Source organism: Vibrio sp. AH4 (assembly GCF_030710545.1).
GTDB lineage: Bacteria > Pseudomonadota > Gammaproteobacteria > Enterobacterales > Vibrionaceae > Vibrio > Vibrio metoecus.
The window spans coordinates 749,728-803,255 of record NZ_JALAIV010000003.1 but is presented as its reverse complement, the minus strand read 5'-3'; the positions used below and the strand labels follow the sequence as shown (position 1 = coordinate 803,255).

Here is a 53,528-nt window from a genome sequence, read left to right as displayed (position 1 = left end):
TAAAGTTCTGAGCCAACAGGTTTGGAGCAACAGGCATTTGATGCTTGCTGTCCGTAGTGCACTTAAACTTGCGTGCCGCTTTCGGCGTTAAATCTTGACGCTTCATACTGGCAGCAATGGTTTTAACATTGTAGCTATCACCGCTCTCAGACAGTTCTTTTTGGATACGCCTTGAGCCATCTCGGCCTTTGCTGTTGGCGAAAGCTTCTTTAACTTTTGTATCAAGCTGTTGGCGAATAGCCTCACGTTGGATGGCGTTGTGTCGATGCTTAATCCAGTAATAAAACCCACTTCGGGATATCCCGAACACCTTAGCCATACGCACTATACTGAAGCACAGCAGGTGTTCGAGCATAAACTCGTAGCAATCTACTTTAGATTCTTCGCGAAGTAGGTGGCGGCCTTTTTTACAATTTCTAGCTCTTCTGCTTGCTCAGCCAACTGCCTTTTGAGCTTGGCAACCTCTGCGGCTAGCTCTTGCTCTCGCTGACTAGTACTGGTGTCTTTCTTCGAGTTCTTCCGCCACCCGTAGATTTGAGATTCGTGTAAAGAAAGCTGTCTTGCTGTCGCAGCTACTCCCACTTTATCTGCTAACTTCAGGGCTTCTGCTTTAAATTCAGGGGAATGTTTAATTCTAGTTTTCTTAGTTGTCATTGTTCACCTCGTTAGTGATTGTACTCACTTAACTCAGTGTCCAAAACTGCTGGGGCGGATCATTCAGATAGTATGCAGAATTTTATCCATAAAATGTCCTTCAAACCTACTAAGGGTTTTGAGGCTGTTCCGTCAGTAGAATTTGAAGTAAATGTGTAAATTATTTTGCTAACAAACGCCTCAAGAGGGACTGTCAACGCGTGGCGTTTCCAGTCCCATTGAGCCGCGGTGGTTTCGGTTGTCGTGATTGAGTTTTGTGTTATGCGTTGTCAGCCCCTTAGGCGGGCGTTAGCTTCTTAAAGGTAGAAATCATCAAAATCCAAGCTCAATCGTTCTGAAAAATCCGCTTTTAGCGTTCAAATTTCACAATTTGGCTTTTGAGTTTTCTTGATGCTGATTTGGTCGAACGTGTTGAAAATTCAGCAGGTTCAAAGCCGCTGAAAACCCACAAGCCTCGATGCTTCAACGCTGTTGGATGTTCAACACTCAAAGTTTGGTTTCACAAAATACTGCATCATCGCTGTGATCTGGCTTTCTTTGTCGCGGACTCTTAACCGTGGCCAACTTAGCCTTGAGCGTTTTAAGTTTTGGCAGCCAACTTCACAGCTTTTGGTGTTGGACGTGTGTTTGCTTGATGCTTTTGCGTAAAATCACTTTCAAGCAAAGGTGTTTAAAAGTTATTTGGAAACAATAGGCTACGAAGCTAACAAACGCCTCAAGAGGGACTGTCAACGCGCGGCGTTTCCAGTCCCAATGAGCCGCGGTGGTTGCAGTTGTCGTGTTTGAGTTTAGTGGTAATGCGTTGCCAGCCCCTTAGGCGGGCGTTAGCTTCTTAAAGGCTGGAATCATCAAAATCCAAACTCAATCGTTCTGAAAAATCAGCTTTAGCATTCAAATTGCATAAGTTGGCTTTTGCGTTTTTTCTTGATACTGATTTGGTCGAACGTGTTGAAAGTACAGTGGTTTCAAAGTCGCTGAAAATCATCAAACCTCGATGCTTCAATGTTGTTGGACGTTCCACACAGAAAGTTTGGTTTCATAAAAGGCTGCATCATCGCTGTGATCTGGTTTTCTTTGTCGCGGACTCTTAACCGTGGCCAACTTAACCTTGATCGTTTTGAGTTTTGGTAGCCCACCTCACAGCTTTTGGCGTTGGACGTGTGTTTGTGTGATGCTTTTGCGTAAAATACTTTTCAAGCAAATGTGTTAGAAAGTCATTGTGAAACAATAGGCTACGAAGCTAACAAACGCCTCAAGAGGGACTGTCAACGCGTGGCGTTTCCAGTCCCATTGAGCCGCGGTGGTTACGGTTGTTGTGTTTGAGTTTAGTGTTAATGCGTTGTCAGCCCCTTAGGCGGGCGTTAGCTTTCAGGAGATAAAATGAAGCTTCAATGGTCTAGAGCATTCCAAATTCGAGAGTTATTAAATAATGTGGCATCAGAAAATACCGTGAGACCACCTTGCAGTAACGGTGTTTACATAGTTACCAGAAAGCCTTGGTTAGAGGAACCATCGGTTTTAGATTTGCCACTTTATTTTGGCGGGAATACTCAAAATACGAACAGATTTCGAACGAGAATTGGCTGCTTGATCGCCGACTTAATGGGCTTTTACTCTGAGGGTAGCGGACATCATAGTGGTGGGCAATCTCTCCATCAGTGGTGTCAGGAAAATGCCATAAACCCACAAGATTTATACATTGGTTGGGCAACAAGTATCGAGAGCTGGTGTGCTAGATGTGCCGAGAATTCAGTGGCAACATCACTTACCCAAGGGAATTGGCAAGGTAACTTCAACGCTATCGGATTGTTAAATAAAAATCGCCCATCGGCCTGTAAAATTCATAACGTTGCTGTGGAATAAACTAAAGCTAACAAAGCATTTAAGAGGGACAGTCAACGCTTGGCAGTTTTTGTTTGGGTTGGCATTTGAGGTTACGGCTGGCTAGTTTGAATGTAGTTGTTTGCGTTGTCTGCCCCTTAATGCGGCGTTATGCGCTAATTGGAAAAATTGACAGGAGTTAACAATGAACCAGCATGAAAAGCTTAATTATGTGGAGTTTGCAGCGAACGACTTAGAGTCAACGAAAGCGTTCTTTTCAAAGACTTTTGGCTGGAGTTTTGTTGACTATGGACCTGAATATACAGCTTTCTCAAATGAAGGCTTAGACGGTGGTTTTTTCAAGGCTGAGCTTTGTAGTCGGACTGAAAATGGTGGCGCACTGTTAATTTTCTACAGTTCAGACATTGAAGCAACTTTAGAAAAAGTCGTGAAAAATGGCGGTCATATCATCCGTCCTATCTTTGAGTTTCCTGGTGGTTGTCGTTTTCATTTTACAGAGCCAAGTGGAAATGAATTTGCTGTTTGGTCTGAAGCACGCGCATAACAAACGCCTCAAGAGGGACTGTCAACGCGTGGCGTTTCCAGTCCCAATGAGCCGCGGTGGTTATGGTTGTTGTGTTTGAGTTTAGTGTTATGCGTTGCCAGCCCCTTAGGCGGGCGTTATGTTGCTAAGGATGGACGTTGGAATAAGATGCTAAATTTATTGAGGTTTTTTCTCATAAGCAATCTCACTGCATCAGCAGTTGTGGTCATGTTTGAGAAATCTACGGGTTTCTTTGGCCTGAGGTCTTGGCCCGATTATGCATTCTTTGTTGTGGTGATCCTTTGGGGGTTAGCAGCCTTATTTTTTATGTACCCACCAGAAGGCGGTTTTGGTGGTGATAGAGCAGAAAGTGTAGCGGGTTCAATGGTGGATAGTTCGGTGGCTAATGAAATTGACAGTGAGCGTTTTTCATCAAACACGATGCTTTGTATCAAACTTTTTGTTTCAGGGTTACCTGCATTTCTAACATGCATAATAGTTAGCACCGCAACATAACAAACGCCTCAAGAGGGACTGTCAACGCGTGGCGTTTCCAGTCCCAATGAGCTGTGATGGTTTCGGCTGTTGTGTTTGAGCTTAGTGGTAATGCGTTGCCAACCCCTTAGGCGGGCGTTATACGCTTTATGGAAAATGATACAAAAAGGACGTTATGAAGTTATCTGAGTTACAAAGTCATATAAAAGAATTCGATTATGCGCCAGAGCAATCTGAACACTATTTTTTAAAACTAATCGAAGAAGTTGGCGAATTATCGGAATCTATTCGCAAAGGTAAAAGTGGACAACCAACGCTAGATGAACTTAAAGGTTCAATCGCAGAAGAGTTATATGACGTCTTGTATTATGTTTGTGCTTTAGCCAATATTCACGGTGTAAACCTTGAGAAAACGCATGAACTAAAAGAAGTTTTGAACAAGGTTAAGTACAACCGATAGAACGCGTATAACAAATTGTTCAAGAGGGATTCAGCACGCGTGGCATTTTTAATATGCGTTGGTTTAAGTGATTAAGGTAGTATGCGGTAGCATCGGTGTTGCGTGCTTCACCCCTTAACAAGGCGTTATGCATTTTTTAGGAAAGAGGAACCATGGTTGTTGAAGTCAGGCGAGCAGAGCCATCTGATGCTAAAGCGATAAAAGGAATTTATGAGTGCCCAAATGCCTACACCGGCACATTACAACTTCCTTTTCCATCCTCAGATATGTGGGAAAAACGTTTCCAGAATATTCCAGAGCATGTTTATGCCTATGTGGCAGTAGTGGACGGTGAAGTAGTAGGTAATTTGGGCTTTGAGCTATGTACCAATCCGCGACGTCGTCACGTCGGCACATTCGGTATGGGCGTAAAAGACGATGCTCAAGGTTTAGGTGTTGGTAGTGCTTTGCTGAAAACAGTTATTGATTTGGCGGATAACTGGCTGAATTTGAAACGAATCGAATTGACGGTCTATGTGGATAACGAACGAGCGATTAATTTGTACAAGAAGTTTGGCTTTGAAATTGAAGGTGAGTCGAAAGCTTATGCGTTCAGAAATGGCAGCTACGTTGACGTTTACCATATGGCTCGCGTTGTGGCACATGCATAACAAACGCCTCAAGAGGGACTGTCAACGCGTAGCGTTTCCAGTCCCATTGAGCCGCGGTGGTTTCGGTTGTGGTGTTTGAGTTTAGTGGTCATGCGTTGTCAGCCCCTTAGGCGGGCGTTAGGTATTTGGAGTTATCATGAGAGCTATCGTTTTGATTCTTTGCGCCGTTTTATTGAATGGCTGCTTGGGCATGCCCGAATCAGTAAAACCGGTGTCGGATTTTGAACTGAACAACTATTTAGGTAAATGGTACGAGGTTGCTCGACTCAATCACTCCTTTGAAAGAGGTTTAAGTCAGGTTACTGCGGAATACAGTGCTCGAAATGATGGTGGTATTTCGGTTCTTAATCGTGGTTATTCTGAAGAGAAAGGTGAGTGGAAGGAAGCGGAAGGTAAAGCTTACTTTGTGAATGGCTCAACAGATGGCTATCTGAAGGTTTCATTTTTTGGCCCGTTTTATGGCTCCTACGTAGTGTTTGAGTTAGACCGTGAAAACTACAGTTATGCTTTTGTGTCAGGGCCGAATACAGAATATCTGTGGTTACTTTCAAGAACGCCGACTGTAGAGCGAGGCATTCTGGACAAGTTCATAGAAATGTCGAAAGAGCGTGGTTTTGATACAAATCGGCTCATTTACGTTCAGCAGCAATAAATACCTAACAAACGCCTCAAGAGGGACTGTCAACGCGTAGCGTTTCCAGTCCCAATGAGCCGCGGTGGTTGCAGTTGTTGTGTTTGAGTTTAGTGGTATGCGTTGCCAGCCCCTTAGGCGGGCGTTAGTTTCTCTCAGGAAAAATCATCAAAAATTCACGCACAAGGTCTGAAAATTGAGCCTTTATCGTTCAAGCTGCACAATTTGGCTTTTGGGTTTTTCCTGATGCTGATTTGGTAGAACGCGTTGAAAGTTCAGCGGTTTCAAAATCGTTGATAACCAACAAGCTTTGATGCTTCAACGTTGTCGGACGTTCAACTTGATCAGTTTGGTTTCATAAAAGGCTGAATCATCACTGTGATCTGGCTTTCTTTGTCGCGGACTCTTAACGTTTTGGCAGCCAACGTCACAGCTTTTGGCGTTGGACGTGTGTTTGAGTGATGCTTTTGCGTAAAATGACTTTCAAGCAAATGAGTTTAAAAAGTCATTGTTAAACAATAGGCTACGAAACTAACAAACGCCTCAAGCGGGACTGTCAACGCGTGGCGTTTCCAGTCCCATTGAGCCGCGGTGGTTTCGGTTGTTGTGTTTGAGTTTTATGGTAATGCGTTGCCAGCCCCTTAGGCGGGCGTTATACCGTTTTAACGTTAAAAGCCGTCAGAAAACGGCTTCTAATGTAATTACCGAAAGTTAAGCACAGCACTTCTTATACTTTTTCCCACTTCCGCAAATGCACGGATCATTACGGTTTGGTGTTTTATCAAAGGTAATAGTTTTAGGCTTATGTAATAGTGTATCGAGTTCAACAATGTTCTCTGGTTGCTTTGGGTCTATGGCAATGTTGGCCACTATAGAGTGCTCAGAAAGCAATGCTTCGATTTCTGCTTTACGAGCCTCGGTTGGAACGACAACATTGATTGGAGCTTCTTCAGTGCCTGCTTTTATATCACGCTTTACGTTGTAGCCTGAAATGACGTGGTTTAGCCGAGCATCGATTCGACCTTTGAAGAATAGTTTGGACATTTGAAACTCACTGGTGGTTGGTGTGGTGTAATTGGTGCGCGATTATACGGTACTATGGCAATTGATAAAGAAGTTCCTACAATGCGCAGCAGATTACGGTATAACAAACGCCTCAAGAGGGACTGTCAACGCGTGGCGTTTCCAGTCCCAATGAGCCGCGGTGGTTACGGTTGTTGTGATTGAGTTTAGTGGGAATGCGTTGCCAGCCCCTTAGGCGGGCGTTATGCGTATTGCCTGCACGAGATATGATATGATACTGAAGTTAGGTGATTTTATGGTTGGGACTAGATAAGTGAGTATAGAGCAGGATCTTCAAGAAACAGTTTCATTTTTACAGGACTTCATAGATCAAGTCGATTTAGGGCTTAGTGTAGAAAGCTTGTGTGACGATGATTTTGAGGCTTTAGTTCGTGATGATCGCACGGTGCTTAATTGGCTTGGCATGCATGGACATTACTTGCATGACGATTCTTTTCATTTGGGCTTCCGATTAGTCTCGGGGTTACAAATAGATGGAGCAATGCTTGGCGTCTATGCTTCGTCTGATGGTAAATTGCATATATTTTTGATTGAATCACTAGTTCGAGATGAAAGACATCACCCTTTGAATGGGCGTTTGACAACTTTGGTTGTTATTGCTGCGACATATTTTTTAGCCTTGAGAGAGGAAAGTGTAGGTGCATACATTGTTCAACCGCATGAAGATTTGGTCCAACATTATGAGAAGTTTGGCTTCGAAGCCACCACTGGTGAAAATGTTGCAATGTATGCTAGTTATGAAGCCTTGCAAGAAGCGCAAGAGCGCATAATGTCAGAATTGCTAAATTAAACTTAAATCTTCATTCGTGTACTGAGTTAGGCTATAATGTACCCATGTGGAGAGTTCGTTGGAGGAACCATGAACAAGACAAATACTAAACGCTTATCAGCACAAGATATGCGCAAGTTACTCCTAAAGAATGCTAAGACTTTAATGTCTAATAAGTATAGAACTTCTGCTCCAGAGTTATCTGGTGAAAAGAAAAAACAAGTAGTTTGCTCATAGCCTAATACGCATAACAAATTGTTCAAGGTGATTCCAAACGCGTGGCATTCGCAGTTTGAATCACCTTTTTGCGTTTATGGCGCCCTCATTTTAGTTTTTCGTAAGCGTTTCTCACACCTTAACAAAGCGTTATGTGCTTTCTCGAAAAATCTTGAAGTAGTGTAGAATTCGGTTTTTGAAATCTTGAGAAGTCAGTATGTCTAAAGTCGTTCAACAGCAAATCGGCAATATCGCACTTGTCGTAGAAAACTACGATGATGCTATTGAGTTCTATACAAAAAGTTGCAGTTCAGTTTGGTTGAAGATACAGATTTAGGTGGTGGTAAGCGTTGGGTTCAAGTTTCGCCGCCAAACTCGAATGGAACGAATCTACTTCTTGCTCAAGCAAGTAACGAAGAACAAACTCAATTCGTAGGTAATCAGACTGGAGGTCGTGTTTTTCTGTTTCTACAAACGAATGACTTCTGGCGAGATTATGAGTTAATGAAGGCCAATGGTGTTGTTTTCAACGAAGAACCACGAGTTGAAGAGTATGGGACAGTGGTTGTGTTCCAAGATCTTTATGGAAACAAATGGGATTTATTGCAGCTGAACAAGGCTCATCAATAGCACGCACATAACAAACGCCTCAAGAGGGACTGTCAACGCGTGGCGTTTCCAGTCCCAATGAGCCGCGGTGGTTGCAGTTGTTGTGTTTGAGTTTGGTGGTATGCGTTGTCAGCCCCTTAGGCGGGCGTTATGTGCTTTAATTTGTGAATGGGGAAGTATGATTAATCAAAAATTACATAGTGAAATGATGCGCTTAGGCTATTCTGATGCCGATGCGATTGTTTTTGTAAGAGCTAATGGTAAATGTGAATATTGTAACGTTGACCTCATTCATGATCGCATTGCTTTCGATTCTGCACAGTTTGATCACATTATTCCCAAATCTAAAGGCGGGGATAATTCTGTAGAAAATTTAGCGTTATCCTGCAAAATTTGTAATAACGCTAAGACTACTTATTTACCCGAAGGCCAGACACGAGAAGCTCGAATAGAAAGTGCCAAAATGCACATTCAATCTCGAAGAGAACATGCAAATCAGTTTTGGCAAAAGGTTAGCTCAATTTTTCGTAGTTGCTAAAAGGTGGTTTACTTAAAAACGCACATAACAAACGCCTCAAGAGGGACTGTCAACGCGTGGCGTTTCCAGTCCCATTGAACCGCGGTGGTTTCGTCTGTTGTGATTGAGTTTAGTGGTAATGCGTTGTCAGCCCCTTAGGCGGGCGTTATATTTCTTTTCAGTTCAACCATCAAAAGGATTCATCATGAACGTGGATAAGGCGAAAAAACGCATATTGAAACGAGTGCAAAGAGGTTTCAAAGGATATCCGCAAATATCATTAGAGTATTTCGGTGAAACGACCGATTTGGCGACCGAAGTAGTCATCACTTTTGTTCCTGAAGAAAACGCCGAACCACAAATTCAGAGATTTACGAGTGACAAAGATGCCCGTGAAGATGAAGCGATTCAATCGGTATTGCTAAAAATCATTGAGCGAGCAGAAGCTGCGACTGTTTTAGAGAGCCGAGAAATATCGGTTATTTAATGATTTTTGGCAATGCTCAACGTTCTATCACGTTAGAGTTGAGAACGAAAATATAACAAACGCCTCAAGAGGGACTGTCAACGCGCGGCGTTTCCAGTCCTATTGAGCCGCAGTGGTTTCGGTTGTTGTGTTTGAGTTTGGTTGTTATGCGTTGCCAGCCCCTTAGGCGGGCGTTATGTGTCCTCAGTGAAAATAAGACGGAACTATGTTCATAGAATCATTAAAAATCAGGCTTCGCTCACTTGAAGTTGAGGATGCTGAATACTTTTATCAGTGGTCTGGTGATAGGGAAGTGACACAATTCAGCCTGTCAGCTTATGCCTATCCGCAATCTCGTTCAGATATTGCTAAGTGGCTGTCGGACATTAACTCAAGTTCAAAGACGATTTCTTTTGGTATCGAGTGTAGAGAAAGCCAAAAACTGATTGGTTATGCTGGTATTTCAGGGATTAGCTCACTTAACCGAAGTGGTGAGTATTTTATCCTCATTGGTGATAAAGCATTTTGGGGCAAGGGGCTAGGAACAGAAGTCACGCGTTTAGTCACTAATTATGGATTCCGAGAGCTTGGCTTACATCGAATAGAATTGACCGCATATTGTGACAACGTAGCGGCAATCAAAGCGTATGAAAAGGCAGGCTATCAGCACGAAGGTATCAAAAGAGAATCGGGTTATCGCAATGGCCGATTCATGGACAAAGTCCAAATGTCCGTTTTATCGCGAGAGTGGCCGGCCACATAACAAACGCCTCAAGAGGGACTGTCAACGCGTGGCGTTTCCAGTCCCATTGAGCCGCGGTGGTTGCAGTTGTTGCGTTTGAGTTTGGTGATATGCGTTGCCAGCCCCTTAGGCGGGCGTTAGCTTCTTAAAGGCTGTAATCATCAAAATCCAAACTCAATCGTTCTGAAAAATCAGCTTTTAGCGTTTAAATTGCACAAGTTGGCTTTTGCGTTTTTTCTTGATTCTGATTTGGTCGAACGTGTTGAAAGTTCAGTGGTTTCAAAGTCGCGGAAAATCATCAAACCTCGATGCTTCAATGTTGTTTGACGTTCCACACAGAAAGTTTGGTTTCATAAAAGGCTGCATCATCGCTGTGATCTTGCTTTCTTTGTCATGAACTCTTAAGTGTGGCCAACTTAGCCCTGATCGTTTTGAGTTTTGGCAGCCAACTTCACAGCTTTTAGCGTTGGATGTGTGTTTGCTTGATGCTTTTGCGTAAAATGCCTTTCACGAAAATGTGTTAAAAAATCATTGTTAAACAATAGGCTACGAAGCTAACAAACGCCTCAAGAGGGACTGTCAACGCATGGCGTTTCCAGTCCCATTGAGCCGCGGTGGTTACGGTTGTTGTGTTTGAGTTTGGTGTTATGCGTTGCCAGCCCCTTAGGCGGGCGTTATAGCGCAATTCTACTTCGGAGGAAATTTGGAAAACTCGATTATTAATGAAATCAAAAAAATCAGAGCAGTTCTGGAATCTATCGATAAATCAGAGTTTCACTCAAACACGAGTTTTTATCAGTGTTTAAATGGCTTTCCTGGAGGCTGTTGTGGTGATACATCTCGGCTTTTAGGTTTATTTTTGAAGCAGAATTACGACAAAGACTGTACTTATGTTTCTGCTAGAGGGCTTGGTAATAATAGAGAGCAATCTCATGCTTGGCTGCAATGTGACGGCTATATTATTGATATTACAGCTGATCAGTTTAACTCTATCGGTTATAACCTTGATAAAGTGATCATCTCTAAAAGTAGTGAGTTTCATGAAAACTTCTCTAGAGTTGAAAAGTTTAAGCTTAACGTCGATAAATTGAGTCGAACCCCAATTCCTAGCGTGCTACATCAAGTCAATGAACGAATGCAAAGTGCAACATTTGCGCTATAACAAAGCGTTAAAGAGGGACTTGGCACGCGTGGCATTTTCAATTTGCGTTGAGTTTAGTGGTTAAGTTGTCATGCGGTTACTTTTGTATTGCGTGCCTGCGCCCCTTAACGCGGCGTTAGCTTCTTAAAGGCTAGAATCCTCAAAATCTGGGTTTAATTGTCCTGAAAATTCAGCTTTTAGTGTTCAAGTTTCACAATTTGGCTTTCGAGTTTTTTTGATGCCGATTTGGTAGAAAATGTTGAATGTTCAGCAGTTTCAAAACCGCTGAAAAACATCAAGCCTCGATGCTTCAACGGTGTTGGATGCTTAACGCGGCAAGTTTGGTTTCACAAAAGGCTGCATCATCGCTGTGATCTGGTTTTCTTTGTCGCGGACTCTTAACCGTGGCCAACTTAGCCTAGATCGTTTTAAGTTTTGGCAGCTAACTTCACAGCTTTTGGCGTTGGATGTGTGTTTGTGTGATGCTTCTGCGTAAAATGGCTTTCAAGCAAATGTGTTTAAAAATCATTGTTAAACAATAGGCTACGAAGCTAACAAACGCCTCAAGAGGGACTGTCAACGCGGAGCGTTTCCAGTCCCAATGAGCCGTGGTGGTTACGGTTGTTGTGTTTGAGTTTAGTGTTATGCGTTGCCAGCCCCTTAGGCGGGCGTTAGTTTCTATCTAGAAAAAATCATCAAAAGCTCAGATTCAATGCCCTGAAAAATCAGCCTTAAGCGTTCAAGTCGCACTATTTGGCTTTTGAGTTTTTCCTGATGCTGATTTGGTAGAAAGTGTTGAAAGTTCAGCTATTTCAAAGTCGCTGAAAACCCACAAGCCTCGATGCTTCAATATTGTCGGATATTCAACACGGCAAATTTGGTTTCACAAAAGGCAGCATTATCGCTGTGAGCTTGCTTTCTTTGTCGCGGACTCTTAACCGTGGCCAACTTAACCTTGATCGTTTTTATATTTGACAGGTAACTTCACAGCTTTTGGCGTTGGATGTGTGCATGTTCGATGCATTTGCGTAAAATGACTTTCAAGAAAATGTGTTTAAAAATAATTGTTAAACAATGGGCTACGAAACTAACAAACGCCTCAAGAGGGACTGTCAACGCGCGGCGTTTCCAGTCCCATTGAGCCGCGGTGGTTTCGGCTGTTGTGGTTGAGTATAGTGTTATGCGTTGTCAGCCCCTTAGGCGGGCGTTATGCGCCGAATATTGGGTTCACATCCATGCTCTTATGAAGAATTCGGATCACCCGGATTTGTTGGCTGCCGGTTTGCTGATAAAAGATGACGTGACTCCCTTGGGGAAATTTTCTGTATCCCTCTCGGATTTCATCGCATGATTTACCAATGTCGGGATTTTCCGCTAAAAGCCAAAAGGAATCATCGAATTGCTTTAAATAAACATTTCGCTGCTCTTTTCCCCAGCGTCGTTGAGTGAATAAAGCAATATCACGTAAATCGGCTTTGGCGGCGACGGTAAGATTAAATGGTTTCATCGAATGTTTTCACTATCGAGTTCATTGATGAAGCTATCAAGGTCATAATCAGCGTCACCACTTTGCTCTCCTTCAATAAGTAGTTGACGGAGTGACTGTAGTTTGGTTTCTTGGTTTTCGAGTAGACGTAGCGCAGAGCGAATGACTTCACTTGCTGAGCCGTAACGCCCACTTTGTATTTGGCTTGTAATAAAGCCATCGAAGTGTTCACCAAGAGTGATACTTGTATTTTTAGCCATGAGCCCATCTCCATAAATACCAAAAAGTACCTAATTATGGTATCAAATGGCATTTTGGGCAAGGCGCGCATAACAAACGCCTCAAGAGGGACTGTCAACGCGCGGCGTTTCCAGTCCCATTGAGCCACGGTGGTTTCGGTTTTTGTGTTTGAGTTTAGTGGTAATGCGTTGCCAGCCCCTTAGGCGGGCGTTAGTTTCTATTTAGAAAAAATCATAAAAAGCTCAGATTCAATGCCCTAAAAAATCAGCCTTAAGCGTTCAAGTTGCACAATTTGGCTTTTGAGTTTTGCCTGATGCTGATTTAGTAGGAAGTGTTGAAAGCTCAGCTATTTCAAAGTTGCTGAAAACCAACAAGTCTTGAAGCTTCAATGTTGTCGGATGTTCAACACGGCCAGTTTGGTTTCACAAAAGGCAGCATCATCGCTGTGATCTGGTTTTCTTTGTCGCGGACTCTTAACCGTGGTCAACTTAACCTTGATCGTTTTGAGTTTTGGCTGCCAACTTCACAGCTTTTGGTGTTGGACGTGCGTTTGTTTGATGCATTTGCGTAAAATGATCTTCAAACAAATGTGTTAAAAAGTCATTGTTAAACAATGGGCTACGAAACTAACAAACGCCTCAAGAGGGACTGTCAACGCGCGGCGTTTCCAGTCCCAATGAGCCGAAGTGGTTACGGTTGTTGTGTTTAAGTTTGGTTGTTATGCGTTGTCAGCCCCTTAGGCGGGCGTTATGTTGTTTTATTAGAATAGGTCAGGTATCAACTTCATAAATGAGAGGTTTTATGATTCGAGTCTATAATGCAGATAGAAAAGGCACAAAAAATCATAATTTTATTATGAAGCATTTAGGTGCTTCTCCAGTTGCTGCTGCGGAGAGAATAGAGGGAATGTTTGCTCACCAAAATATTTGTTCGCTTAGCTCTGATTGTTCTGTAAATACACATGATTTTATGGGGCGAGTGATCCGCCGCCAACCTCTCTTGGAGCATTTACATGAGTTTTGTTGCTATGCGAAAACGTTCAATATTTCTGAATACACATTAAAGATTAATAGCCCTCTAAGACTACTGGATTTATGGGAAGACGATCCTATAGGTAGTGCAGGTCCAAAAGTTGTTGATTCAAATAACCTAACACCATCACAACAAAATGAAATTCATAAGCTGTTTACACCATTTTCAGACGTCATTTATCCACAACACATATTCAGTGTTTTCTCTCAGAAAGATATCAAAGGCATAAAGCGCTACTATTCCAATAACAACTTATTTGCAAGTGAACTCAAAAAACGGAAGGAACGTTCAAAAGCGATTGGTGAGGATTTTAATGAATCGCAGTATCAAGAAATTATTTGGCTTGATTTCACGTTCAAATTAAAAAATTGGGCATTAGAAAATGGCTTTGACTCGTTTGTCTATGCAAATCATAAAGAAGGTAATGGTGAAGACACATATGTTACGTTGTTACCCAATCAGGTTAGCTACTCAGGTGCATCACTTGAATTCAATGAGGAAAAGTACCTAGCTGAAATGCCACAATTGATAAGTAAAATGATAGGTAACATGAGAAATAAGCCTTTACACATGGCTAATCATGTTCTCTGGGCACAGAAAGACCCTATGTGTTATTGGGAATTGAGTCAATCAACAACATAACAAACGCCTCAAGAGGGACTGTCAACGCGTGGCGTTTCCAGTCCCATTGAGCCGCGGTGGTTGCAGTTGTTGTGTTTGAGTTTAGTTGTTATGCGTTGCCAGCCCCTTAGGCGGGCGTTATGTGTTTATGGCGAATGTCTTATGGAGGAGATAATGAAAGATCCAGATATTGAATTCTCGAATTGGAAACTAGAGAGGAAAAAGGGAATTCTTAGGTTTGTTGTACTCACTTCGCTTCCCGCTATATTAGGCGTGATGATCGGACGAAGTATTGAACCTATATTTGTGTCTGAAACAGCTTGGAGTTGGGTGCAAACCACTGAAATATTATTGAGTGGCTGTTGGGCTGCGGTTGGTTCCATTGCTCTCAGTTTAGTGATTTGGCAGTGGCGTGAGAGAAAGTATAAACGTCATATAGCCCAATTTAAGCAACACACATAACAAACGCCTCAAGAGGGACTGTCAACGCGTGGCGTTTCCAGTCCCATTGAGCCGCGGTGGTTGCAGTTGTTGTGTTTGAGTTTAGTGGCATGCGTTGCCAGCCCCTTAGGCGGGCGTTATACAAACGGAGTTAGCTATGGGTCTGGATGACTTGGGACTTGAAACGTTGCCACTTCAAAGAGAGCTTATTGAGTCTGTTTTATGCTCATTTATGCATGAAGAAAATGTGGTTGCAGGTGTTTTACTTGGTTCACTTGCAGCAGGTACTGGCGATAGAGTTTCCGACGCGGATGTTCTTATCTTTACTCAAAACAACTTTCATAATGACTCTAATCGCTGCTTTCAGACATTCGAGTCGGGAAAAGAGATTTTCTATTGTTTAAGTGGGGCTCACAACGAAAATGCTTATTTCAAAAAGTACATTTTTGGTGACCTGACAAGTGCTGAAATTCATTGTCTAGATTTAAGTGAGCCTTTTGAGATATCAAAACCATTTAAGGTGCTGTTTGATAAAGCAGGAATGGTTGAAAGTCGACTAACCGACATTCCTGCGCCGAAGCACGAAGATTTCCCAACGTATGTTCATGGTGACAAAGGTTTGATTTGGGAGCTTTTCGATTGCATCAAGTGGCTAAGCCGAGAGAACAATCAGTTGGCTAAAAATTATTTGAAAAAGCTATCAGAAAAACTGTGAATGTTTGTATAACAAACGCCTCAAGAGGGACTGTCAACGCGTGGCGTTCCCAGTCCCAATGAGCCGCGGTGGTTGCGGTTGTTGTGTTTGAGTTTAGTGTTATGCGTTGCCAGCCCCTTAGGCGGGCGTTATGAGGCTATAGGAAAACAAGATGAATCACGATGAGTTCAACCAATTTTGTCGTTCCTTTCCTGCTACTACATACGTAGTGCAATGGGGTGGTTCTCATGTTTGGAAAGTGGCGGGAAAAGTGTTTTCTATTGGCAGTATCGGCAAGGATCAGCAACCCGTTTTTACTTTCAAAACATCGGATTTGAACTTTGAGTATCTGAGTGAGCACGATGGTTATATTCCCGCCCCTTACTTCGCCAACCGAGGTATGAAGTGGATCCAACAAACGGAGACGTCAGGTGTATTAGACGAAGAGTTGAAGTATTACTTGTCTGAGTCCTACCGTCTTGTTGTGCTCGGGCTTAGTAAAAGGTTACAGAAAGAGTTGGGAATTACGTCAAGAGCAGACGGTGAATCCGCCTCATAACAAACGCCTCAAGAGGGACTGTCAACGCGTGGCGTTTCCAGTCCCATTGAGCCGCGGTGGTTGCAGTTGTTGTGTTTGAATTTGGTGGTAATGCGTTGTCAGCCCCTTAGGCGGGCGTTATAGCGCAGGAGAAAATAATGCGTAAGACAATCAGTGTTACAGATAAAGAAGAAATCGCGGTTCTAAAACAGTTGGTTATGGATTCAATCGATAAATCTGTTGAACAAATACGCACTGAACGAGATGCATACGGATTGTTTTCAAAAATGAAGTTTGGCGGTGTAGGGGTTGATCCGCTGGATTCTGAGCGTGAGTTGAATGTAATTGAACAAATTAATCAATCATTTACTTACTTAGCGTCATTTAACGCAATGGAAGTTTTGTTTAAGTATCACTCTGAGTTAGCTCCATATACCCTAAATTTAGGCACGGCTTCAGGTTCAGATATTGAGTCACATTGTGGAACTTTAGCGGCTGAAGTTTTTGCGTCAGTCACACCAAACAATAATCAAAAACTCAAAAAAGATATCGACAAGGTTGCTGCTACAGATGCACAGCTGAAGTATGTATTTTTTATGTGTCCAAATTTTGAATATGGGCGTCAAATTAAGTTTGAACGTGATAGTGTGGTGGTATGGGCGCTTGAAGGTGCAAATGCGCTATAACAAACGCCTCAAGAGGGACTGTCAACGCGTGGCGTTTCCAGTCCCAATGAGCCGTGGTGGTTGCAGTTGTTGTGTTTGAGTTTGGTTGTTATGCGTTGCCAGCCCCTTAGGCGGGCGTTAGCTTCTTAAAGGCTGGAATCATCAAAATCCAAACTCAATCGTTCTGAACAATCAGCTTTTAGCGTTCAAATTGCACAAGTTGGCTTTCGAGTTTGTCGGATTCTGACTTGGTAGAAAGTGTTGAATGCTCAGCAGTTTCAAAGTCGCTGAAACCCATCAAGTTTCGATGCTTCAATGTTGTTGGATGCTCCACACGGAAAGTTTCGTTTCACAAAGGCTGCATTGTCGCTGAAATCGCGCTTTCTTTGTCGGAAATTCGGTAAGTGGCCAACTTAACCTTGATCGCTGCGAGTTTTGGTTGCTCACTTCACAGCTTTTGGTGTTGGACGTGTGTTTGAGTAATGCTTTTGCGTAAAATGCATTTCAAGCAAATGTGTTTAAAAATCATCGGTAAACAATGGGCTACGAAGCTAACAAACGCCTCAAAGGGACTGCCAACGCGTGGCGTTTTCAGTCCCATTGAGCTGCGTGGTTACGGTTGTTGTGTTTGAGTTTAGTGGTAATGCGTTGCCAGCCCCTTAGGCGGGCGTTATGTGTTTTGAGGCTCAATTGAAAAATCTTTTCTTCGTAACTAATTCTGTAGCAGGGCGCTGTGGGCCAGACAAAGTCATGTGGGATCTGGAAGAGTTGTGGCTATCTGGAGTTCGGGCAATTATTTCGGTCAATGACGGAGAGAATGTTCATTTTTCACGCCTAAAGGCTATTGGTTTTGCGTATGAACACATTCCTCTTTCGAGTAATGCACCAGTACAAAGTGGTGATTTTGAGGTTTGTCTTGATGCATTGCCTCGAATTATCAAGTTCATTGAACAAAATGAGACTCAAGGCAAAGTTATAGTACATTGCAAATCGGGCAAAGATCGGACAGGGCTAGCATTAGCAGCATACCTTTTAAAATCCAAAGGTTTCGGTGTAAAAGAATCAATGGCGGCTGTAAAGGATGTTCGTGATATTGCTTTCAGTGCACCAGACTGGGATTGGTTTACAGAAAAAGTTTTGGTTGGTCTGTCTAACACATAACAAACGCCTCAAGAGGGACTGTCAACGCGTGGCGTTTCCAGTCCCATTGAGTCGCGGTGGTTACGTTGTTGTGTTTGGGTTTAGTGGTAATGCGTTGCCAGCCCCTTAGGCGGGCGTTAGCTTCTTAAAGGCTAGAATCATCAAAATCCAAGCTCAATCGTCCTGAAAAATCCGCTTTTAGCGTTCAAATTCCACAATTTGGCTTTTGAGCTTTCTCGATGCTGATTTGGTTGAACGTGTTGAAAGTTCTGTGGTTTTAAAGTCGCTGAAAACTAGTACACCTCGATGCTTCAACGTTGTTGGATGTTCAACACTCAAAGTTTGGTTTCACAAAAAGCTGCATCATCGCTGTGATCTTGCATTCTTTGTCGCTGACTCTTAACCGTGGCCAACTTAGCCTTGATCGTTTTGAGTTTTGGCAGCTCATTTCACAGCTTTTGGCTCTGGACGTGTGTTTGCGTGATGCTTTTTCGTAAAATCGCTTTCAAGCAAAGGTGTTTAAAAGTTATTGGGAAACAATAAGCTACGAAGCTAACAAACGCCTCAAAGGGACTGTCAACGCGTGGCGTTTCCAGTCCCACTGAGCCGCGGTGGTTGCAGTTGTTGTGTTTGAGTTTAGTGGTAATGCGTTGTCAGCCCCTTAGGCGGGCGTTATGTTTATCGGAGAAGTTCATGGTCAATTGGCCTTGTATTCTGAAATTAGATGGTGACGATGAGCTTGTTTATTTGGGTTCTGAGGCTGATTTGAATTGTGAGTGTGTGGAGCTGATCGTTAGTCCAAGCGATCGAGTCATTGATTCTGAAGGTTTTGTCTATTCAATAGTTTCAGATAGCTCAGCAGTTAACTTGATTGGAAACTCAACCCAGATTTCAGCAGAGGAAGCGTCTAGATTGATTCAACGTCATGAGTTTTGTTTAGCGGAAGTCTGTTTGACTAAAATTCAGTTTGAAACAGTCTCTGAAGCATTTAACTGTTTGAAATCTTAGGCCAAATAAACATAACAAACGCCTCAAAGGGACTGTCAACGCATGGCGTTTTCAGTCCCAATGAGCCTCGGGGTTTGCAGTTGTTGTGTTTGAGTTTAGTGGTAATGCGTTGCCAGCCCCTTAGGCGGGCGTTAGCTCCCATAGATTAAGATGAAAAATATGAAAAGTGATCAATCAATTAAACAGTTAACAAAAAAACAATTTGTAGATCCAATAACAGGTGAGATGAATATTCACTATTACTGGAAAAGAAACAAAACTCCTAAAATTGAAATTACTGGAAAACTGCCAAATAAATTGTCAGGCTTAACATTAATAAAAAAAGATTTAGATAATGCTTTAAAGTGGGTACAACAAGCCAGAAAGCTTGCATCAGAAAATAGCGACGATGGTTCCGAAAAGCGTTATAAAGCTTCAGGTGAACGTGAAATATTTGACCAAATTAAAGCCTTTTTGTTGCATCTTTAACTTTCTATGGCAAATGTTTTACCGAAGCAAATGGGAGAGGTGCACAGGTTTCCAGAAGCTGGCTCAGTGAAGAGTATAAAGAATTACACGACTACTACATGAACTTTAGACATAATTTTGCAGCTCATAGTGGAGACAGCAAAGTAGAATTAGCTAAAACGTTTGTGCTTTTGCATCCTAAGAAGAAAGAGCTATGATCCGCCCCAGCAGTTTTGGACACTGAGTTAAGTGAGTACAATCACTAACGAGGTGAACAATGACAACTAAGAAAACTAGAATTAAACATTCCCCTGAATTTAAAGCAGAAGCCCTGAAGTTAGCAGATAAAGTGGGAGTAGCTGCGACAGCAAGACAGCTTTCTTTACACGAATCTCAAATCTACGGGTGGCGGAAGAACTCGAAGAAAGACACCAGTACTAGTCAGCGAGAGCAAGAGCTAGCCGCAGAGGTTGCCAAGCTCAAAAGGCAGTTGGCTGAGCAAGCAGAAGAGCTAGAAATTGTAAAAAAGGCCGCCACCTACTTCGCGAAGAATCTAAAGTAGATTGCTACGAGTTTATGCTCGAACACCTGCTGTGCTTCAGTATAGTGCGTATGGCTAAGGTGTTCGGGATATCCCGAAGTGGGTTTTATTACTGGATTAAGCATCGACACAACGCCATCCAACGTGAGGCTATTCGCCAACAGCTTGATACAAAAGTTAAAGAAGCTTTCGCCAACAGCAAAGGCCGAGATGGCTCAAGGCGTATCCAAAAAGAACTGTCTGAGAGCGGTGATAGCTACAATGTTAAAACCATTGCTGCCAGTATGAAGCGTCAAGATTTAACGCCGAAAGCGGCACGCAAGTTTAAGTGCACTACGGACAGCAAGCATCAAATGCCTGTTGCTCCAAACCTGTTGGCTCAGAACTTTAGCGCATCTGCTCCGAATGAAAAATGGGCTGGAGACATCACCTATATAGCGACAAGCGAAGGCTGGCTGTACTTGGCGGTAATTATTGACCTTTACTCAAGACAAGTAATTGGATGGTCTATGGATACCAGAATGACGGCTACGCTGGTCTGTGATGCGCTATCAATGGCGATGTTCCGTCGCGGATTCCCCGAGCAGGTTATCGTTCATAGTGATCGAGGTAGTCAGTACTGCTCAAAAGATTATCGAGATCTCATAACTGCTTATAATCTAGAACAAAGTATGAGTAGGAAAGGAAATTGCTGGGACAATGCTTGTGTTGAGAGCTTCTTCCATTCTATGAAAGTGGAAGCGATCCAATATGAGCCGATTATGACGAGAGACCAGATGCGCCAAACGATCTTCGAGTATATAGAGGTTGATTATAATCGGATGAGAAGGCACAGTGCTCTTGGGTATCTAAGCCCAGTTAACTTTGAACAACAAAATGTCGCTTAATGAAGTGTCCAGTCTGGCTGGAGCAGATCACTAATACCGGTTACGCCAACCGCAAGGATTCAGCCAGATATTGTCTTTTCCGTTAACGAAAAATCATTTGAAGAGCTATTGATTTACGTATCTGGTTTAGTCGAAGAAAAATACTACAAGCTAGCAATGAAAATAGTAACTGAATTAATTCTCGTTGAGAGTACAGAGTTTTGGATACAAAAAGCAAAACAAGGAAAACCAGTTGAGCTTGGGTTCCCCAAAAAGAGAAGCTAACAATCTGTTTAAGAGTGATTCGCAACGCGTGGCATTTTTACTATGCGTTGCGTTTAGTGTTTAAGGTGTTATGCGGCGGCATCGGTATTGCGTTGCTCACACCTTAACAGGGCGTTAGCTTCTAAAAGGCTAGAATCATCAAAATCGAAGCTCAATCGTTCTTAAAACTCAGCTTCTAGCGTTCAAGTCGCACAATTTTGCTTTCTAGTCTTTCTGATGCTGACTTGGTAGAAAGTGTTGAATGTTCAGCAGTTTCAAAATCGCTGAAAACTATCTAACCTCGATGCTTCAATGTTGTTGGATGCTCCACACGGAGAGTTTGGTTTCACAAAGGCTGCATCATCGCTGAAAGTGTGCTTTCTTTGTCGCGGACTCTTAACCGTGGCCAACTTAGCCTTGATCGTTTTGAGTTTCGATAGCCAACTTCACAGCTTTTGGTATTGGACGTGTGCTTGCTTGATGCTTTTACGTAAAATGCCTTTCAAGTAAATGTGTTTAAAAAGTTATTGTTAAACAATGGACTACGAAGCTAACAAACGCCTCAAGAGGGACTGTCAACGCGTGGCGTTTCCAGTCCCATTGAGCCGCGGTGGTTTCGGTTGTTGTGGTAGAGTTTAGTGGTAGTGCGTTGCCAGCCCCTTAGGCGGGCGTTAAACTGCATCAGTCGTCTAGCCGTTGCAGCGCTTTAGTGTAAACTTCGCTGCGTTCTCGTTTACCGACAGCTAAAACAGTAACTACGATGATGTCATTTTCAACTTGATAGACTAAGCGATAACCAGACTGCCGAAGTTTTATTTTATAAATGTTCTCAGCGCCAGACAGTTTGGCTGATGGAACATGTGGATTTTCAAGGCGTTCTATTAGTTTCTTCTTGAACTGCTGTTGGAGTGGAACGGCTAACTTTTTCCATTCCTTCAAAGCACTCTTTTTGAACTCAAGCTTATAGGTCATCGATATTTACCGATACGCTGTCTTCACTTAAGCGTTCTTTGGCAATAGCCAGTAGCTCAAGATCTTCAAGCTTATCCATCATGATCTCGTAGGTGCTTGCAGGGACGCAGTAGAAAGCCGGCTCATTTCGGTTGAGTACAGCAACAGGAGCACCGAAGGCGCTAGTTGCAACTTTCATTGGGTTTGCTTTAAATTCGGTAATGCTTGCTGCAACATCAGCTAGGATTCTAGTGGTCATTTAATCAGTCCTTTATGTGGTCTTTAATTGGGTCATTATAGTCTTGAAAATGCAGTTTAACAAACGCCTCAAGAGGGACTGTCAACGCGTGGCGTTTCCAGTCCCATTGAGCTGCGGTGGTTGCAGTTGTTGTGTTTGAGTTTAGTAGTAATGCGTTGCCAGCCCCTTAGGCGGGCGTTATATTTACAATTAAATCATAAAAATCAGATTGTGATCAATATGATAGGATAAATGGGATGCTATCCTGTAACTGTTTCTAATATAGAAAATAATCAGAGGAAGCATATGCTCATTTACGTAAATCAATTCCAACTTGTTGGTGATAATAGTAGTCAAACAGCTTTTAAAACAGTTGCTGGTTGGCTGAAAAATGTCACTAAGCGGCATTTCACAGTAGCAGAGTTAAAGGGGGGAGAAGAGTTTTCAATTGATAGAATGAAAGTCCGCACATATGCGGCTATTGATCTATCACCATGTATGTATTCAGTTTTGTTTACCCATCCTGATCGAGAGATTAAAGGTCGACAGTGGATTACAGAGATTGGTATCCGAGAGGATGATGATGCAACAACAGTATCAATTCTGCTTGAAACTAGTGATATCAGTACACTTGTAACGGAAATACCGTCGACAACAAAACCACGTTTAGTTAACTTCCTTCAGCAGAACGGTGAACTTCACAATGAAACTATAGGTTTAAAAGTTCTAAATTTTTCAAATACACAAGATGAACTTAAAGCATTAAGTTTTGAAATAGAACGTAGAGAACGGAGACATCCTTTAGTTTTAGTCAGTAACACAAAATCAAATAACAAACCGGTTATAAATCCTTATAAACTCCAAGAGCAATTATTGGGTTTAGCGCAAGTTATATACTCTGAAGATGAAATTAACAGTTGGGAAATGGAAGATATACTTGGGCGTAAGTATTCAGCATGGGATGGTGCAGTAAATATTATCTATCCATCATTTGGTGGACATGATTGTAATTCAAAGCTTTTTTCCCAAGCTACATTAAACGAAGTTATTGATTCAGGAGCTCATGCACTACAATATATCCTCTCTCACATTACGCATACAACTAATGGATTTAATAAGAAAAAACATTTTAGTCCTAGCGCTGTAAGAGCAAAGCGTCAAAAAGATCAACGTACTCTATTAAAACAACGATTTGAGGTGCTTTCTGAAGATAAAGAATATCAAGAGCTTGCTGAACAAGCTTTTGCTCAACTTGAAGAACAGGAGAGTTTAATTGAACAATTAAAACAAAAGCATGAAATGGATATTGAAGAGCAACTAATTACTCTTATAGAAACTCAAGAAACACTTGATAAATTAAATGCAGAATATCAAGTTTTAGATATTCGATTTAAAGAGCTTCAAAATAACTCGATAAAAATGGGTTCACCAATTATTGTGCGAGGAAAAGAGCGGGAATATTATAAAGGTGAAATATCCGATCTGGTTATTGATATTGTTAAGAGTCAATTAGACAGCGCGAAACCAAACTCTCGTAGACAAAGTTTACTGCAAGATATAATAAAGTATAATGAAATTGATGGTACTCGAAATAGTTTCATTCAAACGATTAAAACCTTATTCAGTGGTTATGATGGAGTGACTCCAAAGCTCAAGGCTGAACTTAAAATTTTAAATATGGAAATTGTCGATACAGGGACACATAACCACATTAAATTCATTGGTGATGATAGGTATCAAGTTGCATTCGCTAAAACGCCAAGTGATGCTAGAAGAGTGGGTAATAACATTGTTAGAGATATAAAGGCTGAGCTACTGTAAATTGTCAATATAACAAACGCCTCAAGAGGGACTGTCAACGCGCGGCGTTTCCAGTCCCATTGAGCTGCGGTGGTTACGGTTGTTGTGTTCGAGTTTGTTGTTATGCGTTGTCAGCCCCTTAGGCGGGCGTTAGCTTCTTTGAAGCAAGAATCATCAAAATCTAGGCTCATTTGTTGTGAAAATTCAGCTTTTAGCGCTCAAATTCCACAACTTGGCTTTTGAGTTTTTCTGATGCTGACTTGGTAGAAAGTGTGGAATGTTCAGCAGTTTCAAAGTCGTTGAAAACCATCAAACCTCGATGCTTCAATGTTGTTGGATGCTCCACACGGAAAGTTTGGTTTCACAAAGGCTGCATCATCGCTGCAAGTGTGCTTTCTTTGTCGCGGACTCTTAACCGTGGCCAACTTAGCCTTGACCGTTTTGAGTTTTGGCTGCCAACTTCACAGCTTTTGGCGTTGGACGTGTGTTTGAGTGATGCTTTTACGTAAAATGCATTTCAAGCAAATGTGTTTAAAAAGTCATTGGTAAACAATGGGCTACGAAGCTAACAAACGCCTCAAGAGGGACTGTCAACGCGTGGCGTTTCCAGTCCCATTGAGCTGCGGTGGTTGCAGTTGTTGTGTTTAAGTTTAGTGGTAATGCGTTGCCAGCCCCTTAGGCGGGCGTTAGCTTCTTAAAGGCTGGAATCATCAAAATCCAAGCTCACTCGTTCTGAAAAATCAGCTTTTAGCATTCAAATTGCATAAGTTGGCTTTTGCGTTTTTTCTTGATGTTGATTTGGTCGAACGTGTTGAAAGTTCAGTGGTTTCAAAGTCGCTGAAAATCATCAAACCTCGATGCTTCAATGTTGTTGGACGTTCCACACAGAAAGTTTGGTTTCATAAAAGGCTGCATCATCGCTGTGATCTGGTTTTCTTTGTCGCGGACTCTTAACCGTGGTCAACTTAACCTTGATCATTTTGAGTTTTGGTAGCCAACCTCACAGCTTTTGGCGTTGGACGTGTGTTTGTGAGATGCTTTTGCGTAAAATGCCTTTCAAGCAAATGTGTTAGAAAGCCATTGTGAAACAATAGGCTACGAAGCTAACAAACGCCTCAAGAGGGACTGTCAACGCGTAGCGTTTCCAGTCCCATTGAGCCGCGGTGGTTTCGGTTGTTTTGTTTGAGTTTAGTGGTATGCGTTGCCAGCCCCTTAGGCGGGCGTTATGTGAATTTTGTGAACAACAAAGAGATTGGTAATGGTAAATTTTACTGCTGGGAAGTGGATTTCTGAACCGAAAGTGAGTGAAGTCACTTCAGAGTTTGTGTCGATAACTACCGAGCCGAAAACAGATTTTTGGCAACGTTCTTATTATGGTTTTCGTAATGAAAATGCTCCTGCATTATTGATTGACTCAAAAGACAATTTCACATTTACCGCTAAGGTAAGTTTTGCTTATCAACAGCTGTTTGATCAATGTGGATTGATCATTTATCTCGATAATGAAAATTGGTTTAAAGCTTCGATAGAGTACGAAAATCAATCATTTTCTAGACTTGGTAGTGTAGTTACAAATTTAGGGTATTCAGATTGGGCAACTACCGATATCCCGCTTCCTAAAGAGATTTGGTATCGTTTAAGTCGTAGAGGGCCAGATTTTCTTATCGAATCCTCGTTTGATGGCTTGGTTTTTAACCAGATGCGTATCTTTCACTTACATCAGTTGGGAGAGACTACGATAGAAATGGGTAAATGTAATCCCCCTTTACCGACACAAAAAGTGGTCAGTTTTGGAGTTTATGCGTGTAGTCCTTCAGAATCATCGTTTACAGCAAAATTTACCGAAATGAGCCTGGAGCCTTGTAAATGGTTAGCTCACTAGGCTCAAATTCACATAACAAACGCCTCAAGAGGGACTGTCAACGCGTGGCGTTTCCAGTCCCATTGAGCCGCGGTGGTTGCAGTTGCTGTGTTTGAGTTTGGTGGTAGTGCGTTGCCAGCCCCTTAGGCGGGCGTTAGCTTCTTAAAGGCTAAAATCATCAAAATCCAAACTTCTTGTTCTGAAAAATCAGCTTTTAGTGTTCAAATTGGACTATTTGGCATTTGAATTTTTCTAGATGCTGATTTGGTAGAAAGTGTTGGAAGTTCCGCAGTTTCAAAGCCGCTGAAAGCCAACAAGTCTCAATGCTTCAAAGTTGTTGGATGTTCAACTCGGTCAACTTGGTTTCACAAAAGGCTGCATCATCGCTGAAATCGCGCTTTCTTTGCCGGAAATTCGGTAAGTGGCCAACTTAACCTTGATCGCTGCGAGTTTTGGCAGCTCACTTCACAGCTTTTAGTGTTGGACGTGTGTTTGCTTGATGCTTTTGCGTAAAATCACTTTCAAGCAAAGGTGTTTAAAAGTTATTTGGAAACAATAGGCTACGAAGCTAACAAACGCCTCAAGCGGGACTGTCAACGCGCGGCGTTTCCAGTCCCAATGAGCTGCGGTGGTTGCAGTTGTTGTGGTTGAGTTTAGTGGCAATGCGTTGCCAGCCCCTTAGGCGGGCGTTAGGCAAAAGGAGGAAACGTGGAGTTTATTAATAGTATTTTGGACTTACCGGTTATAGTTCAAGGGGCGCTAGGTTCTTTCCTCTTTTGGGCTGTTTACGAGATTATGAAAAGGCTGTTTGAATTTGGAATGGATGTAATTTCAAGGTTAAACCATGATTGGCGCATGGAATATTTGCTTTCAAAAAAATCGTATGTATTGCAAGAGTTAATCGAGCCTGATGGTTCAGAAAATAGTATTGCTCTAATGAAATTACGCCAAGCTTCACTTCAAGTAGCAATAAATCGTTCAATTCATGGTGTAATTTACATTGTATTAGGTCTTATCTCGCAACCGTTCATTGGAAGCCTCTCGGTTGTGTCTTTCATAGTCTCGTTGGTTTATTTCTACCGAGCACTTCGTGCATCTCACATTGATATTGAGTCTAGGTATACCAAGGATTGGTATGTCGAATCATTAGGAAAGCTAGATCAGGAAATTAACGGTTTGCTCGAGAAAAAAGAAAAATCTAAAGGCGCAGCTACATAAAATTTTTTGCCTAACAAGCAATTTAAGAGGGATTCAGCACGCGTGGCATTTTAACTATGCGTTAGTTTTAGTGTTTAAGGCGGTATGCAGCAGCTTCGGTATTGCGTGCTTCACCCCTTAATTGGGCGTTAGGGCAAAACTAGGTTTTTAAAATAGATTAAACTATTATGTTTTAATTGTTTTGGAAGGATAAAAGTGAAAAAATTATTAATAATCTATTGCTGTGTAAGTTTATTTGGCTGCGCTCACTATGATAGTGGTCATGATGCTATTGGCGCAATGTTAGGGATGAATATAAAGTCCAATGAGGAAAAAGAAGAAGGAAAATGTTACGACAGTGGATATTATAGTGTTATAGATGAAGAAATATCAAATACAAAGAAAGATTATTTTTTAGAGAACATATATAAGCCGTATAATGAAAATGGATCACTTCCGTATACAAATATAATATACATATCAAGATTAGAGTGTGACTCATTAACAAGGCAAGGAATTGTGAATCGTTATGCTAGCCTTTTAAAGTATGTTCATCAAAAAAGTATTTTTGATGAACAGTCTAGAAAAGAAAGTGAAAAGATAGAAAGAGAAAAATTTCTGGAAAAAGAAAAGGAAGATGCTGCTTTGCAGGAGTATCTTGTTAAAATTCATTCAATTTCATTCTCTGATACAGAAGATACAGTTAGAAATTTATTTAGAAAAGCTAAGAGTTATTGTAATTCTAATATATCTAGATATGCCAATGGTGAGGTTATTACACAATTAGTCTGTAAAAATCCTAATAGTTACAATTATATGTACTACTATTTTGTTAATGGAAAAATGAGCTCTATGCAAATCTAGGCATTTAAGTAAAAATCGCCCTAACAAGCGCCTCAAGAGGGACTGTCAACGCGTGGCGTTTCCAGTCCCAATGAGCCGCGGTGGTTGCAGTTGTTGTGTTTGAGTTTAGTGGTAATGCGTTGCCAGCCCCTTAGGCGGGCGTTAACTGGCGCAGAAAATACGAAAGCACAATGATACAGCTTCTAGGTTCAGAGATTTATCGTGTTCGGTCGGTTCCCTTAGCTGAGCTAATGCGACTAATTTCAGTTTGATACTTAAGTTTACTGATGTGAAAGGCGGCACAAAGCCTTCTAATAATATAAGGCATTCGCGATTAGTTCGGCGCACTTACATCGCGGAAGTATGGTGTTGTGAGACGCATTTCAAACTAAAGATAAACGGTAATTTTTTGGTTAAATACATATTTGAGTTAGCTTTGCTAATCATTAATTAGCAAAACGAGCTTTGGCGAAAGTGGCTGAAAGATCGCCGAAAACTGAAAGGCGCTCAGTTAACAAACTGTTCAAGAGGGATTCGCAACGCGTGGCATTTTCACTATGCGTTGGTTTTAGTGTTTAAGGTGGTATGCGGCGGCTTCAGTATTGCGTTGCTCACCCCTTAACAGAGCGTTAACTGGCAATCTACTAAATAGGTATCTTTATGCAAGAGTATGAAAATTTCTTGTTGGAATATCCATTTATTCCAAGGCGATTTATCGTGATCGATGTTGAGACAACTGGTCTTAACGCCGATTTTGATGAAATCATTGAGATAGGTGCCATACTTTTTGACTTATCCGGTGAAAATCACGTTACATATAACTCTTTGATAAAGCCATCAATTCCGATCCCTACAAGAATTACAAATCTCACTGGAATAACTCAAAAGATGGTGGATGCAGAAGGTGCAGACCTAAGAGATGAAATGGCTTTTTTGAAAGACTTCATCGGTGATTTACCTATCGTTGCCTACAATGCGAAATTTGATATGCGGTTTATTAAAAAAGGCTTTTCATTAATCGGTCACAGGCCTAAAAATAAAATCATCTGTGCCTTCGAAATGGCTAAAAAAGCGTGGGATCTTTCCAGTTATAAGTTGGCAGATGTCGCTGATAGATTTTACATTAACTCATCAGGTGCTCATCGTGCTTTGAAAGATTGCGAATTAGCAGGTTTGGTTTATGTTGGCGCAGCTAGAGTTCTTGGTAAGGCCAGTTAACAAACGCCTCAAGAGGGACTGTCAACGCGCGGCGTTTCCAGTCCCATTGAGCCGCGGTGGTTTCGGCTGTTGCGTTTCAGTTTAGTGTTATGCGTTGCCAGCCCCTTAGGCGGGCGTTATAAGCAAGTTGAAGTTTGGGCTCTATAGGAAAGTAAAAAATGGAAGTTGAATATTTTGTGAATCGCCCAATTACGCCAGAGCAGTTTGTGGATCTGCTCAATCAGACAACGCTTGGAGCTAGACGTCCAACCGATAATTACGAATGTATCAGTGGGATGTTGGAAAATGCGAATTTGCTTGTCTCAGCTTGGATTGGTGATCAGCTTGTCGGTATTGCTCGTTCAGTGACAGATTTTCATTACTGCTGTTATCTATCGGATTTGGCTGTTTCGGAGCAGATCCAATCGAAAGGAATTGGCAAAGAATTGATCCGACAGACTTTCGTCAGTCTTAAAAAAGGTTGTAAGTTGATTTTGTTATCAGCTCCACAAGCAACAAAATACTATCCAAAAATTGGTTTTAAGCAGCATAACAGCGCATGGCTAATGTCGGATTTAGAAGAGCTTTTGTAACGTTGGTATCTTGCTTATAACAAACGCCTCAAGAGGGACTGTCAACGCGCGGCGTTTCCAGTCCCATTGAGCCACGGTGGTTTCGGTTATTGTGTTTGAGTTTAGTGGTTTGTGTTGCCAGCCCCTTAGGCGGGCGTTATGTGTTTTCCTAGAAAATGGAGTTTCTGATGAAAATTAGTCACCTTGATCATTTGGTTCTGACTGTTGCAGATATTCCAACAACAACGAACTTTTATGAAAAAGTGTTGGGCATGAAAGCTGTTAGTTTTGGCGCTGGTCGGATTGCTCTAGAGTTTGGTCACCAGAAGATCAATCTTCATCAACTCGGTAATGAGTTTGAACCTAAAGCCCAAAATGTCAGAGTTGGGAGCGCAGATTTGTGCTTTATTACCGACACAGTTCTGTCTGATGCGATGAAGCATGTGGAGGGTCAAGGTGTGACTATCATGCAGGGGCCTGTAAAACGTACAGGTGCACAAGGTGCAATCACATCATTCTATTTCAGAGATCCTGATGGGAATCTTATTGAAGTATCAACGTATTCAAACACATAACAAACGCCTCAAGAGGGACTGTCAACGCGTGGCGTTTCCAGTCCCATTGAGCCGCGGTGGTTTCGGCTGTTGTGATTGAGTTTGGCGGTATGCGTTGTCAGCCCCTTAGGCGGGCGTTAGTTTCTCTCAGGAAAATCATCAAAAACTCACGCGCAAGGTTCTGAAAATTCAGCATTTAGCATTCAAGCTGCACAATTTGGCTGTTGGTTTTTTCCTGATGCTAATTTGGTAGCAAGCATTGAAAGTTCAGTAGTTTAAAATTCGCTGATAACAATAAGCTTCGATGGTTTAATGTTGTCGGATGTTCAACACGGCCAGTTTGGTTTCATAAAAGGCTGAATCATCGCTGTGATCTGGCTTTCTATATCGCGGACTCTTAACCGTGCCCAAACCAACCTTGTTCGTTTTAAGTTTTGGCAGCCAACTTCACAGCTTTTGGCGTTGGAAGTGTGTTTGCATGATGCTTTTGCGTAAAATGCCTTTCAGGGAAATGTGTTTAAAAAGTCATTGTTAAACAATAGGCTACGAAACTAACAAACGCCTCAAGAGGGACTGTCAACGCGTGGCGTTTCCAGTCCCATTGAGCCGCGGTGGTTACGGTTGTTCTGTTTGAGTTTAGTGTTATGCGTTGCCAGCCCCTTAGGCGGGCGTTATGGCTATCAAGTTGAGTTCATCATTAATGTCGGTAAATTGGTCTAAATTGGAGTACTATTCTGCGATTAAACTCGCTGAAGAACTCGATGACAATCCCAATTAAAAATGTATCAAATCCGGAAATATCGTGCTCAAACTGCCATGCTTGTTGTTGCCGTTTGGAGGTTATGATCATTACCGATACAGGTGTACCAGAGCAGCATATTGCATTCGATGAATGGGGTGGAGAAACGATGTTGCGTTTGTCAGATGGTTGGTGTTCAGCTCTAGATCGTGAAACGTTCATGTGCACAATTTACGAAAATCGCCCTTGGATTTGTCGAGAATTCGAAATGGGCTCTTACGAATGTCGAGATGAACGTATAGACCTTTCTTAAAGTTTTGCCCAATAAATCAGTGATTTGTTAGCCATAACAAACGGTTCAAGAGGGACAGCCAACGCGTGGCATTTTTATTATGCGTTGGTTTTTGTGGTTACGGTGTTATGCGGAAGCTTGGTAATGGCGTTGGCTGCCCCTTAACCAGGCGTTATGTGATTTCGAAAGGTGGAAAATGAATCAAGTAGATATTCTTTATAGTCTGCTTAACGATGTGGTGTCGGATATAAATCATCGTTTCCGTAGCTCTTTAGTTTTAAACCAACAAAAGGTCACGAAAAAACATATCAGTTTGAGTGGCGCAAACGGTAGGCTTTGGGTATCTCCTTCGATTGGCGGCTACGATGTTTCTGTCAGTGGTAAATCATTAGAAAATGAGTTAGTACCGACTCTAACGTCATATTTTGGTCGTGGTCCTAATGGTTATAAGCAAAAAAATTCAAACAAAGGCTTTGAGCATCAACCGTTTTGGAGGACAAAGGACTTCCACGATGTTCAAGCTGTATGTGAAATGTATGTAAAGACAGCTAAGTAAAATATCACATAACAAACGCCTCAAGAGGGACTGTCAACGCGTAGCGTTTCCAGTCCCAATGAGCCGCGGTGGTTGCAGTTGTTGTGTTTGAGTTTAGTGGTAATGCGTTGCCAGCCCCTTAGGCGGGCGTTATACCGTTTTGATGGGGCTACTATATTTATATTAATGGAGTATATTTTGTTTACACTAAATAGTTTTACTGTTTTCCATAAAGGCAACACCCTTTATGATTGTCAATTTAATGATGAGTTTAACAGTAACAGGGAGGAAATCTTTACATCATTAATTATTGGAGAAAATGGAGTTGGTAAAAGCTTTTTGCTGAAAATAATATCGGATTTTTTTAGATTTGTTTCTCGCCCTACCAAATCCACACAAATCAAGTATGAAAGAATATCTGTTTCATATAATATTTCTAATGAACTTTACGAGATAACTAAAGAAAAAAATAACCTTTTCTTCAAAATGAATGGTAATGCTGTCTCTAGGGGTGAGATAGAAATACCCAACAAGATTATTGCTTTATCATTTATGGTTAATGATAAGTTCTCATTTGTAGGTGATCGAGAAATCTCTCTATATGAAGAAGTAGTTGAAGAGAAATATAAATATCTTGGTGTAAGAGCTACATCGAACGCAACTTATACTAGTACAATTCAAAAGAAATTATTGTCATCGATTTTGAAAATACTAGATGAGCCTAAGAGGGTTGACTCTCTTAATAAGGTTTTTGACTTTGTTGGTTTGAATAGTAGTATTGAAATTGTATATAAATTAAAAAGAAAAACGTTGTTTTCAAGAGGGGTAGATAACGAATTTGTAAAGAAAAAAATGAATTCGGTTGTGGGGAGAAAAGAGTTTTTACGTCGAGAAATATTGGATGGATTTGAGTTTACATCAGAACAATTAGTAGAGTTTATTGAAAGGTTATCAAATTCAAATAACGTACGTAATGATTATGTATCATTTTCTTTGAATACGGCGAAGTCATCAAATTCTGATTTTTTCGAGTATAACAAATACTTGAAAATGATGGAGACTTTGGAACTGATTGCAAGTCCCGATATAAAATTTGTTAAGAGCGATTACTTTGACTTTGAACATACTAGTTCGGGAGAAAAACACTTTATATTTACTATGATTAATTTGTTGTCAGAGATCGAGGATAATTCATTAATATTGATTGATGAACCTGAGCTAAGTTTGCATCCTCGTTGGCAAATGAACTATATTAACCTACTAAAGTCCGTTACTGCTTTTTTTAAAAGTTCACACTGTTTGTTAGCATCGCATTCCCACTTTATGGTTTCAGATTTAAATCCAGAAAGTTCAAGTCTTTTATCTTTAGGTAAATCTTATACTAATGGCGTTGAGTCTCGTATTAGTAAGCTTATACAGCATGATACATATGCTTGGTCGGCAGAGAATATACTCTATGAGGTTTTTAATTTGAGAACTACTCGAAATAAATACTTTGAATCTGATATTGTTTCACTACTAAAACTAATATCAGAAAGTAGTCATGAACTTGAAGAAGTAACAAGGTTACATGAAAAGCTGAGTCGCTATATCTTAAACGACAATGATCCGGTAAATGAAATATTGTCTCAGTCAAAAAAATATATTGAGAGAATGGCTAATGATAAATAAGCTACCATCAATGCCAGTGATTTCTCAAGAAATATTAACAGAAATTGAACGATTATCTCCGTTAGTTGGCGGCGAGTGGGACATAAAAAACAACCAATATATAAATGATTTTAAATCGAGCTTGAGGGATCAACTTTTAGCCATTCAAGATAATAAATGTGCTTATTGTGGTTTACCTTTAGGTGAAACGGGAAAAACTGAAATAGAACACTTCGCGCCTAAAGGAGGAGCAGTACGCCCAAAGCATCCAGAGTTCGCATTTACCATCGACAACCTCGTTTTAGCGTGTAACTTATGCAATAGCCCCGTTAAAAAAGGAAACTTCGATACAATAGAAATTAAAGAGCCTATTTATCGAAACTGTACATTTAAAATTGTTCATCCCCATCTTGATGATCATGACCTTCATTATGAATGGCCTGCAGGCGCTGATACCGTTTTGATTCGAGGTATCTCAGATCAAGGTAGAGAAAGCATTAGGTTGTTTAAACTGGACTCAATTCAACACACCGAAGCAAGAACACGTTTAAAGGTGGCAGCCTACCTTGATACTATCCCCGGTGGTAGAGATTTAGTTGCTGCTGCTTTAGCATATCGTTCGTGAGTAAAAAACGGTATAACAAACTGTTTAAGAGGGATTCGCAACGCGTAGCATTTTTACTATGCGTTGGTTTTAGTGTTTAAGGTGGCATGCGGCAACTTCGGTATTGCGCTGCTCACCCCTTAACAGGGCGTTAGTTTGCTAAAGGTAGTGGATAACTAGCCTAAGCTTGCTCTGATATCAGCAATGGTGATGAAGAGTTTGTTTTCGGCATCTTGAAACGCTTGAAACCCATAGCGCTCATAGAAATGTTTTGCACCATCTTTGGCATCAACGATAACAACAGGGAACGCTACGCTGTCACTGGCTGCGAGTAGCTTTCTGAGAGCGTCAATGAGTAGCCACTCACCAAAACCTTTTCCTTTGTATCTATCGTCGACAGCTAAACGAGCAATGAGCCCTCCAGAGGTTGAGGATTGGTGCTTCTTTTGTAACTTGTCGGGCAAGGCTTTCAAATCAATGGGTGTCATAGTCAGAGTGTAAAAGCCGATGATATAAGCACTGATATTGTCATCTTCCAAAACGAAGGTTCTGGTGTTGTCTTTTTTGGCTTGCTGACTCGCCATTACTTTTAAGTAATTGTTGAGGGATTCAGTGCCACAATTGAAACGGTTCCTATCGTGCTTATCTTTATCGAGAAGTACCGCATTCATCATTGAGTTTTGCTCTCATAACGTTCGGATGCCAATTTGAGTTTTGCATTTGCTACCGCTGGATTATCAAGAGCTTCCATCAGCAATACGGCATCAGCTTGGCTAAGCTTTAGAGCTTGCTCACGTTCAATGACTTGTTTTGCTTTTTCGATTGCCGCATTCAAAACAAATGAGTTAATACTAGACATGCCAGCAAGAGCAGCAGCCTTAGTGAGTAAATCTTGAGTATCGACATCAACTCTAGCGGTGATGCGAGGCAAAGTCGTTGCCATAGTTTTATCTCCTTTTGTGTCAAACTGTCACATGGGCATTGTGACGTTAAAGTGTTCAATAAGCAATCTTTGTGTCACTTTGGCACGCAAACTAACAAACGCCTCAAGAGGGACTGTCAACGCGTGGCGTTTCCAGTCCCAATGAGCCGCGGTGGTTACGGTTGTTGTGATTGAGTTTGGTTGTTATGCGTTGTCAGCCCCTTAGGCGGGCGTTATATTCTTATGGAGAAGTTGTATATGAAAAAAATTATTTTGGTGATCATGCTGTTAATGCCTACGTTCGTCTTTGCTGATGATTATGGAAAAATTCCGGAAACATTTTTTGCAATGCTCAAAGATGGAAAGCATAACGAAGCTATTGAGTACTTATATGGCACTAATCAATGGATATCAGGCAATTCGGATCAAGTGTTAAACTTAAAAAACCAACTAGCTAGCTTGGATGGCTTGGTGGGTAAGTATCATTTTCACGAGTTAATAGTTGAAAAAAAAGTAGGTGAACATTACGCACATTTAATCTACTTGGTTGGTTACGATCGGCAGCCACTTCGCTTTGAACTACAAGTGTATAGAGTTGGTTCAGCGTGGCGACTACAGGGCGTTTCATTTGATTCAAATCTGATTGACGATATTAAAAGTCAAGCCAATATGAACTTAGGCAACTAAAATATAACAAGGCGTTTAAGAGGGATTCATGCCGCGTGGCATTTTTGGTATGCGGTTGGTTTTGGGGGTGAAAGTGGTTTGCGGAAACTTGGTTTGTGCGGCATTCACCCCTTAACGCGGCGTTATATGCTAGTGAGGCAAAATGGATAGTTTGAACTCATTTCGTAATGTGACAGAAAGAGACATTGATCTCCTATTGATTGAAGAGTTACAAGTATCACCTAGCTTTGCAAATTGGTTTGTTTACAAAGCTCTGGGAGAGGCTACCACTGTAAAATCACTCGGAGTGTGGCATTCAGTTTCTGACGCTACTTTGGGGGAGTCAGATCTTATTTTTAAATTCCAATCTGACAATGGAGTTGTTGAAGCTCTTTTGATAGAAAATAAAATTGATGCAGACGCTCAACCTGAACAAGGTGAGAGATATCAGCTTCGAGGTCATAAAGGTAAAGAGCAAGGATATTGGGAAGATTTCAGAACATGCATATTAGCTCCTCTGGCCTATCTAGAAAGAAATATAGAGCCATATGACTGTGAAATTGCATATGAAGACATTATTGGCTACTTAAAGTCCAAGAATAGTGCACGTAGTAATTATCGTGCTAATGTCCTGACTTCTGCAGTTGAAAAGCAAAGAAGAGGATATGTTTCATGCGTTTCTATAGCGATGACAGAATATGCCAGAAAGTATTTAGACTACGTTTCTGAATATCATCCAGAGCTTCGGCCAGAAAAAAGTAAACCAAGAGCAGAAGGGCATACTTGGATTAATTTTTACCCTTTTGGTGTAGAGAAAAAGATGCCGATTGTTCATCAAATTTATGGTGATGCGGTGAAAATTATGTTTTTGGCTCAAGCGGAAAGGTATGAAGAGTTATCACTCATCTTCAACGATTTCAATGCCTATCCATTAGTGGTCAGGCAATCTGGAAAGTCAGTTATTGTCGAGGTCAAAGTCCCAAGCATAGACCCTATTATTGAAACGTTCGAAGCTTCATTTCCAGCAGTCCAAGAGGCTATCAAGGTTGCGCTGGATTTGTATGCTTATTGTGTTGAAAAACGCATATAACAAACGCCTCAAGAGGGACTGTCAACGCGCGGCGTTTCCAGTCCCATTGAGCCGTGGTGGTTGCAGTTGTTGTGTTTGAGTTTAGTGGTAATGCGTTGTCTGATCTGCTCCAGCCAGACTGGACACTTCATTAAGCGACATTTTGTTGTTCAAAGTTAACTGGGCTTAGATACCCAAGAGCACTGTGCCTTCTCATCCGATTATAATCAACCTCTATATACTCGAAGATCGTTTGGCGCATCTGGTCTCTCGTCATAATCGGCTCATATTGGATCGCTTCCACTTTCATAGAATGGAAGAAGCTCTCAACACAAGCATTGTCCCAGCAATTTCCTTTCCTACTCATACTTTGTTCTAGATTATAAGCAGTTATGAGATCTCGATAATCTTTTGAGCAGTACTGACTACCTCGATCACTATGAACGATAACCTGCTCGGGGAATCCGCGACGGAACATCGCCATTGATAGCGCATCACAGACCAGCGTAGCCGTCATTCTGGTATCCATAGACCATCCAATTACTTGTCTTGAGTAAAGGTCAATAATTACCGCCAAGTACAGCCAGCCTTCGCTTGTCGCTATATAGGTGATGTCTCCAGCCCATTTTTCATTCGGAGCAGATGCGCTAAAGTTCTGAGCCAACAGGTTTGGAGCAACAGGCATTTGATGCTTGCTGTCCGTAGTGCACTTAAACTTGCGTGCCGCTTTCGGCGTTAAATCTTGACGCTTCATACTGGCAGCAATGGTTTTAACATTGTAGCTATCACCGCTCTCAGACAGTTCTTTTTGGATACGCCTTGAGCCATCTCGGCCTTTGCTGTTGGCGAAAGCTTCTTTAACTTTTGTATCAAGCTGTTGGCGAATAGCCTCACGTTGGATGGCGTTGTGTCGATGCTTAATCCAGTAATAAAACCCACTTCGGGATATCCCGAACACCTTAGCCATACGCACTATACTGAAGCACAGCAGGTGTTCGAGCATAAACTCGTAGCAATCTACTTTAGATTCTTCGCGAAGTAGGTGGCGGCCTTTTTTACAATTTCTAGCTCTTCTGCTTGCTCAGCCAACTGCCTTTTGAGCTTGGCAACCTCTGCGGCTAGCTCTTGCTCTCGCTGACTAGTACTGGTGTCTTTCTTCGAGTTCTTCCGCCACCCGTAGATTTGAGATTCGTGTAAAGAAAGCTGTCTTGCTGTCGCAGCTACTCCCACTTTATCTGCTAACTTCAGGGCTTCTGCTTTAAATTCAGGGGAATGTTTAATTCTAGTTTTCTTAGTTGTCATTGTTCACCTCGTTAGTGATTGTACTCACTTAACTCAGTGTCCAAAACTGCTGGGGCGGATCATATATAATTTTCCTGTTTTAATTGAAAATAGTAGCTCTAAACCGGAATTAATTGGTTCGTGCGTATTTTTATTTATCGACGACCGAAAGTTTTTTGTTACAGCTGGACATGTGGCAAATGAGTGCTCTAAATCTCCAATATTGGTAGGGTATGATTTGTAGTGGTACGGTGAATTTGGTCACTTAATTAGAGGTGATATCATCATCTCATAAGTTAATAGATGACATTTTGACAAAACGAACAAGACGGCTATTTAGTGCCGAATTCAAACTGGAAGCGGCACAATTAGTGCTCGATCAAAACTACTCAGTGACTGAAGCGGCTCAAGCCATGAATGTAGGTAAATCTACGATGGATAAGTGGGTTCGCCAATTAAAACTAGAGCGCCAAGGCAAAGCACCTAAAGCGTCACCAATGACGCCTGAGCAAATTGAAATTCGTGAATTAAAAAAGAAGCTCGCTCGTCTTGAAGAGCATAATGAAATATTAAAAAAAGCCACGGCTCTCTTGATGTCGGACTCACTGAACAATTCTTGATGATCAAGAAACTCAAGCAGAGCCACAGCATAAAAACATTATGCGAAGTCTTCAATGTTCATCGAAGCAGTTATAACTATTGGCTGAAACGGCCAACAGAAATAAAGGCGGAAACCGTAAAACTTCGCAGTTTGATTAGCGAAGCTTATGCGGCAAGCAATGGTTCTGCGGGAGCAAGAACCATTGCCGATATCGTAACAAACCAAGGCGTGAGTCTGAGTCGTTACCGAGCAGCAAAGCTGATGAAAACGCTGGGATTAGTAAGTTGCCAAGTCCCAAAACATCTTTACCGTAAAGCCTCACAAGAGCATATTGAAGTCCCGAATCACTTAGATCGTCAGTTTGCTGTCACGGCACCAAATGAAGTCTGGGTGGGTGACTTGACCTATATTTGGACGGGAAATCGTTGGATGTATTTAGCGGTAGTCATCGACCTTTTTGCTCGAAAAGTGATTGGTTGGGCAATGTCAGTATCACCTGATACACGATTAACAAGCAAAGCGCTTTCGATGGCTTATGAGTCTCGTGGAAAGCCTAAAGGCGTCATGTTCCACAGTGATCAAGGCAGTCACTATACGAGTCGTCAATACCGTCAGTTACTGTGGCGTTTTCAAATAAAACAAAGTTTATCTCGCCGAGGAAATTGCTGGGATAATGCGCCTATGGAGCGCTTCTTTAGAAGCTTGAAAACGGAATGGCTTCCAACGGTAGGTTATCGTAGCTTTGCAGAGGCTCAACAAGAGATCATCCGCTACATTATTGGATATTATAGCCAGCTCAGGCCCCATCAGTATAACGGTGGCTTGACACCCAATGAGTCAGAACGATTGTATTGGGAAAACTCTAAAACCGTGGCCAATTTTAGTTGACCACTACACTGTTATCTTATTTAACGCTTTGATCATCGCGTAAGTTTCACCAACTTGTGCGTTGTAATTTCTTAGACTTAATCGTCCACCAAGCAACTGTTTCACGCGATACATCGCCGTCTCTGATAGTGAACGCTTGTGGTAGCCATACCGCTCTTTCCAATGTTTATTCGAACCGTATAACTTTTGACAACCCACCGCTAAGTTTCTTGGATGACCTCGCTCCCAGAATGCTGCGCCTTCTCGTGGAGGGATGAGCGCTATCGCTCGTTTAATGCGGATTGCTGCGTGGCAACCCCTTGTGTCATAAGCACCATCGCCTGATATCTCAAGGATTTTTCGCCGTGTTTGCTTGAGCAAGTTTGGCAGCACCTCTGCATCAGTGACCGAAGATAAGCTCAACTCTGCGGCAATAATTTCGTGTGTACTCGTATCTACTGCGAGATGTAATTTTCGCCACACTCTGCGTTTACCATCCGTGCCATGTTTTTTGACTTTCCACTCACCCTCACCATAAACCTTGAGGCCAGTAGCATCGATAGCAAGGTGCTGAATCGGTCCTTTGGTTTTTGTTTTGAAACTCACGTTAACGTCTTTGGCTCGACGACTGATACAACTGTAGTGTGGGCAGCGCAGTGGGAGTTGGGCAAGTTGAAAAACGGAATCCATAAAGCCTTGCGAAGCACGCAGTGGCATGGAAAAGATACGCTTTACCATCAAAGCAGTAGTGATGGCTAAATCACTGAAAACACGAGGTCTCCCACGCTTGTTCTGCTTCCCTTGTTTCCACTCACTTATCGCTTCTTCGTCAATTCAAAAAGTCAGAGAACCACGATTGATGAGATCTTGATTGTATTGTTTCCAGTTGTTTGTTTTGTAACGTGGTTTCGGCATGAGGCTACAGAGTGAATGAATGTAGCCGATCAGATCGTAAGCTATTGATTTAGTTCCATCGATTTACGCAACAAAGCCTAATGAAGAGTCTAAAAAATATACATCATTTAGTTCGGATTACTTTTGCGCAGATGAATATAACGCAAATCTATGTGCTGATTTAATTCTACGTGGCGAGAAGCGTGCATCATGCAGCATGGAATACTGGTATAGCCACGAAAGTGAAGTATTACCTATAGTTGGCCACCTTCAAGTGGTCACAAACTGGGATGGTGAACCAATTTGTATAATTGAGATAACATCTGTCTCAAGTTGTCGATTCAACGAAGTGACGGAAGAGTTTGCGGCAAGTGAGGGTGAGGGCGACAAATCGCTAGAATGGTGGCGTAAGGCTCATTGGAAATTTTTCTCACGTGAATGTGAAACTTTAGGTATAGAGCCAATTGAGGATATGTTATTGGTTTTAGAACACTTTAAGGTCGTGTATCAGTAAAAACATAACAAACGCTTCAAGAGGGACAGCCAACGCGTGGCATTTTTACTATGCGTTGGTTTTTGTGGTTACGGTGTTATGCGGAAAGTTAGTAGTAGCGTTGGCTGCCCCTTAAGCGGGCGTTAGTTTGCAATCGGAGACTAAGAAACAAAGCGTGACTGTTTGAGATGTTTTTGGGGTAGTTGTGATTGCCCTAATACTGCAACAATGAGAATGAAGTCTGCTTCTTTGGTGTAATAAGCCATGTGTTTCCCAACTGGAAAGTAAAAACCATTTTGGTAAATATCTTCACAGTTTTTTCCTAGTTCTGGGTTATCCGCTAGAGTTTGGAAACCTGAAAGCAAGGTCGACTTATATTTTTGCCACTGCGCTTCAGCGAAATTTTCAATGGTGTAGTGTTTAATCTTGAGTAAGTGCTCTTGGGCTAATTGGCTGAGCTTATATTGTTTATTTTGCATATTGAGGTAAACGCTCAATCAAAGGGTGTTTAGAAAAGCGGCACCGTCAACGGTTTTGCCACTATCTAAGTCTTTCTGAGCAGACTCAAAGCAGTGTTTGAGATAATCGAGTTTCATGGCTTCAAGTTCTTCAAAGTCCTTAATGGACATGACAACGACAGTATTCTTACTGTTTTTGCTGATGATGACAGGTTCGCGCTGAGCGCTTAGAAGAAGTTCACCAAAATTTCGTTTAGCATCATTTGCTGTTAGTGTGTGCATAACTAGGCTCCTCACTCATAGTTTGAAAGAGTATAGCTCATGGTGCGAAGTGTTTAAAATGATTAAATCGCACGATTTGGGTGAAAGCAAACTAACAAACGCCTCAAGCGGGACTGTTAACGCGCGGCGTTTCCAGTCCCATTGAGTCGCGGTGGTTACGGTTGTTGTTTTTGAGTTTAGTGGTAATGCGTTGCCAGCCCCTTAGGCGGGCGTTAAGTTTCTAGTCGAGGTCATATGACAACTAAACAAATTCCGGATTGGAAACAATATGAATGGCTGATAACTAAAATTTTGCATGATGAGCACTCAGAACCGAATGTGACGGTATTAGGTGACTCGCGGATTAGAGGTGAGTATTCTGAAAGATCACGTCAAATAGACGTTTTGATTGAGCAAGGTTCTATTCGAACGATCGTTGAGTGTAAGCATTATGATAAACCGATAGATGTTAAAGCTGCTGAATCCTTTATGAGTATGATGAATGATGTTGGAGCTCATTTTGGTGTATTAATATCTTCCAATGGCTTCACTTCTTCAGTGCCTAAAAGAGTCCGTGAGTTTGGCGATAGAATTAAACTTGAACATTTAGATTGGCAAGAAGCTTACAGTGCATCCTTTGCTGTGGAGTCATATGGGCGTGTATCAGACATTTGTTCTCATTGTATTGAAAGCTATGAAATTGGGCGGTCTGTTCCTGGGTTACTCTGTTGGAATCATGGGTTAGGCATTCGTCAATTTGGTAAGTTCTCTATGGGTTCAGTAGGGCGGTGTTTGAAGTGCAAATCGTATACTGTTTACTGTGACTCTTGCGGCTGGGTAACCGTTGCTGAACACGAAGAACCATGTTGCGAACTACGGGATGTCTTTTATGCTCACGTAGCAAAAGAAACTTAACAAACGCTTCAAGAGGGACTTCCAACGCGCGGCATTTTTATTATGCGTTGGTTTTTGTGGTTACGGTGTTATGCGGATACTTGGTAGTAGCGTTGTCAGCCCCTTAAGCGGGCGTTAGCTTCTTAAAGGCTAAAATCATCCAAATCCCAACTTCTTGTTCTGAAAAATCAGCTTTTAGTGTTCAAATTGCACAATTTGGCATTTGAATTTTGCTAGATGCTGATTTGGTAGAAAGTGTTGGAAGTTCCGCAGTTTCAAAGCCGCTGAAAACCAACAAGCCTCGATGCTTCAAGGTTGTTGGATGTTCCACACAGCAAGTTTGGTTTCACAAAAGGCTGCCTCATCGCTGTGATCTTGCTTTCTTTGTCGCCGACTCTTAACCGTGGCCAACTTAGCCTTGAGCGTTTTGAGTTTTGGCAGCCAACTTCACAGCTTTTGGTGTTGGACGTGTGTTTGCTTGATGCTTTTGCGTAAAATCACTTTCAAGCAAAGGTGTTTAAAAGTTATTTTGAAACAATAGGCTACGAAGCTAACAAACGCCTCAAGAGGGACTGTCAACGCGTAGCGTTTCCAGTCCCATTGAGCCGCGGTGGTTGCAGTTGTTGTGTTTGGGTTTTGTGGTATGCGTTGCCCGCCTTTTAGGCGGGCGTTATGCGCCAAAGATCGGATTAACATCCATGCTCTTATGTAAAATACGGACGACTCTAATCTGTTGGCTGCCCGTTTGCTGATAAAAAATCACATGGCTACCTTGAGGAAATTTACGGTAACCATCTCGAATTTCATCACATGATTTGCCGATGTCGGGATTTTCAGCCAAAAGCCAAAATGAATCGTCAAATTGCTTTAAGTAGATGTTTCTCTGCTCTTTGCCCCAACGGCGTTGAGTGAATAAAGCGATATCACGCAAATCGGTTTTGGCTGCAGTTGTAAGATTAAATGGTTTCATCGATTAGTTTCACTATCAAGTTCATTGATGAAACTATCAAGGTCATAATCAGCGTCACCACTTTGTTCACCTTCAACAAGTAGTTGACGGAGAGTCTGCAGTTTAGTCTCTTGGTTTTCGAGTAAACGCAAAGCTGAGCGAATGACTTCACTTGCAGAGCCATAACGCCCACTTTGAATTTGGTTTGTGATAAAACCATCAAAGTGTTCACCAAGGGTAATACTTGTGTTCTTAGCCATAAATTTCATCCTCAAAAGTACCAAGAAGTACCTAATTATGGTATTAAATGACTTTCAAGGCAAGGCGCATAACAAACGCTTCAAGAGGGACAGCCAACGCGCGGCATTTTCACTATGCGTTGGTTTTTGTGATTACGGTGTATTGCGGAAGCTTGGTAGTAGCGTTGTTTGCCCCTTAAGCGGGCGTTATATGCCAGTAATCAAAAAGTCGATAGCAGCGATAATCTCATCTCTGAAAGTGCTTAAGTCGGCGACTGGCTCAACTAATATTTTGGTTGGTACGCTTGCCATTTGTTGAGTAAGAATGACAAAGTCGCCTTGTTCAATATGGATCGTTGGACACAAATGGCTTGGTGCTTTCTTTTCTAGTAAATCAAGTGGTGTAAGTGGGATCACCAATCGAGTATTGAGCGTACTGAGCAGCTCACTTTGTACGTCAACAAAATAGGGATAAGCGGTAGACGTACTTTTGTCGAGATTTTCGTAAAGGGTAAATTGAGACATCAGAATACTCGGTATGAATCAGAAAAAAGGCCATTTTTCTCAGTAAGTTCGTTGCAAGCTTCAATGGCTTCGGCATTTTGTTCTAGCCATTCAGCTTTCAATCTAGAGGAAACTTCTTTTTCTAAGGCTTTTTCCATCGTAGCGGATAGATTGATGTTAAGGCGTTTAGCTTCAGCAAGTAACTCACTGTTTAAGCTAAGATTGGTAGCCTTTTTGGGGGCTTGTGTACTAAACGTGGTTCTCATGAAGTTACTCCGTGCGTATTTTAAGTGCGCATTGATTATAGTGGTAAAAATGGCATATAACAAACGCCTCAAGAGGGACTGTCAACGCGTGGCGTTTCCAGTCCCAATGAGCCGCGGTGGTTGCAGTTGTTGTGCTTGTGTTTGGTGGTAATGCGTTGCCAGCCCCTTAGGCGGGCGTTATACGAAATTAAGTAAGTACAGGAGTACACATGAAAAGACATTTCGACATAATCGGAGCACCTTTCAATCAACTGGGTTTTGTGACAACTCAAGACAATACGGTTGATGGTCTGCGACGAATGGATGAAATGTCATGGGTAGGCCTTACGGACTGGATTCAAGTCAGGAATGATAGATGGGGTGCCGACATTATTGACCGAGGCGATGTTGAAGTCACCGATGAGGTACATTCTTTAATTTCCGGTGGTAGTAAAGATGAAGCATTGCGAGTTTACGCGCATCATCTCAAGACAAAAGTGTTGGCGAGTTATACAAATAATCGCCTCCCTATAACAATCGGTGGCGACCATTCGATAGCAGTTGGAACCGTTCAAGCAGTCCTTAGTCATTATCAAAAGGATAAAGGTCAAAAAATTGCGATTGTTTGGGTTGATGCTCACGCAGATTGCAACAATACACTCGACAGTAATTTGCACGGTAAGCCCCTAGCGTTATTGATGAACCAATATGCTCATAACGGTTGGTCAATTCCTTCGGAGATAGCTTTACAGCCTCACAATGTTTTCTATGTGGGTGTCCGAGATTTAATGCAATGTGAACATCAGCTTATAAAACAGCTCAACATGACCAATATCGACATGATGTGCATTGAACAACAAGGGTTTAATGTTGTAGTTCGGACTTTACTGGAAAAGTTAGAGAATGAATATGACGGTATTTATTTGTCATTCGATTACGATGCTTTAGATGGTTCTCTATTCCGTGCATGTGCTACGCCGAATGTTGGCGGTTTAACCGCAAGAGAGTCCCTGTACTTGGTTCATTCAATTGCCTCGAGTAACAAGTTCATTGGGGCTGAGTTTGTTGAATATATGCCTGAACGCGACACTAACGGTGTGTCAAAGGAGCTAATGGTAAAACTTATCGATGCTGCATTGGGGTTCAAGTCGTAATTTCGTATAACAAAAACGCCTCAAGAGGGACTGTCAACGCGTGGCGTTTCCAGTCCCATTTAGCCGAGGTGGTTACGGTTGTTGTGTTTGAGTTTGGTGGTAGTGCGTTGCCAGCCCCTTAGGCGGGCGTTAGTTTCTATCTAGAAAAATCATCAAACGCTCAGGTTCAACTTTCTGAAAAATCAGCTTTAAGCGTACAAGTTGCACAATTTAGCTTTTGAGTTTTGACTGATGCTGATTTGGTAGAAAGTGTTGAAAGTTCAGTTGGTTCAAAGTCGCTGAAAACCAACAAGTCTCGAAGCTTCAACGTTGTTGGATATTTAGCACGGTCAGCTTAGTTGCACAAAGGGCTTCATCATCGCTGTGATCTTGCTTTCTTTGTCGCGGACTCTCGTGGCCAACTTAACCTTGATCGTTTTAAATCTTGGCAGCCAACTTCACAGCTTTTGGCGTTGGACGTGTGTTTGCTTGATGCTTTTGCGTAAAATTACTTTCAAGCAAATGTGTTAAAAAAGTCATTTTTAAACAATGAACTACGAAACTAACAAACGCCTCAAGAGGGACTGTCAACGCGTGGCGTTTCCAGTCCCATTGAGCCGCGGTGGTTGCAGTTGTTGTGTTTGGGTTTAGTGGTATGCGTTGCCAGCCCCTTAGGCGGGCGTTAGGTCACGACGGGATCACATGAACAATGTAAGACGATGTCGAGAGAGTATGGAAGAGCAAATAGGGCATAGAAGAAAGAAGGCAAAAAAGACGAATATTAGTCATTTCTATGATACTCTTGAGGCGCTTGCGTGCGCACCTTAATCGGGGCACGATTGAAGAGTGACGCCCGCAAGCGCCTCAAGGTAGAGCTATGACAAATACTTCGGCTTCGATTTTTGTCTACATCTTCAATTCCATTTGATAATCAATACTTAACGAGACATGTTAGACTAATTTGGTCGTGACCTAACAATCGATTCAAGACAGATTCGCAACGCATAGCATTATCGTTATGCTTGGCATGAGTGGTTACGTTGCTATGCGTTAAGTTGGTTTAGGCGTTGCTCACTGCTTAATCGGGCGTTAGCCGTTTGAAAGCTTGCTATGCTTAGAGTGATAGAATAGTATCACTTCAGTATTTCTTTGGAGCAGCTCAAATGAAAGTAGAACTTGTGACGTCACTAAAACGTCAGGCCACTAAGATCCTTGCCGATCTTCATGATACGAAAGAGCCAGTATTGATAACTGAGCACGGAAAACCGTCAGCTTACCTTATTGATGTAGACGACTATGAATTTATGCAAAATCGTTTAGCGATCCTGGAAGGTATTGCTCGCGGAGAGCGAGCTTTAGCGGATGGTAAAGTGGTCAGCCATCAAGATGCTAAGGACAGAATGTCAAAATGGTTGAAATAATTTGGACGGAGCCGGCTCTATCCGACCTGAATGATATTGCTGAATACATCGCGCTTGAAAATGTCGTGGCTGCTAAACAACTGGTGCAAACCGTTTTTACAAAAGTTGAACGTTTGGCCGATTTTCCAGAGTCTGGGCGCGTCCCTCCAGAACTAGAACACCTCAATTATCGTGAAGTCGTTGTAAATCCGTGTCGTGTTTTCTACAAGTATGATGATGCAAAGATTCGTATTCTTTTTGTTATGCGTGCGGAGCGAGATTTGCGTCGGTTAATGCTTACGAAACAGTAGGTTTGAAAAAAACGGCTAACAAACGCCTCAAGAGGGACTGTCAACGCGTGGCGTTTCCAGTCCCATTGAGCCGCGTTGGTTTCGGTTGTTGTGGTTGAGTTTAGTGGTATGCGTTGTCAGCGCCCTTAGGCGGGCGTTAGCTTCTTGAAGCAAAAATCATCAAAATCCAAGCTCATTTGTTGTGAAAATTCAGCTTTTAGCATTCAAATTTCACAACTTGGCTTTCGAGTGTTTCTGATGCCGATTTGGTAGAAAGTGTTGAAAGTTCAGCAGGTTCAAAGCCGCTGAAAACCCACAAGCCTCGATGCTTCAAGGTTGTTGAATGTTCCACACGACAAGTTTGGTTTCACAAAAGGCTGCATCATCGCTGTGATCTGGTTTTCTTTGTCGCGGACTCTTAACCGTGGCCAACTTAGCCTAGATCGTTTTAAGTTTTGGCAGCCAACTTCACAGCTTTTGGCTTTGGACGTGTGTTTGTATGATGCTTTTGCGTAAAATGCCTTTCAAGTAAATGTGTTTAAAAAATCATTGTTAAACAATAGGCTACGAAGCTAACAAACGCCTCAAGAGGGACTGTCAACGCGTGGCGTTTCCAGTCCCATTGAGCCGCGGTGGTTACGGTTGTTGTGTTTGAGTTTTGTGGTAGTGCGTTGCCAGCCCCTTAGGCGGGCATTATGAGCTTAAGGAAAAATTTGATAGGAGTGAGTATCCAACGATGAATACTCACTCCTGATAAGCGTCAAAAATCAATTATTCCTAACGTTTTGGCGAGTAATCCTAAAATAATTAACCCTATCCAACACCAAAAACCTAAGGAATTAAACCACATGAAAATTTTAAATTTTAATGAATCAGAAGTTATACGATGGCGAATAAATGGGTAAGCAATACAATAGTCAACAAAACGTGACATTATGTTATATGACATCATGCATTGATAATTCGAATGAAGCTTATCAACATTCTTGGATAATTGTTTGTCGATCCATACAATTCGTTGGGGATCTCCAAGAGAAAGTATTGCACCAAATATTACACCAGGAATAGACCAAATAAGGGCATATGCTCCAAATGTGGCTGCGGGGATCATAATTAAAAGTTCCCACCATGAAGCTGTTGACATAAATTACTCCACAATCCATTCGTACACTGAGTAGGCAATATCCCCAGCTTCTTTACCGACTGTAGTTCCGACAATTCCCCCTATTGCACCACCAGCAACAAATGCTCCAACAGAGGCTATCGCAACAACCGGAGCAGAAGCTGTTCCTAGTACAAGTAGCGTTGTGCCTACCGCTAATGCTCCCAATTTGCTTCCTAGATAAGTTCCCCCAATAAACCCTGCAACTTCTCTCGTTGATACTTGCCCACAATTCCCTGTGCTATCTACTTTGCAAGCCTCGTAAATGTTATTCGCACCACTTGCTGCGCCAAGAACCAATCCAACGTAACCAACGCCTTTTGCTGCTGTTATGCCTATAGACACGTTAGCAATACGTTTCCCGAGGTTTTTAACAAAACCTGTCTTAAGAATTTCATCGGCGTTGTGAATGACTGATTTTGTTGACAGCTTTAGGTTGCGTTTTACTTGTGTGTAAATCGGTAACTTGACACTGCGTTTAGATAAACCCGCAAATGAACCATCTAGCTTTTTAAAAAGCTCTGCGCGTTCGGCTACAAAAGGCCCGTAATTGATGCCGCCAGTTCTGCTCGCCATGGCCACTTGAGAGGCGTATAGGTCATTAATCTCAAGTAATACATCACTGATATTCTTTAACCGTTGTTCAACACCAGCTGTCGCCATGCCTACACCCAAAGAAGCATAAGCGTAATAGTCACTGGGTAGGCCATCTTGCTTAATTTTGGCAAACGCTTGATTTGCATAATAATCCAACAGTTCTAAGTGTCGGTTTACTGTTGCTACTTGTTCATCGGTTAATTTGGCTAGCTCGGTACTTGCTGCTTGTGCGTCTTCTTGTAAATCAGCGAGTGCTTTCTTCTCTTGCTCACTAGTCGGTTTGGTGGTGGGCACAATGACAATTTCCCCTTCTCTGACGGGATTATTGAGGTGAACATTGCATTGTTTAATAAATTGCTTCTGGTCTTCACTGGTTTCAGCAGTAAATAAGTCCGTCCAAAGTTGCGCTTGTGGTTGAGTAACGGTGTTTTGCATCCAGCCCAACATAAATTCTTCTTTATTCTTTTGTTGGTCTTGAAGCTTTGCCCAATCTTTTTCTGATTGTTCTTGTCGCTCTTTACGCTGACGCTCAACTTTTTCTCGTGTTGTTTCTTGGATAGGTTCAGGCTTTAGTAACGATTGAACACTTGGCACAGAAGAGCCTAGTGGTGCAAAGTTACGGGCTTCAGCGGCTTTCAATGCCGCAGAGCTTTTTTCCCATTCCCGACGCATGTGACATGACGAGCAAGTACAAGTAATGGGGTCTTTCCAAAAAGGGCAGCGATAGAGTTTTGTCTTATCAAAAATATCGTATATGGGCATGTTCTTTCTCTGACGTTTTATAAGTTGCTCTATCATAACTCCAAAAGTTCACAGGCAAAAATTTGCCCAATGGATATGCATCAATGTGAGCTATAAGGTTGAATTTACAGTGTAATGTGGTTCTAATTGGCACGCTCATAACAAACGCTTTAAGAGGGACAGCCAACGCGTGGCATTTTTACTATGCGTTGGTTTATGTGATTACGGTGTTATACGGAAAGTTAGTAGTGGTGTTGGCTGCCCCTTAAGCGGGCGTTATGCGATTCGAGGAAGAGAACAATGAGAGCACCATTTCAAGTATTAGTTTTTCCGTATCAAATTCTCGAACAACAACCTCGATACTTAATCGGCCAACGAAGTGATAATGGCGTATGGCAAGCTATTTCAGGCGGTGGTGAAGATAGTGAATCTATTCTTGAGGCAGCAAAGCGTGAACTTCAAGAAGAAACTAGTTTAATTGGCTGCGATTGGCAGCAATTGGACTCAATGTGTATGCTTCCCAAAGTGTACTATGCGGACCATGAGAATTGGACTAATCATCGGTTTGTAGTACCGGAATATTCTTTTTCAGTTCGAGTGTCTGCTGAGCCTTAGTTATCAAATGAGCATACAAATTTTCGTTGGTGTGGCTTTCAAGAAGCGAGTGAACTTTTGAAATATGACTCAAACAAAATAGCTTTATGGGAGCTTGATCAGAGGCTTAAGAGCACGCTTTGAAAAATCGCATAACAAACGCCTCAAGAGGTACTGTCAACGCGTGGCGTTTCCAGTCCCATTGAGCCGCGGTGGTTACGGCTGTTGTGTTTGAGTTTAGTTGTAATGCGTTGCCAGCCCCTTAGGCGGGCGTTATGCTTAATCCATAAAAATCAGTAGTTTGTGGTTGTCGATTCCTTTGGCATTTCGTTCATGTTTTGTCGGCAATTCAATATTGTTTTTCGCTGCCTAATGAAGTTGCAATGTATCTGGCGCTGAAAAATCGCAGTGATTGCCTCATTGTGTTGTTGAGTCTGCGTGAGGTTAGTCTTGTTGGCTCAAGTCGCTTTGAGCAGTTTGGTGCCTTTACTTATGGGCTTAAAGTCTGTCAGCAATTAGGCATTGTTTTTCGCTGCCTAATGAAACGGCAATCTGTCTGTCGCTGTAAATTTCAGTGTCATTGCCTCATTGAGTTGTTGTGCCCATGGCTTTGTTGCGCAATTCGGTCAGAGAACCAAAACACCTTCAATTGAGCAGTTCTTATACAACACACTGTGTTTCAGGCATACCAAGCCCTGTAAGCTTGTTCAATGCTCTAATCATGGCGTAAGTTTCACCAACCTGAGCATTGTAGTTTCTCAGACTTAATCGCCCACCTAACAACTGCTTCACTCGATACATTGCTGTCTCTGATAGTGAGCGTTTATGATAGCCGTACCGTTTTTTCCACTTATTGTTGGAGCCGTAGAGCTTCTGGCAACCTACCGCTAAATTCCTAGGGTGCCCATTCTCCCAGAAGGCTGCCCCTTCTCTTGGAGGGATGAGTGGAACAGCTCGCTTGAACCGTATGGCATCGTGGCAATCCCTTGTGTCATAAGCGCCATCACCAGATATCTCGATAATTCTTCGGCGTGTTTGCTTGAGCAAGTTAGGAAGGACTTCTGCATCGGTAACATTCGATAAACTCAGTTCTGCCGCGACGATTTCGTGAGTGCCGGTGTCTACCGCTAAATGCAACTTTCTCCAGACTCTACGCTTCCCGTCAGTACCATGCTTCTTGACCTTCCATTCACCTTCGCCATAAACCTTGAGACCCGTCGCATCAATAGCTAGATGTTGTATTGCACCTCTAGTCTTTGGTTTAAATGAAACCTCGATTTGCTTAGATCTTCGACTGATACAACTGTAATGTGGACAGACTATAGGGACGTTAGCCAATGAAAAAACAGAATCGATAAACCCTTGCAATGCTCTCAACGGCATTGAGAAAACTCGTTTCACCATAAGCGCAGTGGTAATGGCTAAGTCGCTGAACTGACGAGGTCTACCGCGTTTATCTTGTTTACTCTGCTTCCACTGGCGAATGGCTTCTTCATCAATCCAGAAAGTGTGTGAACCACGGTTGATTAAGGCTTTGTTGTACTGTTTCCAGTTCGTTGTTTTGTAGCGAGGTTTCGGCATGAGACTAGGGTAATTAACTTACTTAGCCGATCAGATCGTAAGTTTCTGATTTAGTTCCCTCGAATTACGCAACAAAGCCGCGACTGGGCGCACTTCTTGGCTGGTGGCTGGAATTGAAGCCCACATTTGTGTTTATCAAACTATCAGTCATTTGAAACAGTTAGGTTACGACCCACATTTAGTGATTGATTGCACTTCATCTCGACTCCAAGCGAATAAATCGTTAGCGATAGATAAACTGTCTCAGCAAGGCGTGCCGATGACAGGTGTTGAGATGTGTCTTTATGAATTGGTGCAAGATTGCCGAGCCTCCGAATTCAAAACGATCTTGAATCTCATCAAATAATCGGCAAAAGCCTAAATTTATGCTCTTTGCTGTGTAAGCAACACTTCAATGATATGTGCTAACTGATGACAAGCTCGCCATTTTCATCGATGTATAAATGCGCTTGGCTGTTTTCAATGAGCTCTACGGCACTGATTGGGGTGACTGGAAACAGCTCTCCTTTTGCATGAAACACAGGCTCGTCCCAAAAACTGTCTTTATAGCTACCGGCTTGATCAAATTGAATTAGAACTTTCATGGCATCTTCCTAAATAAGACAAGGTGAGTACATTAACAATAGGAAAGCTCTTGGTGTTGCGTAAGTGTTAAAAGTGACAAGTTAAGGTTGCTGATTTGCAAGTGACGAATCACTAATGATGGTCTAGTCATTTCAATGTATTGATTAAAAGGTCTTTTCATTGCCTGCTTCGGCACTAGACAATACGGTGGTTGAGTCAGTGATGGTGGGGGGCTGAGGGAGATTTTTCAGAGCGACAAAGCCGTTTCATCCAATAAAGAGATATCGAGTCAAAGTTAAAAAACACCTATTGATTCATTGTGTTATCAAAGGAAAAATGTGTAGTTTTCAAGATATTGAACTTTAATCTCTAGCATTCTCTGACGCAGGAAGAAATATGCCCGCTACCTATCAACGCAAACCACTCTCCGTTATCGCCGCTCTAGGTTGTTTATCTTTTGCGGTGAATGCTACCGTTGAATCCCTTCCTGTTGTGGGAAGTGTTTATAACTCTGCCCAGGTTTTTAAGCACCAAATTACGAACTCGGTGAGTTATTCGACGATGATAACGCGTGATACTGCGCTCTTTACTATTGCGGGTGTCACGCTAGATAGCTACATCTTGGCTCTTCCGCTAGATGTTAAAACCAAAGCTCGGGTGATTGCACAAATCTCTGACCCATCTTACGCAATTCCGCTTGGCTATTTTCTCTATCAGTATTACGACCGTTATAGTGGAATGTCGGCGGATGATGAATTTAAGCAATATGTATCGAAAGTGTATGACCATGAAGCGTTGAAAGGTTTTGAACACAGCCTATTTTCACTTGATAAAGCGCTTAGTACACAGCAAAACCAACATGATAAAGACCAAGCTCATCAAGAAGGGATTAAAGTTGATAGCCAATTCATTGCGACTATGGTGCGTTTATATGATGCATTGGTGCAGATTGGTGAGTGGCGCGATCTAAAACGACTGCCCGCACAGTACCAATACTTATCGGATACACCCGCTGACCAAGTATTAGTTACGAAAATTCAGCCTCAAGTGGTGGATATTTTGCGCCAAACGGCCAATGGGATGGACGAGGGCGAAATGAAAAATGCGCTGTTAAGCGTGTTGGAAGACGCTAAACCGGAAAATGCCGAGAAAGTGAATAATAAAGCACAGGCGATCACCGTTAGCTTGATTGATTTTGTGCGTCTAAATGTTTTAAAGGGTTATCGCCAGTTTCTCTATCAAAAAGAGCGTACTGAGCGTTTACAAGAGTGGCTTACGGAACAGTTGAGTGATGACCCTCAACAAGTGA

Annotated in this window: 71 protein-coding genes and 17 pseudogenes (2 of these 88 only partly in view); 68 read left to right on the top strand and 20 right to left on the bottom strand. The window is 42.0% G+C overall.

The annotated features are described in order from the left end of the window. A protein-coding gene (locus tag MKA69_RS16810) for an IS3 family transposase (RefSeq protein WP_305847673.1) occupies positions 1-654 on the bottom strand; the annotation gives its coding sequence in 2 pieces (ribosomal slippage) (positions 1-411 and positions 411-654; 1,152 coding nt in all); it reaches 497 nt to the left of the window's first position. Between the two features lie 468 nt (positions 655-1,122). On the opposite strand from MKA69_RS16810, the gene MKA69_RS16805 reads away from it, so the two are divergent. From MKA69_RS16805 to MKA69_RS18265, 10 genes and pseudogenes are all read left to right on the top strand, one after another. Then, positions 1,123-1,302: a DUF645 family protein gene (locus MKA69_RS16805; RefSeq protein WP_305848648.1), complete on the top strand. Its 180-nt coding sequence runs from the start codon at positions 1,123-1,125 to the stop codon at positions 1,300-1,302. Positions 1,303-1,656: 354 nt separating this feature from the next. After that, positions 1,657-1,782: pseudogene (locus MKA69_RS16800) on the top strand (DUF645 family protein); the annotation flags it as partial. Then, the gene (locus tag MKA69_RS16795) at positions 1,748-1,864 is read left to right on the top strand and encodes a Tfp pilus assembly protein (protein ID WP_079993838.1); all 117 of its coding nucleotides are present in this window, start codon (positions 1,748-1,750) and stop codon (positions 1,862-1,864) included. The pseudogene MKA69_RS16800 and the gene MKA69_RS16795, both read left to right, overlap by 35 nt. A gap of 170 nt (positions 1,865-2,034) precedes the next feature. Next, positions 2,035-2,517, top strand: a complete 483-nt coding sequence (locus MKA69_RS16790; RefSeq protein ID WP_305848521.1) for a hypothetical protein — start codon at positions 2,035-2,037, stop codon at positions 2,515-2,517. A gap of 163 nt (positions 2,518-2,680) precedes the next feature. After that, positions 2,681-3,040 (top strand): VOC family protein, encoded by a 360-nt coding sequence (locus MKA69_RS16785; RefSeq protein ID WP_001071526.1) that lies wholly within the window; start codon positions 2,681-2,683, stop codon positions 3,038-3,040. A 147-nt stretch (positions 3,041-3,187) separates the two neighbouring features. Beyond that, entirely contained in the window at positions 3,188-3,535 is a 348-nt protein-coding gene (locus MKA69_RS16780) for a hypothetical protein (protein ID WP_000933409.1), read from the top strand. A 154-nt stretch (positions 3,536-3,689) separates the two neighbouring features. Beyond that, on the top strand, positions 3,690-3,974 hold the full coding sequence (locus tag MKA69_RS16775; RefSeq protein ID WP_017448465.1) for a MazG nucleotide pyrophosphohydrolase domain-containing protein: 285 nt from the start codon (positions 3,690-3,692) through the stop codon (positions 3,972-3,974). A gap of 152 nt (positions 3,975-4,126) precedes the next feature. After that, entirely contained in the window at positions 4,127-4,624 is a 498-nt protein-coding gene (locus MKA69_RS16770; protein WP_033933253.1) for a GNAT family N-acetyltransferase, read from the top strand. 136 nt (positions 4,625-4,760) lie between these two features. Further along, a complete protein-coding gene (locus MKA69_RS16765) occupies positions 4,761-5,276 on the top strand; it encodes a lipocalin family protein (protein ID WP_305848520.1) in 516 nt (171 codons plus the stop codon). 303 nt (positions 5,277-5,579) lie between these two features. Further along, a pseudogene (locus MKA69_RS18265) lies at positions 5,580-5,730 on the top strand (DUF645 family protein). A 236-nt stretch (positions 5,731-5,966) separates the two neighbouring features. Here the strand turns inward: MKA69_RS18265 and MKA69_RS16760 are convergent. Beyond that, a complete protein-coding gene (locus MKA69_RS16760) occupies positions 5,967-6,299 on the bottom strand; it encodes a PBPRA1643 family SWIM/SEC-C metal-binding motif protein (protein WP_000039952.1) in 333 nt (110 codons plus the stop codon). Positions 6,300-6,591: 292 nt separating this feature from the next. Between MKA69_RS16760 and MKA69_RS16755 the strand changes: the two genes are divergently transcribed. From MKA69_RS16755 to MKA69_RS16705, 12 genes and pseudogenes are all read left to right on the top strand, one after another. Further along, positions 6,592-7,128 carry a hypothetical protein gene (locus tag MKA69_RS16755; protein WP_017048474.1) on the top strand — a complete coding sequence of 179 codons (537 nt, stop codon included), beginning with the start codon at positions 6,592-6,594 and terminating at the stop codon, positions 7,126-7,128. Positions 7,129-7,197: 69 nt separating this feature from the next. Then, the gene (locus MKA69_RS16750; protein WP_017048473.1) at positions 7,198-7,344 is read left to right on the top strand and encodes a hypothetical protein; all 147 of its coding nucleotides are present in this window, start codon (positions 7,198-7,200) and stop codon (positions 7,342-7,344) included. Between the two features lie 196 nt (positions 7,345-7,540). Beyond that, positions 7,541-7,953 (top strand): annotated as a pseudogene (locus tag MKA69_RS16745) (VOC family protein). A 67-nt stretch (positions 7,954-8,020) separates the two neighbouring features. Then, the gene (locus MKA69_RS16740) at positions 8,021-8,470 is read left to right on the top strand and encodes an HNH endonuclease (RefSeq protein ID WP_238844663.1); all 450 of its coding nucleotides are present in this window, start codon (positions 8,021-8,023) and stop codon (positions 8,468-8,470) included. 184 nt (positions 8,471-8,654) lie between these two features. Further along, positions 8,655-8,936 carry a hypothetical protein gene (locus MKA69_RS16735; protein WP_173402485.1) on the top strand — a complete coding sequence of 94 codons (282 nt, stop codon included), beginning with the start codon at positions 8,655-8,657 and terminating at the stop codon, positions 8,934-8,936. Positions 8,937-9,141: 205 nt separating this feature from the next. Further along, positions 9,142-9,678 carry a GNAT family N-acetyltransferase gene (locus MKA69_RS16730; RefSeq protein ID WP_019281268.1) on the top strand — a complete coding sequence of 179 codons (537 nt, stop codon included), beginning with the start codon at positions 9,142-9,144 and terminating at the stop codon, positions 9,676-9,678. Positions 9,679-9,973: 295 nt separating this feature from the next. Continuing rightward, positions 9,974-10,093 (top strand): annotated as a pseudogene (locus tag MKA69_RS16725) (DUF645 family protein); the annotation flags it as partial. Then, a pseudogene (locus MKA69_RS18260) lies at positions 10,065-10,181 on the top strand (Tfp pilus assembly protein). The pseudogenes MKA69_RS16725 and MKA69_RS18260, both read left to right, overlap by 29 nt. A 179-nt stretch (positions 10,182-10,360) precedes the next feature. Then, positions 10,361-10,819, top strand: coding sequence for a hypothetical protein (locus MKA69_RS16720; RefSeq protein ID WP_230606137.1), 459 nt, complete (start codon positions 10,361-10,363; stop codon positions 10,817-10,819). Positions 10,820-11,159: 340 nt separating this feature from the next. Beyond that, on the top strand, positions 11,160-11,294 hold the full coding sequence (locus tag MKA69_RS16715) for a DUF645 family protein (RefSeq protein ID WP_050503185.1): 135 nt from the start codon (positions 11,160-11,162) through the stop codon (positions 11,292-11,294). 353 nt (positions 11,295-11,647) lie between these two features. Next, positions 11,648-11,770 (top strand): annotated as a pseudogene (locus MKA69_RS16710) (DUF645 family protein); the annotation flags it as partial. After that, positions 11,754-11,858, top strand: a pseudogene (locus MKA69_RS16705) (cell shape-determining protein MreC); the annotation flags it as partial. The pseudogenes MKA69_RS16710 and MKA69_RS16705, both read left to right, overlap by 17 nt. A 147-nt stretch (positions 11,859-12,005) precedes the next feature. Here the strand turns inward: MKA69_RS16705 and MKA69_RS16700 are convergent. Both MKA69_RS16700 and MKA69_RS16695 read right to left on the bottom strand, forming a co-directional pair. Beyond that, positions 12,006-12,305, bottom strand: a complete 300-nt coding sequence (locus tag MKA69_RS16700; RefSeq protein ID WP_000802136.1) for a type II toxin-antitoxin system RelE/ParE family toxin — start codon at positions 12,303-12,305, stop codon at positions 12,006-12,008. Further along, positions 12,302-12,544 (bottom strand): type II toxin-antitoxin system ParD family antitoxin, encoded by a 243-nt coding sequence (locus tag MKA69_RS16695; protein WP_001107719.1) that lies wholly within the window; start codon positions 12,542-12,544, stop codon positions 12,302-12,304. Before MKA69_RS16695 ends, MKA69_RS16700 begins: the two co-directional genes overlap by 4 nt. Positions 12,545-12,912: 368 nt before the next feature. Between MKA69_RS16695 and MKA69_RS16690 the strand changes: the two genes are divergently transcribed. The 13 genes and pseudogenes from MKA69_RS16690 to MKA69_RS16630 all read left to right on the top strand — a co-directional run bounded on the left by MKA69_RS16690 (position 12,913) and on the right by MKA69_RS16630 (position 21,221). Next, on the top strand, positions 12,913-13,095 hold the full coding sequence (locus tag MKA69_RS16690; protein ID WP_055032888.1) for a DUF645 family protein: 183 nt from the start codon (positions 12,913-12,915) through the stop codon (positions 13,093-13,095). Positions 13,096-13,325: 230 nt separating this feature from the next. Next, complete coding sequence (locus MKA69_RS16685) at positions 13,326-14,198, top strand: hypothetical protein (RefSeq protein WP_000621922.1); 873 nt, start codon at positions 13,326-13,328, stop codon at positions 14,196-14,198. 153 nt (positions 14,199-14,351) lie between these two features. Further along, complete coding sequence (locus tag MKA69_RS16680) at positions 14,352-14,639, top strand: hypothetical protein (RefSeq protein WP_055032887.1); 288 nt, start codon at positions 14,352-14,354, stop codon at positions 14,637-14,639. A gap of 136 nt (positions 14,640-14,775) precedes the next feature. Next, positions 14,776-15,333: a hypothetical protein gene (locus MKA69_RS16675; protein ID WP_095463011.1), complete on the top strand. Its 558-nt coding sequence runs from the start codon at positions 14,776-14,778 to the stop codon at positions 15,331-15,333. A gap of 151 nt (positions 15,334-15,484) precedes the next feature. Beyond that, entirely contained in the window at positions 15,485-15,871 is a 387-nt protein-coding gene (locus MKA69_RS16670; protein WP_029628680.1) for an MmcQ/YjbR family DNA-binding protein, read from the top strand. A gap of 137 nt (positions 15,872-16,008) precedes the next feature. After that, positions 16,009-16,536 carry a hypothetical protein gene (locus MKA69_RS16665; protein ID WP_001232638.1) on the top strand — a complete coding sequence of 176 codons (528 nt, stop codon included), beginning with the start codon at positions 16,009-16,011 and terminating at the stop codon, positions 16,534-16,536. A 294-nt stretch (positions 16,537-16,830) separates the two neighbouring features. Beyond that, a pseudogene (locus MKA69_RS16660) lies at positions 16,831-17,011 on the top strand (DUF645 family protein). A 176-nt stretch (positions 17,012-17,187) separates the two neighbouring features. After that, entirely contained in the window at positions 17,188-17,676 is a 489-nt protein-coding gene (locus MKA69_RS16655) for a dual specificity protein phosphatase family protein (RefSeq protein ID WP_084981366.1), read from the top strand. 296 nt (positions 17,677-17,972) lie between these two features. Continuing rightward, positions 17,973-18,152, top strand: a complete 180-nt coding sequence (locus MKA69_RS16650; RefSeq protein WP_305848519.1) for a DUF645 family protein — start codon at positions 17,973-17,975, stop codon at positions 18,150-18,152. Positions 18,153-18,348: 196 nt separating this feature from the next. Then, positions 18,349-18,663 (top strand): DUF4144 domain-containing protein, encoded by a 315-nt coding sequence (locus tag MKA69_RS16645; RefSeq protein WP_305848518.1) that lies wholly within the window; start codon positions 18,349-18,351, stop codon positions 18,661-18,663. Between the two features lie 150 nt (positions 18,664-18,813). Next, positions 18,814-19,131 (top strand): hypothetical protein, encoded by a 318-nt coding sequence (locus MKA69_RS16640; RefSeq protein ID WP_305848517.1) that lies wholly within the window; start codon positions 18,814-18,816, stop codon positions 19,129-19,131. 256 nt (positions 19,132-19,387) lie between these two features. After that, a protein-coding gene (locus tag MKA69_RS16635) for an IS3 family transposase (protein ID WP_305847673.1) occupies positions 19,388-20,538 on the top strand; the annotation gives its coding sequence in 2 pieces (ribosomal slippage) (positions 19,388-19,631 and positions 19,631-20,538; 1,152 coding nt in all). A gap of 555 nt (positions 20,539-21,093) precedes the next feature. After that, a pseudogene (locus MKA69_RS16630) lies at positions 21,094-21,221 on the top strand (DUF645 family protein). Positions 21,222-21,462: 241 nt separating this feature from the next. Here the strand turns inward: MKA69_RS16630 and MKA69_RS16625 are convergent. Beyond that, entirely contained in the window at positions 21,463-21,753 is a 291-nt protein-coding gene (locus MKA69_RS16625) for a type II toxin-antitoxin system RelE/ParE family toxin (RefSeq protein ID WP_000221352.1), read from the bottom strand. Next, positions 21,743-21,991 (bottom strand): type II toxin-antitoxin system Phd/YefM family antitoxin, encoded by a 249-nt coding sequence (locus MKA69_RS16620; RefSeq protein WP_000213183.1) that lies wholly within the window; start codon positions 21,989-21,991, stop codon positions 21,743-21,745. Before MKA69_RS16620 ends, MKA69_RS16625 begins: the two co-directional genes overlap by 11 nt. A 285-nt stretch (positions 21,992-22,276) precedes the next feature. Between MKA69_RS16620 and MKA69_RS16615 the strand changes: the two genes are divergently transcribed. The 16 genes and pseudogenes from MKA69_RS16615 (at position 22,277) to MKA69_RS16540 (ending at position 33,835) form a co-directional block, all read left to right on the top strand. Further along, complete coding sequence (locus tag MKA69_RS16615; protein ID WP_305848516.1) at positions 22,277-23,791, top strand: hypothetical protein; 1,515 nt, start codon at positions 22,277-22,279, stop codon at positions 23,789-23,791. 306 nt (positions 23,792-24,097) lie between these two features. Then, positions 24,098-24,279: pseudogene (locus tag MKA69_RS16610) on the top strand (DUF645 family protein). Between the two features lie 356 nt (positions 24,280-24,635). Then, positions 24,636-24,761: pseudogene (locus MKA69_RS16605) on the top strand (DUF645 family protein); the annotation flags it as partial. Further along, positions 24,727-24,843, top strand: a complete 117-nt coding sequence (locus MKA69_RS16600; protein ID WP_142728556.1) for a Tfp pilus assembly protein — start codon at positions 24,727-24,729, stop codon at positions 24,841-24,843. The pseudogene MKA69_RS16605 and the gene MKA69_RS16600, both read left to right, overlap by 35 nt. Before the next feature lie 185 nt (positions 24,844-25,028). Continuing rightward, positions 25,029-25,652, top strand: coding sequence for a DUF1349 domain-containing protein (locus MKA69_RS16595; RefSeq protein ID WP_069213287.1), 624 nt, complete (start codon positions 25,029-25,031; stop codon positions 25,650-25,652). Positions 25,653-25,990: 338 nt separating this feature from the next. After that, positions 25,991-26,144 (top strand): annotated as a pseudogene (locus tag MKA69_RS16590) (DUF645 family protein). Between the two features lie 195 nt (positions 26,145-26,339). Further along, entirely contained in the window at positions 26,340-26,849 is a 510-nt protein-coding gene (locus MKA69_RS16585) for a hypothetical protein (RefSeq protein ID WP_305848515.1), read from the top strand. Positions 26,850-27,044: 195 nt separating this feature from the next. After that, on the top strand, positions 27,045-27,692 hold the full coding sequence (locus MKA69_RS16580) for a hypothetical protein (protein ID WP_305848514.1): 648 nt from the start codon (positions 27,045-27,047) through the stop codon (positions 27,690-27,692). Between the two features lie 639 nt (positions 27,693-28,331). After that, complete coding sequence (locus tag MKA69_RS16575) at positions 28,332-28,889, top strand: PolC-type DNA polymerase III (protein WP_052147661.1); 558 nt, start codon at positions 28,332-28,334, stop codon at positions 28,887-28,889. A 158-nt stretch (positions 28,890-29,047) separates the two neighbouring features. Next, positions 29,048-29,461 carry a GNAT family N-acetyltransferase gene (locus tag MKA69_RS16570; protein ID WP_088129515.1) on the top strand — a complete coding sequence of 138 codons (414 nt, stop codon included), beginning with the start codon at positions 29,048-29,050 and terminating at the stop codon, positions 29,459-29,461. A gap of 167 nt (positions 29,462-29,628) precedes the next feature. After that, positions 29,629-30,015, top strand: a complete 387-nt coding sequence (locus MKA69_RS16565; RefSeq protein ID WP_305848513.1) for a VOC family protein — start codon at positions 29,629-29,631, stop codon at positions 30,013-30,015. A gap of 339 nt (positions 30,016-30,354) precedes the next feature. Beyond that, positions 30,355-30,489: a DUF645 family protein gene (locus MKA69_RS16560; RefSeq protein WP_305848647.1), complete on the top strand. Its 135-nt coding sequence runs from the start codon at positions 30,355-30,357 to the stop codon at positions 30,487-30,489. A 266-nt stretch (positions 30,490-30,755) separates the two neighbouring features. After that, complete coding sequence (locus MKA69_RS16555; RefSeq protein WP_080569473.1) at positions 30,756-31,046, top strand: YkgJ family cysteine cluster protein; 291 nt, start codon at positions 30,756-30,758, stop codon at positions 31,044-31,046. 175 nt (positions 31,047-31,221) lie between these two features. Continuing rightward, complete coding sequence (locus MKA69_RS16550; protein ID WP_134817827.1) at positions 31,222-31,581, top strand: histidine kinase; 360 nt, start codon at positions 31,222-31,224, stop codon at positions 31,579-31,581. A 177-nt stretch (positions 31,582-31,758) separates the two neighbouring features. Next, on the top strand, positions 31,759-33,231 hold the full coding sequence (locus tag MKA69_RS16545) for an AAA family ATPase (RefSeq protein WP_305848512.1): 1,473 nt from the start codon (positions 31,759-31,761) through the stop codon (positions 33,229-33,231). Then, on the top strand, positions 33,221-33,835 hold the full coding sequence (locus tag MKA69_RS16540) for an HNH endonuclease (protein ID WP_305848511.1): 615 nt from the start codon (positions 33,221-33,223) through the stop codon (positions 33,833-33,835). Before MKA69_RS16545 ends, MKA69_RS16540 begins: the two co-directional genes overlap by 11 nt. Positions 33,836-33,990: 155 nt before the next feature. Here MKA69_RS16540 and MKA69_RS16535 read toward each other — a convergent pair whose 3' ends face one another. Next, the gene (locus MKA69_RS16535; protein ID WP_305848510.1) at positions 33,991-34,488 is read right to left on the bottom strand and encodes a GNAT family N-acetyltransferase; all 498 of its coding nucleotides are present in this window, start codon (positions 34,486-34,488) and stop codon (positions 33,991-33,993) included. Beyond that, positions 34,485-34,757, bottom strand: a complete 273-nt coding sequence (locus MKA69_RS16530; RefSeq protein WP_000246254.1) for a DUF1778 domain-containing protein — start codon at positions 34,755-34,757, stop codon at positions 34,485-34,487. The genes MKA69_RS16535 and MKA69_RS16530 overlap by 4 nt, the downstream gene beginning before the upstream one ends. A 237-nt stretch (positions 34,758-34,994) precedes the next feature. Between MKA69_RS16530 and MKA69_RS16525 the strand changes: the two genes are divergently transcribed. From MKA69_RS16525 to MKA69_RS16520, 3 genes are read left to right on the top strand one after another with little or no spacing between them, the layout of a single operon-like run. Beyond that, a complete protein-coding gene (locus MKA69_RS16525) occupies positions 34,995-35,423 on the top strand; it encodes a hypothetical protein (RefSeq protein ID WP_005527046.1) in 429 nt (142 codons plus the stop codon). A 3-nt stretch (positions 35,424-35,426) separates the two neighbouring features. Beyond that, positions 35,427-35,573: a DUF3265 domain-containing protein gene (locus MKA69_RS18255; RefSeq protein WP_371131884.1), complete on the top strand. Its 147-nt coding sequence runs from the start codon at positions 35,427-35,429 to the stop codon at positions 35,571-35,573. Further along, positions 35,566-36,492, top strand: a complete 927-nt coding sequence (locus MKA69_RS16520) for a PD-(D/E)XK nuclease superfamily protein (RefSeq protein ID WP_305848509.1) — start codon at positions 35,566-35,568, stop codon at positions 36,490-36,492. The genes MKA69_RS18255 and MKA69_RS16520 overlap by 8 nt, the downstream gene beginning before the upstream one ends. A 130-nt stretch (positions 36,493-36,622) precedes the next feature. Here the strand turns inward: MKA69_RS16520 and MKA69_RS16515 are convergent. Continuing rightward, a protein-coding gene (locus tag MKA69_RS16515; RefSeq protein ID WP_305847673.1) for an IS3 family transposase occupies positions 36,623-37,773 on the bottom strand; the annotation gives its coding sequence in 2 pieces (ribosomal slippage) (positions 36,623-37,530 and positions 37,530-37,773; 1,152 coding nt in all). A gap of 254 nt (positions 37,774-38,027) precedes the next feature. Here MKA69_RS16515 and MKA69_RS16510 point away from each other — a divergent pair. Beyond that, a protein-coding gene (locus tag MKA69_RS16510) for an IS3 family transposase (protein ID WP_371131876.1) occupies positions 38,028-39,241 on the top strand; the annotation gives its coding sequence in 2 pieces (ribosomal slippage) (positions 38,028-38,322 and positions 38,322-39,241; 1,215 coding nt in all). Between the two features lie 3 nt (positions 39,242-39,244). Here MKA69_RS16510 and MKA69_RS16505 read toward each other — a convergent pair. Beyond that, positions 39,245-40,135, bottom strand: a pseudogene (locus tag MKA69_RS16505) (IS5-like element ISVch8 family transposase). Between the two features lie 43 nt (positions 40,136-40,178). On the opposite strand from MKA69_RS16505, the gene MKA69_RS16500 reads away from it, so the two are divergent. Next, positions 40,179-40,628 carry an ASCH domain-containing protein gene (locus MKA69_RS16500; protein WP_305848646.1) on the top strand — a complete coding sequence of 150 codons (450 nt, stop codon included), beginning with the start codon at positions 40,179-40,181 and terminating at the stop codon, positions 40,626-40,628. A gap of 140 nt (positions 40,629-40,768) precedes the next feature. Here MKA69_RS16500 and MKA69_RS16495 read toward each other — a convergent pair whose 3' ends face one another. Next, positions 40,769-41,086, bottom strand: coding sequence for a type II toxin-antitoxin system RelE/ParE family toxin (locus tag MKA69_RS16495; protein ID WP_053044963.1), 318 nt, complete (start codon positions 41,084-41,086; stop codon positions 40,769-40,771). 18 nt (positions 41,087-41,104) lie between these two features. Then, positions 41,105-41,347, bottom strand: coding sequence for a type II toxin-antitoxin system Phd/YefM family antitoxin (locus MKA69_RS16490; RefSeq protein WP_000557291.1), 243 nt, complete (start codon positions 41,345-41,347; stop codon positions 41,105-41,107). Between the two features lie 234 nt (positions 41,348-41,581). On the opposite strand from MKA69_RS16490, the gene MKA69_RS16485 reads away from it, so the two are divergent. Beyond that, on the top strand, positions 41,582-42,241 hold the full coding sequence (locus MKA69_RS16485) for a restriction endonuclease (protein WP_044128105.1): 660 nt from the start codon (positions 41,582-41,584) through the stop codon (positions 42,239-42,241). A 294-nt stretch (positions 42,242-42,535) separates the two neighbouring features. Next, a complete protein-coding gene (locus tag MKA69_RS16480) occupies positions 42,536-42,715 on the top strand; it encodes a DUF645 family protein (protein ID WP_305848507.1) in 180 nt (59 codons plus the stop codon). A gap of 175 nt (positions 42,716-42,890) precedes the next feature. On the opposite strand, the gene MKA69_RS16475 is transcribed toward MKA69_RS16480, so the two are convergent. From MKA69_RS16475 to MKA69_RS16460, 4 genes are all read right to left on the bottom strand, one after another. Next, positions 42,891-43,190, bottom strand: a complete 300-nt coding sequence (locus MKA69_RS16475; RefSeq protein ID WP_000802131.1) for a type II toxin-antitoxin system RelE/ParE family toxin — start codon at positions 43,188-43,190, stop codon at positions 42,891-42,893. Further along, on the bottom strand, positions 43,187-43,429 hold the full coding sequence (locus MKA69_RS16470; protein ID WP_002044787.1) for a type II toxin-antitoxin system ParD family antitoxin: 243 nt from the start codon (positions 43,427-43,429) through the stop codon (positions 43,187-43,189). The genes MKA69_RS16475 and MKA69_RS16470 overlap by 4 nt, the downstream gene beginning before the upstream one ends. A 186-nt stretch (positions 43,430-43,615) precedes the next feature. After that, positions 43,616-43,933 (bottom strand): CcdB family protein, encoded by a 318-nt coding sequence (locus tag MKA69_RS16465; protein ID WP_000077453.1) that lies wholly within the window; start codon positions 43,931-43,933, stop codon positions 43,616-43,618. Next, complete coding sequence (locus MKA69_RS16460) at positions 43,933-44,178, bottom strand: type II toxin-antitoxin system CcdA family antitoxin (protein WP_001260802.1); 246 nt, start codon at positions 44,176-44,178, stop codon at positions 43,933-43,935. Before MKA69_RS16460 ends, MKA69_RS16465 begins: the two co-directional genes overlap by 1 nt. A 209-nt stretch (positions 44,179-44,387) precedes the next feature. On the opposite strand from MKA69_RS16460, the gene MKA69_RS16455 reads away from it, so the two are divergent. The 6 genes and pseudogenes from MKA69_RS16455 to MKA69_RS18250 all read left to right on the top strand — a co-directional run bounded on the left by MKA69_RS16455 (position 44,388) and on the right by MKA69_RS18250 (position 47,496). Beyond that, positions 44,388-45,311, top strand: a complete 924-nt coding sequence (locus MKA69_RS16455; protein ID WP_305848506.1) for an arginase family protein — start codon at positions 44,388-44,390, stop codon at positions 45,309-45,311. Positions 45,312-45,674: 363 nt separating this feature from the next. Then, a pseudogene (locus tag MKA69_RS16450) lies at positions 45,675-45,728 on the top strand (hypothetical protein); the annotation flags it as partial. A gap of 17 nt (positions 45,729-45,745) precedes the next feature. Further along, positions 45,746-45,796 (top strand): annotated as a pseudogene (locus MKA69_RS16445) (DUF645 family protein); the annotation flags it as partial. Between the two features lie 657 nt (positions 45,797-46,453). Next, positions 46,454-46,711, top strand: a complete 258-nt coding sequence (locus MKA69_RS16440; RefSeq protein ID WP_000861987.1) for a type II toxin-antitoxin system Phd/YefM family antitoxin — start codon at positions 46,454-46,456, stop codon at positions 46,709-46,711. Continuing rightward, the gene (locus MKA69_RS16435) at positions 46,699-47,001 is read left to right on the top strand and encodes a type II toxin-antitoxin system RelE/ParE family toxin (RefSeq protein ID WP_305848505.1); all 303 of its coding nucleotides are present in this window, start codon (positions 46,699-46,701) and stop codon (positions 46,999-47,001) included. Before MKA69_RS16440 ends, MKA69_RS16435 begins: the two co-directional genes overlap by 13 nt. Before the next feature lie 315 nt (positions 47,002-47,316). Beyond that, complete coding sequence (locus MKA69_RS18250; RefSeq protein ID WP_095463003.1) at positions 47,317-47,496, top strand: DUF645 family protein; 180 nt, start codon at positions 47,317-47,319, stop codon at positions 47,494-47,496. 244 nt (positions 47,497-47,740) lie between these two features. Here MKA69_RS18250 and MKA69_RS16420 read toward each other — a convergent pair whose 3' ends face one another. After that, complete coding sequence (locus MKA69_RS16420; RefSeq protein WP_071187971.1) at positions 47,741-48,124, bottom strand: hypothetical protein; 384 nt, start codon at positions 48,122-48,124, stop codon at positions 47,741-47,743. 3 nt (positions 48,125-48,127) lie between these two features. Then, a complete protein-coding gene (locus tag MKA69_RS16415; RefSeq protein ID WP_305848645.1) occupies positions 48,128-49,411 on the bottom strand; it encodes a hypothetical protein in 1,284 nt (427 codons plus the stop codon). A gap of 369 nt (positions 49,412-49,780) precedes the next feature. Between MKA69_RS16415 and MKA69_RS16410 the strand changes: the two are divergent. Then, positions 49,781-50,218 (top strand): annotated as a pseudogene (locus tag MKA69_RS16410) (NUDIX pyrophosphatase). A gap of 239 nt (positions 50,219-50,457) precedes the next feature. Then, on the top strand, positions 50,458-50,727 hold the full coding sequence (locus MKA69_RS16405) for a DUF3709 domain-containing protein (protein WP_305848504.1): 270 nt from the start codon (positions 50,458-50,460) through the stop codon (positions 50,725-50,727). 7 nt (positions 50,728-50,734) lie between these two features. On the opposite strand, the gene MKA69_RS16400 is transcribed toward MKA69_RS16405, so the two are convergent. Further along, a complete protein-coding gene (locus tag MKA69_RS16400; protein WP_305848503.1) occupies positions 50,735-51,655 on the bottom strand; it encodes an IS5-like element ISVpa3 family transposase in 921 nt (306 codons plus the stop codon). An 82-nt stretch (positions 51,656-51,737) separates the two neighbouring features. Between MKA69_RS16400 and MKA69_RS16395 the strand changes: the two are divergent. Further along, positions 51,738-52,001, top strand: a pseudogene (locus tag MKA69_RS16395) (isochorismatase family protein); the annotation flags it as partial. Between the two features lie 58 nt (positions 52,002-52,059). Here MKA69_RS16395 and MKA69_RS16390 read toward each other — a convergent pair. Then, entirely contained in the window at positions 52,060-52,239 is a 180-nt protein-coding gene (locus MKA69_RS16390) for a hypothetical protein (protein WP_055030486.1), read from the bottom strand. 472 nt (positions 52,240-52,711) lie between these two features. Here MKA69_RS16390 and MKA69_RS16385 point away from each other — a divergent pair, with 472 nt between their 5' ends. Next, a protein-coding gene (locus tag MKA69_RS16385; protein WP_305848644.1) for an alkaline phosphatase family protein crosses the window boundary here: on the top strand, positions 52,712-53,528 show its beginning. Its footprint extends 1,961 nt past the window's final position; the window shows 817 of its 2,778 coding nt (coding positions 1-817); its start codon is at positions 52,712-52,714; its stop codon lies beyond the right edge, outside the window.

Coding starts and splice junctions, on each gene's coding strand:
- MKA69_RS16485 (WP_044128105.1), top strand. CDS start 41,582: ATGACAACTAAACAAATTCCGGATTGGAAACAATATGAATGGCTGATA.
- MKA69_RS16640 (WP_305848517.1), top strand. CDS start 18,814: ATGAAAAATATGAAAAGTGATCAATCAATTAAACAGTTAACAAAAAAA.
- MKA69_RS16525 (WP_005527046.1), top strand. CDS start 34,995: ATGAAAAAAATTATTTTGGTGATCATGCTGTTAATGCCTACGTTCGTC.
- MKA69_RS16455 (WP_305848506.1), top strand. CDS start 44,388: ATGAAAAGACATTTCGACATAATCGGAGCACCTTTCAATCAACTGGGT.
- MKA69_RS16470 (WP_002044787.1), bottom strand. CDS start 43,429: ATGGCTAAGAACACAAGTATTACCCTTGGTGAACACTTTGATGGTTTT.
- MKA69_RS16440 (WP_000861987.1), top strand. CDS start 46,454: ATGAAAGTAGAACTTGTGACGTCACTAAAACGTCAGGCCACTAAGATC.
- MKA69_RS16490 (WP_000557291.1), bottom strand. CDS start 41,347: ATGCACACACTAACAGCAAATGATGCTAAACGAAATTTTGGTGAACTT.
- MKA69_RS16465 (WP_000077453.1), bottom strand. CDS start 43,933: ATGTCTCAATTTACCCTTTACGAAAATCTCGACAAAAGTACGTCTACC.
- MKA69_RS16655 (WP_084981366.1), top strand. CDS start 17,188: ATGTGTTTTGAGGCTCAATTGAAAAATCTTTTCTTCGTAACTAATTCT.
- MKA69_RS16700 (WP_000802136.1), bottom strand. CDS start 12,305: ATGAAACCATTTAATCTTACCGTCGCCGCCAAAGCCGATTTACGTGAT.
- MKA69_RS16475 (WP_000802131.1), bottom strand. CDS start 43,190: ATGAAACCATTTAATCTTACAACTGCAGCCAAAACCGATTTGCGTGAT.
- MKA69_RS16415 (WP_305848645.1), bottom strand. CDS start 49,411: ATGCGTCGGGAATGGGAAAAAAGCTCTGCGGCATTGAAAGCCGCTGAA.
- MKA69_RS16535 (WP_305848510.1), bottom strand. CDS start 34,488: ATGATGAATGCGGTACTTCTCGATAAAGATAAGCACGATAGGAACCGT.
- MKA69_RS16645 (WP_305848518.1), top strand. CDS start 18,349: ATGGTCAATTGGCCTTGTATTCTGAAATTAGATGGTGACGATGAGCTT.
- MKA69_RS16390 (WP_055030486.1), bottom strand. CDS start 52,239: ATGAAAGTTCTAATTCAATTTGATCAAGCCGGTAGCTATAAAGACAGT.
- MKA69_RS16770 (WP_033933253.1), top strand. CDS start 4,127: ATGGTTGTTGAAGTCAGGCGAGCAGAGCCATCTGATGCTAAAGCGATA.
- MKA69_RS16735 (WP_173402485.1), top strand. CDS start 8,655: ATGAACGTGGATAAGGCGAAAAAACGCATATTGAAACGAGTGCAAAGA.
- MKA69_RS16730 (WP_019281268.1), top strand. CDS start 9,142: ATGTTCATAGAATCATTAAAAATCAGGCTTCGCTCACTTGAAGTTGAG.
- MKA69_RS16595 (WP_069213287.1), top strand. CDS start 25,029: ATGGTAAATTTTACTGCTGGGAAGTGGATTTCTGAACCGAAAGTGAGT.
- MKA69_RS16675 (WP_095463011.1), top strand. CDS start 14,776: ATGGGTCTGGATGACTTGGGACTTGAAACGTTGCCACTTCAAAGAGAG.
- MKA69_RS16760 (WP_000039952.1), bottom strand. CDS start 6,299: ATGTCCAAACTATTCTTCAAAGGTCGAATCGATGCTCGGCTAAACCAC.
- MKA69_RS16780 (WP_000933409.1), top strand. CDS start 3,188: ATGCTAAATTTATTGAGGTTTTTTCTCATAAGCAATCTCACTGCATCA.
- MKA69_RS16400 (WP_305848503.1), bottom strand. CDS start 51,655: ATGCCGAAACCTCGCTACAAAACAACGAACTGGAAACAGTACAACAAA.
- MKA69_RS16460 (WP_001260802.1), bottom strand. CDS start 44,178: ATGAGAACCACGTTTAGTACACAAGCCCCCAAAAAGGCTACCAATCTT.
- MKA69_RS16765 (WP_305848520.1), top strand. CDS start 4,761: ATGAGAGCTATCGTTTTGATTCTTTGCGCCGTTTTATTGAATGGCTGC.
- MKA69_RS16555 (WP_080569473.1), top strand. CDS start 30,756: ATGACAATCCCAATTAAAAATGTATCAAATCCGGAAATATCGTGCTCA.
- MKA69_RS16615 (WP_305848516.1), top strand. CDS start 22,277: ATGCTCATTTACGTAAATCAATTCCAACTTGTTGGTGATAATAGTAGT.
- MKA69_RS16685 (WP_000621922.1), top strand. CDS start 13,326: ATGATTCGAGTCTATAATGCAGATAGAAAAGGCACAAAAAATCATAAT.
- MKA69_RS16750 (WP_017048473.1), top strand. CDS start 7,198: ATGAACAAGACAAATACTAAACGCTTATCAGCACAAGATATGCGCAAG.
- MKA69_RS16775 (WP_017448465.1), top strand. CDS start 3,690: ATGAAGTTATCTGAGTTACAAAGTCATATAAAAGAATTCGATTATGCG.
- MKA69_RS16520 (WP_305848509.1), top strand. CDS start 35,566: ATGGATAGTTTGAACTCATTTCGTAATGTGACAGAAAGAGACATTGAT.
- MKA69_RS16680 (WP_055032887.1), top strand. CDS start 14,352: ATGAAAGATCCAGATATTGAATTCTCGAATTGGAAACTAGAGAGGAAA.
- MKA69_RS16550 (WP_134817827.1), top strand. CDS start 31,222: ATGAATCAAGTAGATATTCTTTATAGTCTGCTTAACGATGTGGTGTCG.
- MKA69_RS16695 (WP_001107719.1), bottom strand. CDS start 12,544: ATGGCTAAAAATACAAGTATCACTCTTGGTGAACACTTCGATGGCTTT.
- MKA69_RS16625 (WP_000221352.1), bottom strand. CDS start 21,753: ATGACCTATAAGCTTGAGTTCAAAAAGAGTGCTTTGAAGGAATGGAAA.
- MKA69_RS16665 (WP_001232638.1), top strand. CDS start 16,009: ATGCGTAAGACAATCAGTGTTACAGATAAAGAAGAAATCGCGGTTCTA.
- MKA69_RS16530 (WP_000246254.1), bottom strand. CDS start 34,757: ATGGCAACGACTTTGCCTCGCATCACCGCTAGAGTTGATGTCGATACT.
- MKA69_RS16495 (WP_053044963.1), bottom strand. CDS start 41,086: ATGCAAAATAAACAATATAAGCTCAGCCAATTAGCCCAAGAGCACTTA.
- MKA69_RS16570 (WP_088129515.1), top strand. CDS start 29,048: ATGGAAGTTGAATATTTTGTGAATCGCCCAATTACGCCAGAGCAGTTT.
- MKA69_RS16785 (WP_001071526.1), top strand. CDS start 2,681: ATGAACCAGCATGAAAAGCTTAATTATGTGGAGTTTGCAGCGAACGAC.
- MKA69_RS16670 (WP_029628680.1), top strand. CDS start 15,485: ATGAATCACGATGAGTTCAACCAATTTTGTCGTTCCTTTCCTGCTACT.
- MKA69_RS16620 (WP_000213183.1), bottom strand. CDS start 21,991: ATGACCACTAGAATCCTAGCTGATGTTGCAGCAAGCATTACCGAATTT.
- MKA69_RS16420 (WP_071187971.1), bottom strand. CDS start 48,124: ATGTCAACAGCTTCATGGTGGGAACTTTTAATTATGATCCCCGCAGCC.
- MKA69_RS16565 (WP_305848513.1), top strand. CDS start 29,629: ATGAAAATTAGTCACCTTGATCATTTGGTTCTGACTGTTGCAGATATT.
- MKA69_RS16575 (WP_052147661.1), top strand. CDS start 28,332: ATGCAAGAGTATGAAAATTTCTTGTTGGAATATCCATTTATTCCAAGG.
- MKA69_RS16405 (WP_305848504.1), top strand. CDS start 50,458: ATGTATCTGGCGCTGAAAAATCGCAGTGATTGCCTCATTGTGTTGTTG.
- MKA69_RS16540 (WP_305848511.1), top strand. CDS start 33,221: ATGATAAATAAGCTACCATCAATGCCAGTGATTTCTCAAGAAATATTA.
- MKA69_RS16690 (WP_055032888.1), top strand. CDS start 12,913: ATGTTGTCGGATGTTCAACACGGCCAGTTTGGTTTCACAAAAGGCAGC.
- MKA69_RS16435 (WP_305848505.1), top strand. CDS start 46,699: ATGGTTGAAATAATTTGGACGGAGCCGGCTCTATCCGACCTGAATGAT.
- MKA69_RS16790 (WP_305848521.1), top strand. CDS start 2,035: ATGAAGCTTCAATGGTCTAGAGCATTCCAAATTCGAGAGTTATTAAAT.